58 protein-coding genes (1 of these 58 cut by a window edge) are annotated in these 55,275 nt (G+C 57.9%); 24 read left to right on the forward strand and 34 right to left on the reverse strand.

Features of this window, described 5'->3' with window-relative positions; translation table 11 throughout:
- The first annotated feature begins 252 nt into the window (after nucleotides 1-252).
- Nucleotides 253-558 carry an EthD family reductase gene (locus GG681_RS06785; protein WP_153546424.1) on the forward strand — a complete coding sequence of 102 codons (306 nt, stop codon included), beginning with the start codon at nucleotides 253-255 and terminating at the stop codon, nucleotides 556-558.
- Nucleotides 559-638: 80 nt separating this feature from the next.
- Here the strand turns inward: GG681_RS06785 and GG681_RS06790 are convergent, their stop codons facing one another.
- Genes GG681_RS06790 through GG681_RS06805 form a run of 4 tightly spaced genes read right to left on the reverse strand, consistent with a single transcriptional unit; the run spans nucleotide 639 to nucleotide 3,532 of the window.
- On the reverse strand, nucleotides 639-1,244 hold the full coding sequence (locus GG681_RS06790) for a pyridoxamine 5'-phosphate oxidase family protein (protein WP_153546426.1): 606 nt from the start codon (nucleotides 1,242-1,244) through the stop codon (nucleotides 639-641).
- Nucleotides 1,222-1,914, reverse strand: coding sequence for a lysophospholipid acyltransferase family protein (locus GG681_RS06795; RefSeq protein WP_153547008.1), 693 nt, complete (start codon nucleotides 1,912-1,914; stop codon nucleotides 1,222-1,224). The genes GG681_RS06790 and GG681_RS06795 overlap by 23 nt, the downstream gene beginning before the upstream one ends.
- 50 nt (nucleotides 1,915-1,964) lie before the next feature.
- On the reverse strand, nucleotides 1,965-2,858 hold the full coding sequence (locus GG681_RS06800; protein ID WP_153546428.1) for a cell division protein FtsX: 894 nt from the start codon (nucleotides 2,856-2,858) through the stop codon (nucleotides 1,965-1,967).
- Nucleotides 2,855-3,532 carry a cell division ATP-binding protein FtsE gene (locus GG681_RS06805; RefSeq protein ID WP_328593295.1) on the reverse strand — a complete coding sequence of 226 codons (678 nt, stop codon included), beginning with the start codon at nucleotides 3,530-3,532 and terminating at the stop codon, nucleotides 2,855-2,857. The genes GG681_RS06800 and GG681_RS06805 overlap by 4 nt, the downstream gene beginning before the upstream one ends.
- A gap of 200 nt (nucleotides 3,533-3,732) precedes the next feature.
- Between GG681_RS06805 and GG681_RS06810 the strand changes: the two genes are divergently transcribed.
- On the forward strand, nucleotides 3,733-4,746 hold the full coding sequence (locus GG681_RS06810) for a zinc-ribbon domain-containing protein (RefSeq protein ID WP_153546430.1): 1,014 nt from the start codon (nucleotides 3,733-3,735) through the stop codon (nucleotides 4,744-4,746).
- Between the two features lie 86 nt (nucleotides 4,747-4,832).
- Here GG681_RS06810 and GG681_RS06815 read toward each other — a convergent pair whose 3' ends face one another.
- From GG681_RS06815 to argH, 4 genes are all read right to left on the reverse strand, one after another.
- A complete protein-coding gene (locus GG681_RS06815) occupies nucleotides 4,833-7,472 on the reverse strand; it encodes a DUF4175 domain-containing protein (protein WP_153546432.1) in 2,640 nt (879 codons plus the stop codon).
- A gap of 37 nt (nucleotides 7,473-7,509) precedes the next feature.
- The gene (gene lysA, locus GG681_RS06820; protein ID WP_153546434.1) at nucleotides 7,510-8,775 is read right to left on the reverse strand and encodes a diaminopimelate decarboxylase; all 1,266 of its coding nucleotides are present in this window, start codon (nucleotides 8,773-8,775) and stop codon (nucleotides 7,510-7,512) included.
- A 317-nt stretch (nucleotides 8,776-9,092) separates the two neighbouring features.
- Nucleotides 9,093-9,269: a hypothetical protein gene (locus tag GG681_RS17685; protein WP_194287151.1), complete on the reverse strand. Its 177-nt coding sequence runs from the start codon at nucleotides 9,267-9,269 to the stop codon at nucleotides 9,093-9,095.
- A gap of 87 nt (nucleotides 9,270-9,356) precedes the next feature.
- Nucleotides 9,357-10,754, reverse strand: coding sequence for an argininosuccinate lyase (gene argH / locus GG681_RS06825; protein ID WP_194287152.1), 1,398 nt, complete (start codon nucleotides 10,752-10,754; stop codon nucleotides 9,357-9,359).
- Between the two features lie 20 nt (nucleotides 10,755-10,774).
- Here argH and GG681_RS06830 point away from each other — a divergent pair, with 20 nt between their 5' ends.
- The 4 genes from GG681_RS06830 (at nucleotide 10,775) to phbB (ending at nucleotide 14,722) form a co-directional block, all read left to right on the forward strand.
- Nucleotides 10,775-11,341: a TlpA disulfide reductase family protein gene (locus tag GG681_RS06830; protein WP_153546436.1), complete on the forward strand. Its 567-nt coding sequence runs from the start codon at nucleotides 10,775-10,777 to the stop codon at nucleotides 11,339-11,341.
- 236 nt (nucleotides 11,342-11,577) lie between these two features.
- Nucleotides 11,578-12,387 (forward strand): EAL domain-containing protein, encoded by an 810-nt coding sequence (locus GG681_RS06835; protein WP_153547014.1) that lies wholly within the window; start codon nucleotides 11,578-11,580, stop codon nucleotides 12,385-12,387.
- 248 nt (nucleotides 12,388-12,635) lie between these two features.
- Nucleotides 12,636-13,811 carry an acetyl-CoA C-acetyltransferase gene (locus GG681_RS06840; RefSeq protein WP_153546438.1) on the forward strand — a complete coding sequence of 392 codons (1,176 nt, stop codon included), beginning with the start codon at nucleotides 12,636-12,638 and terminating at the stop codon, nucleotides 13,809-13,811.
- Between the two features lie 188 nt (nucleotides 13,812-13,999).
- A complete protein-coding gene (gene phbB, locus GG681_RS06845; RefSeq protein ID WP_153546440.1) occupies nucleotides 14,000-14,722 on the forward strand; it encodes an acetoacetyl-CoA reductase in 723 nt (240 codons plus the stop codon).
- An 85-nt stretch (nucleotides 14,723-14,807) separates the two neighbouring features.
- Here phbB and GG681_RS06850 read toward each other — a convergent pair whose 3' ends face one another.
- The gene (locus GG681_RS06850; RefSeq protein WP_153546442.1) at nucleotides 14,808-14,954 is read right to left on the reverse strand and encodes a hypothetical protein; all 147 of its coding nucleotides are present in this window, start codon (nucleotides 14,952-14,954) and stop codon (nucleotides 14,808-14,810) included.
- A 112-nt stretch (nucleotides 14,955-15,066) separates the two neighbouring features.
- Between GG681_RS06850 and gcvA the strand changes: the two genes are divergently transcribed.
- Both gcvA and yddG read left to right on the forward strand, forming a co-directional pair.
- A complete protein-coding gene (gcvA, locus tag GG681_RS06855) occupies nucleotides 15,067-16,017 on the forward strand; it encodes a transcriptional regulator GcvA (protein ID WP_153546444.1) in 951 nt (316 codons plus the stop codon).
- Complete coding sequence (yddG, locus tag GG681_RS06860) at nucleotides 16,010-16,876, forward strand: aromatic amino acid exporter YddG (protein ID WP_153546446.1); 867 nt, start codon at nucleotides 16,010-16,012, stop codon at nucleotides 16,874-16,876. Before gcvA ends, yddG begins: the two co-directional genes overlap by 8 nt.
- A gap of 100 nt (nucleotides 16,877-16,976) precedes the next feature.
- Here yddG and GG681_RS06865 read toward each other — a convergent pair whose 3' ends face one another.
- The 3 genes from GG681_RS06865 to GG681_RS06875 all read right to left on the reverse strand — a co-directional run bounded on the left by GG681_RS06865 (nucleotide 16,977) and on the right by GG681_RS06875 (nucleotide 18,310).
- Nucleotides 16,977-17,144, reverse strand: coding sequence for a YdcH family protein (locus GG681_RS06865; protein WP_153546448.1), 168 nt, complete (start codon nucleotides 17,142-17,144; stop codon nucleotides 16,977-16,979).
- Nucleotides 17,145-17,327: 183 nt separating this feature from the next.
- A complete protein-coding gene (locus tag GG681_RS06870) occupies nucleotides 17,328-18,098 on the reverse strand; it encodes a tRNA1(Val) (adenine(37)-N6)-methyltransferase (RefSeq protein ID WP_153546450.1) in 771 nt (256 codons plus the stop codon).
- Nucleotides 18,095-18,310, reverse strand: coding sequence for a putative signal transducing protein (locus GG681_RS06875; RefSeq protein WP_153546452.1), 216 nt, complete (start codon nucleotides 18,308-18,310; stop codon nucleotides 18,095-18,097). The genes GG681_RS06870 and GG681_RS06875 overlap by 4 nt, the downstream gene beginning before the upstream one ends.
- 57 nt (nucleotides 18,311-18,367) lie before the next feature.
- Here GG681_RS06875 and GG681_RS06880 point away from each other — a divergent pair, with 57 nt between their 5' ends.
- Nucleotides 18,368-19,366 carry a polyprenyl synthetase family protein gene (locus tag GG681_RS06880; protein ID WP_153547016.1) on the forward strand — a complete coding sequence of 333 codons (999 nt, stop codon included), beginning with the start codon at nucleotides 18,368-18,370 and terminating at the stop codon, nucleotides 19,364-19,366.
- Nucleotides 19,367-19,593: 227 nt separating this feature from the next.
- Here the strand turns inward: GG681_RS06880 and GG681_RS06885 are convergent, their stop codons facing one another.
- From GG681_RS06885 to soxR, 3 genes are all read right to left on the reverse strand, one after another.
- Entirely contained in the window at nucleotides 19,594-21,342 is a 1,749-nt protein-coding gene (locus GG681_RS06885) for a tetratricopeptide repeat protein (RefSeq protein ID WP_328593296.1), read from the reverse strand.
- A 203-nt stretch (nucleotides 21,343-21,545) separates the two neighbouring features.
- Nucleotides 21,546-23,192, reverse strand: a complete 1,647-nt coding sequence (locus tag GG681_RS06890; RefSeq protein ID WP_153546456.1) for an electron transfer flavoprotein-ubiquinone oxidoreductase — start codon at nucleotides 23,190-23,192, stop codon at nucleotides 21,546-21,548.
- A gap of 161 nt (nucleotides 23,193-23,353) precedes the next feature.
- Nucleotides 23,354-23,836 (reverse strand): redox-sensitive transcriptional activator SoxR, encoded by a 483-nt coding sequence (gene soxR, locus GG681_RS06895; protein WP_153546458.1) that lies wholly within the window; start codon nucleotides 23,834-23,836, stop codon nucleotides 23,354-23,356.
- Between the two features lie 90 nt (nucleotides 23,837-23,926).
- Between soxR and GG681_RS06900 the strand changes: the two genes are divergently transcribed.
- The 3 genes from GG681_RS06900 to GG681_RS06910 all read left to right on the forward strand — a co-directional run bounded on the left by GG681_RS06900 (nucleotide 23,927) and on the right by GG681_RS06910 (nucleotide 26,102).
- Nucleotides 23,927-24,307, forward strand: coding sequence for a VOC family protein (locus tag GG681_RS06900; RefSeq protein ID WP_153546460.1), 381 nt, complete (start codon nucleotides 23,927-23,929; stop codon nucleotides 24,305-24,307).
- A 268-nt stretch (nucleotides 24,308-24,575) separates the two neighbouring features.
- Nucleotides 24,576-25,046, forward strand: coding sequence for a transcription elongation factor GreA (greA, locus tag GG681_RS06905; RefSeq protein WP_153546462.1), 471 nt, complete (start codon nucleotides 24,576-24,578; stop codon nucleotides 25,044-25,046).
- 39 nt (nucleotides 25,047-25,085) lie between these two features.
- Nucleotides 25,086-26,102, forward strand: a complete 1,017-nt coding sequence (locus GG681_RS06910) for a hypothetical protein (protein ID WP_153546463.1) — start codon at nucleotides 25,086-25,088, stop codon at nucleotides 26,100-26,102.
- Between the two features lie 223 nt (nucleotides 26,103-26,325).
- Here GG681_RS06910 and GG681_RS06915 read toward each other — a convergent pair whose 3' ends face one another.
- The 4 genes from GG681_RS06915 to GG681_RS06930 form a co-directional block, all read right to left on the reverse strand.
- Nucleotides 26,326-27,582, reverse strand: coding sequence for a molybdopterin-binding protein (locus GG681_RS06915; RefSeq protein ID WP_153546465.1), 1,257 nt, complete (start codon nucleotides 27,580-27,582; stop codon nucleotides 26,326-26,328).
- Nucleotides 27,583-27,593: 11 nt separating this feature from the next.
- The gene (gene mobB, locus GG681_RS06920; RefSeq protein ID WP_153546467.1) at nucleotides 27,594-28,100 is read right to left on the reverse strand and encodes a molybdopterin-guanine dinucleotide biosynthesis protein B; all 507 of its coding nucleotides are present in this window, start codon (nucleotides 28,098-28,100) and stop codon (nucleotides 27,594-27,596) included.
- Nucleotides 28,097-28,696, reverse strand: a complete 600-nt coding sequence (mobA, locus tag GG681_RS06925; protein WP_153546469.1) for a molybdenum cofactor guanylyltransferase MobA — start codon at nucleotides 28,694-28,696, stop codon at nucleotides 28,097-28,099. The genes mobB and mobA overlap by 4 nt, the downstream gene beginning before the upstream one ends.
- Nucleotides 28,697-28,777: 81 nt before the next feature.
- Nucleotides 28,778-29,659 (reverse strand): formate dehydrogenase accessory sulfurtransferase FdhD, encoded by an 882-nt coding sequence (locus tag GG681_RS06930; RefSeq protein WP_153546471.1) that lies wholly within the window; start codon nucleotides 29,657-29,659, stop codon nucleotides 28,778-28,780.
- A 55-nt stretch (nucleotides 29,660-29,714) separates the two neighbouring features.
- Here GG681_RS06930 and GG681_RS06935 point away from each other — a divergent pair, with 55 nt between their 5' ends.
- Nucleotides 29,715-30,452 carry an AzlC family ABC transporter permease gene (locus tag GG681_RS06935; protein ID WP_153546473.1) on the forward strand — a complete coding sequence of 246 codons (738 nt, stop codon included), beginning with the start codon at nucleotides 29,715-29,717 and terminating at the stop codon, nucleotides 30,450-30,452.
- Nucleotides 30,449-30,778: an AzlD domain-containing protein gene (locus GG681_RS06940; RefSeq protein ID WP_153546475.1), complete on the forward strand. Its 330-nt coding sequence runs from the start codon at nucleotides 30,449-30,451 to the stop codon at nucleotides 30,776-30,778. The genes GG681_RS06935 and GG681_RS06940 overlap by 4 nt, the downstream gene beginning before the upstream one ends.
- 2 nt (nucleotides 30,779-30,780) lie before the next feature.
- On the opposite strand, the gene GG681_RS06945 is transcribed toward GG681_RS06940, so the two are convergent.
- The 5 genes from GG681_RS06945 to GG681_RS06965 form a co-directional block, all read right to left on the reverse strand.
- Nucleotides 30,781-31,392, reverse strand: a complete 612-nt coding sequence (locus GG681_RS06945; protein WP_328593297.1) for a hypothetical protein — start codon at nucleotides 31,390-31,392, stop codon at nucleotides 30,781-30,783.
- An 18-nt stretch (nucleotides 31,393-31,410) separates the two neighbouring features.
- Nucleotides 31,411-31,545 carry an aa3-type cytochrome c oxidase subunit IV gene (locus GG681_RS06950; protein WP_153546477.1) on the reverse strand — a complete coding sequence of 45 codons (135 nt, stop codon included), beginning with the start codon at nucleotides 31,543-31,545 and terminating at the stop codon, nucleotides 31,411-31,413.
- Between the two features lie 123 nt (nucleotides 31,546-31,668).
- Nucleotides 31,669-32,127 carry a DUF6173 family protein gene (locus GG681_RS06955; protein ID WP_153546479.1) on the reverse strand — a complete coding sequence of 153 codons (459 nt, stop codon included), beginning with the start codon at nucleotides 32,125-32,127 and terminating at the stop codon, nucleotides 31,669-31,671.
- A gap of 29 nt (nucleotides 32,128-32,156) precedes the next feature.
- The gene (locus GG681_RS06960) at nucleotides 32,157-33,203 is read right to left on the reverse strand and encodes an MBL fold metallo-hydrolase (RefSeq protein WP_194287153.1); all 1,047 of its coding nucleotides are present in this window, start codon (nucleotides 33,201-33,203) and stop codon (nucleotides 32,157-32,159) included.
- Nucleotides 33,203-34,903 carry an acyl-CoA dehydrogenase gene (locus GG681_RS06965; protein WP_153546481.1) on the reverse strand — a complete coding sequence of 567 codons (1,701 nt, stop codon included), beginning with the start codon at nucleotides 34,901-34,903 and terminating at the stop codon, nucleotides 33,203-33,205. The genes GG681_RS06960 and GG681_RS06965 overlap by 1 nt, the downstream gene beginning before the upstream one ends.
- A gap of 152 nt (nucleotides 34,904-35,055) precedes the next feature.
- Between GG681_RS06965 and GG681_RS06970 the strand changes: the two genes are divergently transcribed.
- Nucleotides 35,056-36,006 (forward strand): L-threonylcarbamoyladenylate synthase, encoded by a 951-nt coding sequence (locus tag GG681_RS06970; protein ID WP_153546483.1) that lies wholly within the window; start codon nucleotides 35,056-35,058, stop codon nucleotides 36,004-36,006.
- A 3-nt stretch (nucleotides 36,007-36,009) separates the two neighbouring features.
- Here the strand turns inward: GG681_RS06970 and GG681_RS06975 are convergent, their stop codons facing one another.
- Entirely contained in the window at nucleotides 36,010-36,567 is a 558-nt protein-coding gene (locus GG681_RS06975; protein ID WP_153546485.1) for a YqgE/AlgH family protein, read from the reverse strand.
- 159 nt (nucleotides 36,568-36,726) lie between these two features.
- Here GG681_RS06975 and GG681_RS06980 point away from each other — a divergent pair, with 159 nt between their 5' ends.
- Together GG681_RS06980 and GG681_RS06985 are read left to right on the forward strand one after the other, a co-directional pair.
- Nucleotides 36,727-37,545 (forward strand): protein-disulfide reductase DsbD domain-containing protein, encoded by an 819-nt coding sequence (locus tag GG681_RS06980; protein ID WP_153546487.1) that lies wholly within the window; start codon nucleotides 36,727-36,729, stop codon nucleotides 37,543-37,545.
- Nucleotides 37,542-37,997: an NUDIX hydrolase gene (locus GG681_RS06985; protein ID WP_153546489.1), complete on the forward strand. Its 456-nt coding sequence runs from the start codon at nucleotides 37,542-37,544 to the stop codon at nucleotides 37,995-37,997. Before GG681_RS06980 ends, GG681_RS06985 begins: the two co-directional genes overlap by 4 nt.
- 3 nt (nucleotides 37,998-38,000) lie before the next feature.
- On the opposite strand, the gene GG681_RS06990 is transcribed toward GG681_RS06985, so the two are convergent.
- From GG681_RS06990 to GG681_RS07010, 5 genes are all read right to left on the reverse strand, one after another.
- Nucleotides 38,001-41,375 carry an efflux RND transporter permease subunit gene (locus tag GG681_RS06990; RefSeq protein ID WP_153546491.1) on the reverse strand — a complete coding sequence of 1,125 codons (3,375 nt, stop codon included), beginning with the start codon at nucleotides 41,373-41,375 and terminating at the stop codon, nucleotides 38,001-38,003.
- Between the two features lie 3 nt (nucleotides 41,376-41,378).
- Complete coding sequence (locus GG681_RS06995; protein ID WP_153546493.1) at nucleotides 41,379-42,833, reverse strand: efflux RND transporter periplasmic adaptor subunit; 1,455 nt, start codon at nucleotides 42,831-42,833, stop codon at nucleotides 41,379-41,381.
- Nucleotides 42,834-42,934: 101 nt separating this feature from the next.
- Nucleotides 42,935-43,477 (reverse strand): molybdenum cofactor biosynthesis protein B, encoded by a 543-nt coding sequence (moaB, locus tag GG681_RS07000; RefSeq protein WP_153546495.1) that lies wholly within the window; start codon nucleotides 43,475-43,477, stop codon nucleotides 42,935-42,937.
- A gap of 4 nt (nucleotides 43,478-43,481) precedes the next feature.
- Nucleotides 43,482-44,105 carry a LysE family translocator gene (locus GG681_RS07005; RefSeq protein ID WP_153546496.1) on the reverse strand — a complete coding sequence of 208 codons (624 nt, stop codon included), beginning with the start codon at nucleotides 44,103-44,105 and terminating at the stop codon, nucleotides 43,482-43,484.
- A 4-nt stretch (nucleotides 44,106-44,109) separates the two neighbouring features.
- On the reverse strand, nucleotides 44,110-44,871 hold the full coding sequence (locus GG681_RS07010; protein WP_153546499.1) for a uracil-DNA glycosylase: 762 nt from the start codon (nucleotides 44,869-44,871) through the stop codon (nucleotides 44,110-44,112).
- Between the two features lie 212 nt (nucleotides 44,872-45,083).
- Here GG681_RS07010 and GG681_RS07015 point away from each other — a divergent pair, with 212 nt between their 5' ends.
- The 5 genes from GG681_RS07015 to GG681_RS07035 all read left to right on the forward strand — a co-directional run bounded on the left by GG681_RS07015 (nucleotide 45,084) and on the right by GG681_RS07035 (nucleotide 49,283).
- Nucleotides 45,084-46,043, forward strand: a complete 960-nt coding sequence (locus GG681_RS07015; protein ID WP_153546501.1) for an aspartate carbamoyltransferase catalytic subunit — start codon at nucleotides 45,084-45,086, stop codon at nucleotides 46,041-46,043.
- Nucleotides 46,044-46,054: 11 nt separating this feature from the next.
- Nucleotides 46,055-46,597 carry a hypothetical protein gene (locus GG681_RS07020; protein WP_328593299.1) on the forward strand — a complete coding sequence of 181 codons (543 nt, stop codon included), beginning with the start codon at nucleotides 46,055-46,057 and terminating at the stop codon, nucleotides 46,595-46,597.
- 26 nt (nucleotides 46,598-46,623) lie between these two features.
- Nucleotides 46,624-47,901 (forward strand): dihydroorotase, encoded by a 1,278-nt coding sequence (pyrC, locus tag GG681_RS07025; protein WP_153546503.1) that lies wholly within the window; start codon nucleotides 46,624-46,626, stop codon nucleotides 47,899-47,901.
- Nucleotides 47,902-47,907: 6 nt separating this feature from the next.
- The gene (gene plsY / locus GG681_RS07030) at nucleotides 47,908-48,513 is read left to right on the forward strand and encodes a glycerol-3-phosphate 1-O-acyltransferase PlsY (protein WP_153546505.1); all 606 of its coding nucleotides are present in this window, start codon (nucleotides 47,908-47,910) and stop codon (nucleotides 48,511-48,513) included.
- A 290-nt stretch (nucleotides 48,514-48,803) separates the two neighbouring features.
- Nucleotides 48,804-49,283 carry a YHS domain-containing (seleno)protein gene (locus GG681_RS07035; protein ID WP_153546507.1) on the forward strand — a complete coding sequence of 160 codons (480 nt, stop codon included), beginning with the start codon at nucleotides 48,804-48,806 and terminating at the stop codon, nucleotides 49,281-49,283.
- A 163-nt stretch (nucleotides 49,284-49,446) separates the two neighbouring features.
- Here GG681_RS07035 and GG681_RS07040 read toward each other — a convergent pair whose 3' ends face one another.
- The 4 genes from GG681_RS07040 to GG681_RS07055 are packed head-to-tail and all read right to left on the reverse strand — an operon-like array spanning nucleotide 49,447 to nucleotide 52,989.
- Nucleotides 49,447-50,817, reverse strand: a complete 1,371-nt coding sequence (locus tag GG681_RS07040) for a glutamate--cysteine ligase (protein WP_153546508.1) — start codon at nucleotides 50,815-50,817, stop codon at nucleotides 49,447-49,449.
- Nucleotides 50,818-50,876: 59 nt separating this feature from the next.
- The gene (locus GG681_RS07045) at nucleotides 50,877-51,404 is read right to left on the reverse strand and encodes a hypothetical protein (protein ID WP_153546510.1); all 528 of its coding nucleotides are present in this window, start codon (nucleotides 51,402-51,404) and stop codon (nucleotides 50,877-50,879) included.
- Complete coding sequence (locus GG681_RS07050; RefSeq protein ID WP_235899776.1) at nucleotides 51,401-52,225, reverse strand: GNAT family N-acetyltransferase; 825 nt, start codon at nucleotides 52,223-52,225, stop codon at nucleotides 51,401-51,403. The genes GG681_RS07045 and GG681_RS07050 overlap by 4 nt, the downstream gene beginning before the upstream one ends.
- A gap of 38 nt (nucleotides 52,226-52,263) precedes the next feature.
- On the reverse strand, nucleotides 52,264-52,989 hold the full coding sequence (locus GG681_RS07055; RefSeq protein ID WP_153546514.1) for a 16S rRNA (uracil(1498)-N(3))-methyltransferase: 726 nt from the start codon (nucleotides 52,987-52,989) through the stop codon (nucleotides 52,264-52,266).
- A 12-nt stretch (nucleotides 52,990-53,001) separates the two neighbouring features.
- On the opposite strand from GG681_RS07055, the gene ubiA reads away from it, so the two are divergent.
- Together ubiA and GG681_RS07065 are read left to right on the forward strand one after the other, a co-directional pair.
- A complete protein-coding gene (gene ubiA / locus GG681_RS07060) occupies nucleotides 53,002-53,964 on the forward strand; it encodes a 4-hydroxybenzoate octaprenyltransferase (protein ID WP_153546516.1) in 963 nt (320 codons plus the stop codon).
- Nucleotides 53,965-54,024: 60 nt separating this feature from the next.
- Nucleotides 54,025-55,275, forward strand: partial view of an OmpA family protein gene (locus GG681_RS07065; protein WP_153546518.1) — the 5' portion only. The gene runs 624 nt beyond the window's last position; the window shows 1,251 of its 1,875 coding nt (coding positions 1-1,251); the start codon lies at nucleotides 54,025-54,027; its stop codon lies off the right edge, out of view.

Raw genomic sequence — 55,275 nt, forward strand, 5'->3', positions numbered from 1 at the left:
GGAGATGGTCACAATCAGAACAAAAGCAATACATATCATGGTGATTTGATGAACATATAACATTCTTCAGGCGTGGCGAAACGGCGATGACTGAGGCATTGTTCACGCGGAGATACCGCCCATTGAAATGGCAATCTGCGCGTATGTTATCTGAGCGGTATGTGGCGCTTTGGTCGCGTTTTGCGACTGGCATGGCTGCGCTAGGCTGAGCTGGGGCGTGTGGCCCCGTGTGCGCAATGCTGGGAGGATAGTATGGCGGTTTCACTGCAGGTAATTTACCCGGTCTCGGATCAGAGCCGGTTTGATTTTGACTATTACATGAGCACCCATATGAAGATTGTCGATGACACCATGGGGCCGCATGTTGAGCAGGTGGTGATCACCAAAGGGCTGGCTGGGGGCCCCGATCAGCCTGCAGCCTATCACGCGGTGGCCACGATTATCTTTGGCGATCAGGATGCGATGGATCAGGCGATGGCGGCAGCGGGGCCTGCGGTGGCGGATATACCCAATTTCACCAATGTGCAGCCAGATCTGCTGATTGGGGAAGTGCTGTAGCACGGCAAAGAGAAAGGCCGGTGGTTGTCTCCCACCGGCCTTTTAACGTGTCTTAAACGCATCCATCAGGATGCTTGCGCTTACCACATGGTTTTGGCGGCGCGGGGGGCCCATTCGCGATCATAGGTCTCGCCGCCTTCTTCGCCTGCGGTGGCTTCGGCCAGCAATTGACCCACGGTGGGCAGGTCTTCGCTTTGATCGCCGCTGGTCCAGGTTTTCGAACGGATCAGCGCGCGGGCGCATTGGGAATAGATCTCGTTGATGGTGATCACAATCACGGTTGCGGGCTGTTTGTCGTGTTTTTCAAAGCGCGCGCGCAGTTCTGCATCAGCGGTGAGTTTGGCGGTGCCGTTGACGCGGATCACATTGTTGGAGCCGGGCACCATGAACATCAGCGATACACGTTCGTCGCGCACGATATTGCGCAGGCTGTCGATGCGGTTGTTGCCGCGCCAGTCGGGCAGTGCCAGGGTCTTGGCATCAAGTTCCATCACCACCGGGCCTTCGTCACCACGGGGGCTGCCGTCGGTGCCTTCGGGACCAACAGTGGACAAAACGCAAAACCGCGAAGTCATGATCCATTTGCGATAAAGCGGTGTGAGCTCGCTCACGACTTTGCGTACAGAAGGCGCGCCCGGTTTTCCGTAAAGCGCCTCAAGCTGGTCAAGTGTCTGGATGGTGTCCATCTGGTGTAAACCCTGCTTCTTTCATCAATGCATTGGAGTGGGCTTCGACCCGCTCCTCCAAAATCTGCATAAATTCATCCCGTGGCAGCCCTGCGGGGATGGGATCAAGAAATTCGATCACTGCCGTGCCGGGTTTGCGCAGAATGCCTTTGCGCGGCCAGAATAGACCAACGTTTGTGGCAACAGGAATACAGGGCTGGTTCAATTCTTCGTATAAGACGGCAGCACCGATTTTATAGGGCTTTTGTGCCCCAGGGGCCACACGGGTGCCTTGGGGATAGATCACCAGCTGGCCCGGCTCGGAGAACTCGCGGGCGACGTCTTGTACCATTTTGGCAATGGCGCGGCCGCGGCGACCACGGTTGACCGGCACGCAGCCAAGGCGTTTGGCGTAAAGGCCAATCACCGGGGTCCACATCAATTCGCGTTTCATGATGAATTTGGGCCAGGGCATCCGGCCAAAAAGCATCAAGATATCGAGAAAGCTTTGGTGTTTAGAGGCGACCACCACCTCGTCGGTCGGGATCTGGCCGCGAAATTCAGTGCGAATGCCAACCATCCAACGCGCCGACCACAGCACCCAGGCGCAATAGGTTTTGCAAGCCAGTTTGGCACCGTTTTTGGACACAATCGCATAGGGCGCAAACAGGATGCCAAGGATCCCCATCATGGCATAGATTTGCACAGTAAAGACCAGCGAGCGCAGCCATTGGATGATGATCACGTGAGTACTCCGAGACGTTTTTTGGCAGCGCGGCGGGTGGCGACAAAGGCCACAAGCGCGCCAAGCGGCGGGATAACGAGCGGCAAAAGCCAGCTCAAGCCGGAAAAGCCAAGCCCGGTGAGAAAGCCACCTTCCTCGGACGCGGCAGGCAGTAAGAGCACGCCGATCATGCCGCAGACCACCCCCACAGCCGCGCCAATCAGCGCGCGCAGGGTAAAGCGGCGGATAAAGGCCTGGGCGATATAGCTATCAAGCGCGCCGACAAGACGCAGCACTTCGATCACCTGCGCATTGGCCGCCAGCGCCGCATTGGCAGCAAGGGTGATCATCGCGGCCGTGGCCCCACCGATAAGCAGGATCGACACGGTGGCCAGACGGCGCAGCGCCCGCGCCGCATCCACCAGAGGTTCGCGCCAGCGGGTATGATCATCCAGCACCGCACCGGGTACTTCGGCCTGCAGTCGCAGGCGCAGGCCGGTGGCGTCATAGGGTGGGTTTTCCGCCAGCACTTCGATCAGCTGCGGCACCGGCAGCGCATCCAGCGGCAGATCCGCACCAAACCACGGGCTGAGCATCGCCGCCTGCTCTTCTGGGGTGATCACCCGGATCGAGGCGACGCCAGAGGTTTGTTCAAGAATACGCACAGCCGCCTCGGTCTGGGCGGTGCGTTGATCGGCGGGAGCATTGATGCGCAGGGTTGCAGCACCTGCCAGCTCATCCGCCCAACGATCCGCCAAGCGGCCAGACGCCACCGAGAGCGCCAGTGCAAATACGGTCAGAAACGCCATAGCGCCCGCCACAAACAGGGTCAGCTGGGCGGTAAAGCCGCTGGGAGGCACCACGCGGTCGGCCTGCATATCACCAAGAATAAGGGTGCGCAGACGGTTCATAGATCAACCCCCGCAAGCGTCAGTTGGCGGTTGGAGATCCGCAGCACCCGCGCCTGCACCTGATTTTTGGCAGCGCGAATAAGCGGCAGATCATGGGTGGCAACCAAAATGGTTTTGCCCATGTTGTTGAGTTCGACCAACAGCCGCAGCAAGCGTTGCGACATTTCCCAATCCACATTGCCGGTGGGTTCATCAGCGATGATCACATCGGGCGACAGGATCACGGCCCGTGCCAGCGCCGCGCGCTGGCGTTCACCGCCCGAAAGCTCCTGCGGCAGCGCATCAGCCCGGTCTGACAGGCCAACCCAATTGAGCAGCTCACGCAGATTGGCTTCTTCGTGCATGATGTCCTTGCCCGCCACAGTCAGCGGCAGGGCGATGTTTTCCATCAGCGACAGATGATCCAGAAAGCGGCAATCTTGATGCACTACCCCAACCCGGCGGCGCAAAAAGGCCATCTGATCGCGATCAAGCCCGTGCACATCCATATTAAACGCACGCACACGCCCGGCCGTTGGCGCAAGCGCGCCATAGCACAGTTTCAGCAGCGTGGTTTTACCAGCACCAGATGGGCCGGTCAGAAAATAAAACGATCCCGGAGCCAGCTCAACTGAGACATTGCTCAGCAGCTCTCCACCGCCGTAATTATAGGCTACGTTCTCCAGCTCAATCACGGCTGCTCCCTCAAATAATGGCCATGTTGTGCCTCAGGCGGGGGCGGGTTTCAATGGGATCCTGCTCTGATGCGGCCTTGCTGTCACACCTCAGGGGGGCAGCGCTGCGATTGTCTCTTTCACGATTGGGTCGAACTGCTTATGATTTATAGAAAATCGGAGGTCTGCTCTGCGCAAAGCGCAGCGCCAAGGAGACGGTAATGCGCCTGACATGCCCCAATTGCGGAGCCCAGTATGAGGTTCCGGAAGATGTGATCCCTGCGGAGGGGCGGGATGTGCAGTGCTCCAACTGCGGAAAAACCTGGTTTCAGGAAAGTTCCGCAGCGCTGGCGCAGCGTCAGGCTGATTCCCCGGCGGCCTCTCAGGCTGCATCTCCGGCGCCCTCTCAGGTAAGCGCGCCGCAGGTGGATGAAGTTGAGGCTGCAACTGAACCGCGCGCGCAAGCCGCCACTCCAGTGGGCAGCACCTTTAGCCGCGCGCCTGCAACGCTCTCTGATGCGCCGGTTTCAGCTGAAGCACCGGCTGAGACATCTGCGATGGAGCCGCCTGAAGAAACAGATGAGGCGGAAGAGGATTTTTCCGATCCGGCCGCAGAGTTTTTCAGCACATCCGTTGATGCGCCGGATGATGACAGTGAAGAAGACACTCCAAAAGAGGCCCCAAAGCCTGCGCAACGTAAGCTGGATCCGGCGATTGCAAGCATTCTGCGTGCCGAAGCGCAGCGCGAAACCGCCCTGCGTGCCGCCGAAAGCGAAGGTCTTGAAACCCAGCCCGAGCTGGGGCTGCAAAGCCCCCCGCCCGAGGATCTGGAAACCCGCGCGCGGGAAACCCGCGAGCGCATGTCGCGCCTGGATGACGACAGCGTTGAGGTGATGCGGAGCCCACGCCGGGAGCTGCTGCCGGATATTGAAGAGATCAATTCAAGCCTTGGTCAGGGTGATACCAGCTCGGTTCTGGCTGATGACGATGCAACAGAGCTGGCGCAGCCGCGGCGGCGCGGATTTGTGCGCGGTTTTCTGTTTGCGGTGCTGATCGCGATTGCTTTGGTGCTGGTCTATCAAAACAGCGCAACCATTGCCCAGCAGGTGCCCGAGGCCGAGCCTTATTTACAGTCCTATGTGAACTGGGTGGATGAGACGCGGGTCTGGCTGCAGATGCAGGCGGAGCAATTGGCGGCTGATCCCAAAACCCCTGCGCCAGCCGTTTCGCAATAAGCGGTGTCACAATAACCCTTGTCATAATAGTTCCGGCGGACTGATCAAACGCAATACTGCAAAGGTTTGCGCGCACAGCCGCTGGATCAGAAGCGATCCAGCAGCCGCTCTAGGTAGTTGCGTTCTTCAGGGCTGCGGCCCTGATCGCCCGAGCGGCGGCGGATGTCTTCCAAAAGATCCCAAGCACGGCGATAGGCCTGAGCGTCGCCAACGCTGCCGCCCTCGCTGGCACCGTAATCACCCCGTCCCAAAGGATCCTGACCATTGCCACCGCCCGCCTGACCCGGCGGGCCGCCTGCCTGACCTTCGCTGCCCTGTTGCTGCTGTTCGGCCATGGCTTCGCCAAGGGCGCGCATACCTTCGCGCAGCGCTTCCATTGCCTCAGATTGGTTGTCGATGGCTTCGGCCAGATCACCCTGGCGCAATGCCTCTTCGGCGTCTTCCATGGCCCGGCCCGCACGGCCGATGGCATCGCGCATGGTCTCACCTTCGGGGGTGGCCCCATAAGGCAGGCCGTTTTCCTGTCGGTTCAGTTCATCGCGCAACGCCCGCTGGCGATCCGCAAGCGAGCCTTCGCCCGGCTGACCACCGGGTTGCGCCCTTGAGCTGCCACCGGATTGACCTTGTGATGAGCCACCGGGTTGTTGCTGACCGGGTTGTTGGCCGGACTGGCCGTTTTCACCGGATTGCCCCTGCCCTTGCCCTTGCTGGTGATCCTGCCCCTGACCCAGACCGCCGCTTTGGCCCTGATTTCCCTGGCTTTCGCCGCGTTGGGCATTGGGGTTGAACTGTTCTTGCAGATCACGAAACGCCCGATCCGACAGCCCCTGCTGTTCGCGCAGGGTTTCCGCCAGCCCCTGCATCGCGTCCTCGCCTTCATTGCCGCCTTGGCCCGGCTGGCCCTGGGTGACGCGCATGTTTTCCATCAACTGCTGAAACTCGCGCAGGGCCTGTTCGGCTTCGGCCATGCGGCCCTGTTCCATCAGTTCCTGAATGCGGTCCATCATCGATTGCAGATCCTGCTGGCTGAGCAGGAGCGTTTCACCGCTTTGCTCTCCGCGTTCATCACTGTTTTCGGCCTGACGGCTGAGCTGGCGCATGTAATCTTCGGTTGCGGCGCGCAGATCCTGCATCAGGCGAGCGATTTCTTCGGGGCTGGCGCCATCGCGCATCGCCTGGCTGAGCCGCTCCTGCGCGCGCCGCATCCGTTCAAGCGCGTCGCCAATGTCACCCTCTTCGAGTTTCAGCGCGAGATCCCAGAGGGCGGCGGCAATGTCATCTTGCCCCTGTGCTGTCAGCCCCAGATCGATTTGGGTTTCAAGGCGGCGCAGGATGGTGCGCAGCTGCAGATAGGCGCCTTTGTCGCGGATCACATCTTCGGGGCGGTGCGAAATCACCCGCAGGATCTGCGCCACACGCCGCCCATTGGCGCGCGCCCACAACAGATCGCGGCGCTGTTCCACAATCGCAGCCGCGACCGGATCAAAGAAGCGCCGCGCCACCAAGGGTGCGCCAAAGCCCGCGCTTTCACCGCGCTGCAATGCGCCATCTTCGACCGTGAAATGATAGACCACCGGCAGATTGGCCCAGGGGTGCTGTGAGAAATCAGCCAGCAGCGTTTGACCAAAGGCGCGCAGATCGCCGGAATAAGGCAGCGGCAGATCCAGCTCAATCGCGGTGCGCGTGTCAGGATCCGCAGCAAGACCGTGGCGGCGTTCTATGGCCAGCAGATCAAGTTCAATACGGACCTGCCCGCCCGTGACGCCGTGATCATCGCGGGCCTCAAACGGCAGTTCCATACTGTCGTCATCGCCCAGACTGGGCGCGCCAAGCACCGCAACCGAGGGCGGTTGATCCGGCAACACTGCAACCTGCCAGCTGTGGCCGCCCTGCCCTTCGATGGTGAGATCGCCCGAGCGTGTCACCGTAAAACTGTGCTCTGCAGCCTCGGGCGTGGGGGCCGTGCCATCAGAAAGCGTTTCGGACAGCGTGAGCGCGCCTGCTTCGCCGTAAAAGCGCAGGGTGATGCGGCTGTTTTCAGGCACGGAAAGCTCCGTACCCGGCTGATCCGCAAGATAAAGAACGGGAAGGCCGGTGTATTGTGGTGGCTCCAGCCAGCCTTCCCAGCTGGGGCCGGTGGCGGCCACGGCCGGTTTGGCCTGCCAGATATTAGAGATCTGCAACAGTGAGCCAAAACACAGCGCAACCACCAGCAAAAGCGCCGCCATATAGCGCAGCGCGTAGGGGTCAAAGCGGGTGAGTGCCAGATCGGGGCGTGGGGCGCGGGCCTTGGCGGCACGGGCGCGCATTGCCTCTTGATATTGGTGCCAAAGCGCAACAGACGCCGCATCAGACTGGCCGATGGCCTGCTGATCAAGGAGCGCCGCAATTGGGCGTCCTTTGAGGGTTTCATCCAGATGCGCCTGGGTTTCAGCCCATGTGGGCCAATGCAGGTGTTTTCCCGCCCAGATAAGCGCACAGGTGATTGCCGCAAGGCACCCAATCAGCAAGGCCCAGAACGGCACTGGCGCAAGCGCGTCTTGCAGCCCCAGCATCAAGGCCGCGATCAACACCGCAACCAAAGATGTGGCGGGCCAGAGCGCACGCAGCGCGTTTTGGGCAAACATCCCCAACCGGGTGAGCCAGAGCGCAGGTTTGAGCGGGCGCAGGCGCGGATCAAGCGTGCCTGATCTGCGCGTTTTTTCTAGCGTCTGAGTATTGCTCATATACACATGCCTCCGGCTGCTCCGAAGGCGATGCGCTTCAGAGCCACTCGGGTATGGTATCGCGATTTATTATTTCGTCAAAGGTGGGGCGTTTGCGAATAACTGCGAATTGATCACCATGCACCAGAACCTCAGGAATGAGGGGGCGCGAGTTGTATTCGCTCGCCATCACCGCGCCATAGGCACCGGCGCTGCGAAACGCGATGAGATCGCCCGCCACAAGCGGAGTCATTTCACGGTTTTTGGCAAAGGTATCGCCGGTTTCACAGACAGGGCCAACGATATCATAGCTGTGCGGCTCGGTGCCGGGGGCCGGTTCAACCACGGGGATGATGTCGTGATGGGCTTCATACATGGCCGGGCGAATGAGATCGTTCATCGCGCCATCAATGATGAGGAAATCACGGTCTTCACCGGATTTCACATAGATCACCTTTGAGAGCATAATGCCCGCGTTTCCGGCGATCAGACGGCCTGGTTCAATCTCAATCTCGCAATTGAGGTATCCCAGCGTGTCTTTGATCAGCTGGCCATATTCCACCGGCAGCGGCGGGGCTTCGTTTGAGCGGGTGTAGGGAATGCCCAAACCACCGCCCAGATCGAGGCGGCGGATATTGTGGCCTTCGGCGCGCAGAGCCTCGGTGAGTTCAGCGACCTTTTGGTAGGCGAGTTTAAACGGCTCAAGCTCAGTCAGCTGGGAGCCGATGTGGCAATCAATGCCCACAACATCAAGACCGGGCAAAGAGGCTGCAAGCGCATAGACCTCTTTGGCGCGCGAAATCGGGATGCCGAATTTATTCTCGGATTTGCCAGTGGCGATTTTGGCGTGGGTCTTGGCATCCACATCCGGGTTCACCCGAATGGTGATTGGGGCAATGGTGCCAAGTTCCACCGCAACGCGGCTGATCACTTCCATCTCGGGTTCGGATTCGACATTGAACTGACGAATGCCACCGCTGAGCGCGGTGCGGATTTCCGCATCGGTTTTGCCAACGCCGGAGAAAACAATTTTATCGCCCGGCACACCTGCGGCCTTGGCGCGCAGATATTCACCCTCGCTGACCACATCCATGCCAGCACCCGCCGCGGCAAGCGTTTTGAGGATCGCCTGATTGGAGGCGGCCTTCATGGCGTAGCAGACCAGATGTTCGGTGCCTTCAAGCGCCTCATCAAACAGGCGGAAGTGACGCAACAGCGTGGCCGTTGAGTAGATATAACACGGGGAGCCAACGGCAGCCGCAATCTCGGCTACCGGCACGTCTTCGGCGTAAAGCGCGCCGTCGCGGTAGAGAAAATGATCCATAAATGGCGTTTAGGCAAAAGGGAGCGCGGGATCAATGAATTTGGCAAGGTTGATACAATTGGCAGCGGTGGGTTTTGCTGGCCGCGGCGGGTTTTGTTGCTGCGGGGGCTCCCGCCCGTTGCAGTACCATCAAAGATGGCACTGCGCCCGTTGGGCGTGGCAGCGCCGTTGGCGCTGCAGCTAGAGGCGACCGGAGACGCCCACACTGACGCTGCCGGAAACGGTGACCTGCGGCGATTGAGGCGGGGTGTCATCCACAACTGGGGTCTGCGCCGCACAACCCGCAAGCGGCAGAAAAGCCAGGAGTATGGCGCGAATCAAAAGCCCACCGCGACCGAAACCGGCCCTTTGCTTGCTCCGACGGAGCCACCAAGGTGTACCCCGTGGTTTGAGATGCCAATATTGGCGCCATAGCTGGGGCGCACCGGTTCACCATCTGCACCACAGGAGGCCAGCGCAACCACCGCGCCCAGCATCAGGATCAGTTTAAGCATTGGTATCCTCCGTTGGATTGGCCCTGCCGGTTTTACAGCGGGGCCTTTGCAGTAGATATGGAGGGGGCCTAAGCCCCCAACAAGGGTTTATTGCGCAGCGAGCGTTTCTTTCCAACGGGCGACCTGTGCGCGCACCTGAGCAGGCGCGGTTCCGCCGTAGCTCATGCGGGAGTTTACCGAGTTTTCCACCCCAAGCACGGTGAAGATGTCTTCGGTGATGCCAGCGTGCACGCCCTGCATGTCTTCGAGGCTGAGATCCGGCAGGTCGCAGCCACGAGATTCGGCCATCGCCACCAATGTGCCGGTCACATGGTGGGCATCGCGGAACGGCACTTTGAGCACCCGTACCATCCAGTCCGCCAGATCGGTTGCGGTCGAAAAGCCCGAGCCCGCCGCCGCGGCCAGCTCAGCGCGGTTGCCGGTCATGTCTTTGACCATGCCTTCCATTGCGGCGAGCGCCAGCATCCAGTTGTCTGCCGCGTCAAACACCTGCTCTTTGTCTTCCTGCATGTCTTTGGAATAGGCCAAGGGCAGGCCTTTCATCACCATCATCAGCGCGGTATTGGCGCCAAAGATACGGCCCACTTTGGCGCGGATGAGTTCTGCCGCATCGGGGTTTTTCTTTTGCGGCATGATGGAAGAGCCGGTGGAGAAGCGATCAGAAAGCGTTACAAAACGGAACTGTGCCGAGGACCAGATCACCAGTTCCTCGGAGAAGCGGCTGAGGTGCATGGCGCAGATCGAGGCGGTCGACAGGAATTCAAGCGCGAAGTCACGATCAGATACCGCATCCAGCGAGTTCGCCGTGGGGCGATCAAAACCCAGAGCCTGTGCAGTCATGTCACGATCGATCGGGAAGGAGGTGCCTGCCAGCGCGGCCGAGCCCAGCGGGCTTTCGTTCATCCGGGCACGCGCATCACGTACGCGGCTAAGATCGCGGCCAAACATTTCCACATAGGCCATCATATGGTGGCCCCAGGTCACGGGTTGTGCGGTCTGCAGGTGGGTAAAGCCCGGCATCACCCAATCGGCACCGGCTTCGGCCTGATCCACAAGTGCAGCAATCAACGCCAGCAGACCTTTTTCGGCAGCGTCAAATTGATCACGCACCCAGAGTTTAAAATCGGTTGCGACCTGATCATTGCGCGACCGGCCAGTGTGCAGACGGCCTGCGGGTTCACCAATGATTTCCTTCAGGCGGGCCTCGACATTCATGTGAATGTCTTCCAGAGCCGCAGAAAACGCAAAGTTTCCGCTTTCAATCTCTGACAAAACGGTGAGCAGACCTTCCCGAATGGCCTCGGCGTCATTATCGCTTATAACACCCGTTGCGGCGAGCATCGCCGCGTGGGCCCGAGAGCCAGAGATGTCTTGAGCCGCCATCCGCTTGTCAAATCCGATCGAGGCATTAATTGCCTCCATGATCGCATCTGGACCAGCGGCAAAGCGGCCGCCCCACATCTGGTTCGAGGTTTGATCTGTCATGGTGGAATCCTGGAGATAATATGCGTCTGTTTCGTCACCTCACCCTTTATATGGCTCTGGCCATAGGTGCAAATACAGCTATGGCCGCCGATCAGGCGACGTTGGAAGCCCTGCGCGAAGATAGCCTGCGTCGGCTGGTTGTGCACAAGGCCCCAAAACCCGTCTCGGATGAGACATTTGATCTGGCTGATGATGCCGGAACAGCCACTTTGGCCGATTACAAAGGCAAAGTGGTGCTGTTGAACTTCTGGGCCACCTGGTGTGCCCCCTGCCGCAAAGAAATGCCGCAGATTTCTGAACTGCAGCAAGAATTTGGCGGCGAAGATTTTGAAGTGCTGACCATCGCAACCGGGCGCAATTCGCCGTCGGGCATTCGCAAGTTTTTTGATGAAAACAACATCATCAACCTGCCCCGCCACCAGGACAACACCCAGAAGTTGTCGCGCGAAATGGCCGTGATTGGCCTGCCGATCACCGTGCTTTTGGATCGTGATGGCAATGAGGTTGCACGCCTGCTTGGCGATGCCGAATGGAATTCAGACAGCGCCAAAAACATCGTGAAAACGATGATTGAAAGCGAAGAATAAACTAATCTTTTCTGTGCTATAGCTTGCGGCGGCCTGATCGGCGCAAGCGGTGTTCGGCCAAGATCGGCCCGGCTGAGATGGCTTAAGATCTGGCGCAATTTACCAACAATTTGAATTTTAAGAGCGCCTTCACCCTTTTGCGCGAAGATGTCTGGTGACGCATAGTGAATGCTATGGGCAGCAGAAGCAGACATCGGGGCCGTTTCGTGAAAAGCAAACGTCTAAAACTCGCAGATATGGGTGAAGGGGGTGACACCCCATTGGGCAGTGCCGTGGTCAATCGGGACCGGTCCACATTGGATATGGTGGCGGATGCGATCAAATATGATCAGACCATGCTGGCCTATCAGCCGGTCATGCAGGCCCTGCCCCCCCATGGTGCCGCCTTTTATGAAGGTTATATCCGGGTACTGGATGCCACCGGTCGGGTGATTCCCGCGCGGGAGTTCATGGATGTGGTGGAAGACACCGAACTGGGCCGCGAGCTCGACTGTTTGGCACTGCAGCATGGTCTGCGCGCGCTGAGCAAACATCCCGATATTCGACTTTCGATCAACATGTCGGCACGTTCCATCGGCTATGAGCGGTGGAATCAGGCATTGAAACGCTTCCTCAGCAAGGACCGCAGCATTGGTGAACGGCTGCTTCTGGAGATCACCGAAGCCTCGACCCAGGGCGCGCCAGAGCTGGTTTTGGACTTTATGACCCGGATGCAGGAACATGGCATTGCCTTTGCCATGGATAACTTTGGCGCGGGCAGTATATCCATTGCACATTTCCGTCAGTTCTTTTTCGACGCGGTCAAGATCGACGGGCAATTTATCCGCAATATCAACGAGAACTATGACAATCAGGCCGTGGTACGCGCGCTTGTTGGGGTGGCGAAACAGTTCGATATGCTGACTGTTGCGGAGTCGGTTGAAAACCAGAACGATGCGGAATTCCTTGTCTCAATTGGGGTCGATTGCCTGCAGGGCTATCTCTATGGTGCACCAACAGTGCGCGCCCCCTGGGTCGAAGAAATGAAAAGCCGCCACCGCGCCTAAATCGCGCCCTTTACGGTTACAAAATTTCCCAATTAACCTCGCGAGTGAAATAAAACTTCCTCGCCTTAAAGGTTAAATCCTGCAAGACATGGTTGACTTTGCCCCTGCGGCTGCGACACCTTGCAAATTGCTGCAGGTGCAGCACGTCGTTACTGTACCTGCCAAGGGAGGGGGACAGCCGGTCGATCTACAGTTTCAAATCCTGCGACCCGCTTCCGCAATATCTGGATGTCAAAGGACCAAAAGTCATGACCAATGTTGTAATTGCATCCGCTGCGCGTACCGCAGTGGGAAGCTTTGGCGGATCATTCGCCAACACGCCCGCCCATGATCTGGGCAAAGCTGTTCTGGAAGCCGTGGTAGAACGCGCAGGCGTCGACAAAGCCGAGGTTTCGGAAACCATCCTGGGCCAGGTTCTGACCGCCGCACAGGGCCAGAACCCTGCCCGCCAGGCGCATATCAACGCTGGCCTGCCGCAAGAAAGCGCCGCCTGGGGCATCAACCAGGTTTGTGGCTCTGGTCTGCGTGCCGTTGCGCTGGGTGCGCAGCACATCCTGCTGGGCGATGCCTCCATCGTTGCCGCAGGTGGTCAGGAAAACATGACCCTCTCGCCCCATGCCGCACATCTGCGTGCAGGTCAGAAAATGGGCGATATGAAATACATCGACACCATGATCCGCGACGGCCTGTGGGATGCGTTCAACGGCTACCACATGGGTCAGACCGCAGAAAACGTGGCCGACAAATGGCAGATCAGCCGCGAGATGCAGGATGAATTTGCACTGGCGTCGCAAAACAAAGCGGAAGCAGCCCAGAAAGCAGGTAAATTCGCTGATGAAATCGTGCCGTTTATTGTGAAGCACCGCAAAGGTGACATCACCGTGGATGCAGACGAATACATCCGCCACGGTGCCACCATCGAAGGCATGCAGAAACTGCGCCCGGCTTTCGCCAAAGACGGTTCTGTGACCGCGGCCAACGCATCCGGTCTGAACGATGGTGCGGCAGCAACCCTGCTGATGAGCGCGGATGAAGCCGAGAAGCGCGGCATTGAACCACTGGCGCGAATCGCCTCTTACGCGACTGCTGGTCTGGATCCGTCGATCATGGGCGTGGGTCCGATCTATGCATCGCGCAAGGCGCTGGAGAAAGCGGGCTGGTCGGTTGATGATCTGGATCTGGTTGAAGCCAACGAAGCTTTTGCCGCTCAAGCCTGTGCTGTGAACAAGGATATGGGCTGGGATCCGTCGATTGTTAACGTAAACGGTGGCGCAATTGCCATTGGTCACCCAATTGGCGCCTCCGGCTGCCGCGTGCTGAACACGCTGCTGTTTGAAATGAAACGCCGCGGTGCAAAAAAAGGTCTCGCGACTCTGTGTATTGGTGGTGGTATGGGCGTCGCTTTGTGCGTTGAACGACCATAAACGATTAAAATATCGTCATTTATTAGGGCACCCCTCGGGGTGCCCTTTTGTTTTGACATCAGGACGTTACGATAAAGGTGCCACTATTAAATTCAGCAAAAGCAAAATCGCCCTCGCAATTTGCTTGCGCTGCATCGCAGAATTTTGCAAGATAATTACCAAGAGAATACCTACTGGAGGAAGACTACATGGCACGTATTGCACTCGTCACCGGCGGCTCCCGCGGCATCGGCGCAGCGATTTCTAAAACCCTGAAGGCCGAAGGCTATACTGTTGCAGCCACATACGCAGGTAACGACGAAGCAGCGGCAAGCTTCACCGAAGAGACCGGTATCAAGACCTACAAGTGGAACGTGGGCGATTACGAGGAATCCAAGGCAGGTATCGCCCAGGTTGAATCCGATCTCGGTGGGATTGACGTTGTTGTGGCAAACGCAGGCATTACCCGCGACGCGCCATTTCACAAGATGACACCAGAGCAGTGGCAGCAGGTGATCGACACCAACTTGACCGGCGTGTTCAACACTGTGCACCCGATCTGGCCTGGCATGCGCGAACGTGGCTTTGGCCGGGTGATCGTGATCTCCTCGATCAATGGTCAGAAAGGTCAATTCGGCCAGGTGAACTATGCAGCCACCAAGGCGGGTGATCTGGGCATCATCAAATCGCTGGCACAGGAAGGTGCAGCCAAAGGCATCACCGCCAACGCAATCTGCCCCGGCTATATCGCGACCGAAATGGTGATGGCAGTGCCTGAGAAAGTGCGTGAGATGATCATCGGTCAGATCCCAACAGGCCGTCTGGGCGAGCCGGAAGAAATCGCGCGCTGCGTGGCCTTCCTGGCGTCTGACGATGCGGGTTTTGTCAACGGCTCCACCATCTCTGCAAACGGTGGTCAATTCGTCGTCTGATCTGTGCTCGGATGATTTGATGTAAAATCAATAAGGGCCGCTCCTGCTGGGGCGGCCCTTGTTGAATCCCGTAAGGACCTGGCGCCTAGGCCCAGCGGGAACTGAGGGCGCGACTGCGCCGTGTTGGCAAATTCCACAATGCGTTCCAGAAGGATGCAAAGGCTTTGGCGCGTTCCATATGGGCGCGTTCCATTGCTTGAGCGATCTGAATATTGGTGGTTGCTTCGATCATCTGATCTCTCCTTCAGGTTAGTGTGACTTGATTGATCCTAAGATGACTGCTTTATTCGTTCAGGACAAACGAGAGTTTTTCGAGCATCAATTAAGAAATACTTGTGTGAAACATGCCAGATCGCCTGCCCCCTCTTACCGCTTTACGCGCCTTTGACGCTGCCGCGCGCCATATGTCATTTGCCAAGGCAGCAGATGAGCTGAACGTGACCCCTGCGGCGCTGTCGTTTCAGATCAAAACCCTGGAAGAGCATCTGGGGGAAAAACTGTTTCACCGTCTCAACCGCGCCGTCGAGTTGACCGCGGCTGGGCGCACCCTGTCTCCGGGGGCAGCGGAAGGGTTTGCAACGCTGACCGACGCATGGAATGCAACCCGCCGGCTGCAAGACAATACAACGCTTACCGTGACCGCAGGCCCCGGGCTGACGGCAAAATGGCTGGCACCGCGGCTTTATGAGTTTGCCCGCAGCCATCCCGATATTGATCTCAGGTTTTCGGCCTCGCTGCGTATGGTGGATCTGAAACGCGAAGACGTGGATGTGGCAATCCGGTTTGGGGAACATGATCCCGAAGATCTATATAGCCGCGCGGCCCCCAATGATTGGCTGACCCCGGTGATGACGCCAGAACTTGCCGCGCAGTACCCCACCCCGGAATCGATCACCAAAGCGCCGCTGATCATTGATGAATCGCTCAACTTTCTGTCACAGCCCCCTTGCTGGCATCATTGGTTCAAAGCTGTGGGAATCGATTTCTCTCCCCAAAATGGCACGCGCTTTTCCGGCGCAGACCACGTTGTAGATGCCGCAGTTACCGGCATGGGGGTGGCGTTGGCGCGCCGACCGATCATTATTAAGGACCTGCAGGACGGCCGTCTTGTTGCCCCCTTCCCCGTTGGAGTTGAGGTTCCGGCCTGTTTCCGGTTTCTCTGCCTCAAAAGCACACAGGATCAGCCGCGCATTGTTGCCTTTCGCAACTGGATGTTTGATGAGATCGAAAAGACATCCCCCCTCTTTGATGGGTTCCGCATTATTGCGCTGAAGGATCTGATCGAGAATGAGTAAACCACAGGCAACCGTCATTGGTTTTGGCGCAATATTGCTTTGGGCGCTGTTGGCGCTATTGACCGTCGGATCCGAACCCACGCCGCCTTTGCTGCTGAATGCCATCTGTTTCAGCATTGGTGGCAGCCTTGGGCTGCTGTGGTGCGCGGCAAACGGCACTTTGGCAGAGCTGCGCGCGGTGCCCTTGAAGGTCTATGCTTTTGGGTCAGTTGCGCTTTTTGCCTATCACGCGTTGTATTTTTCCGCCCTGCGACTGGCCCCGGCGGCCGAGGCCGGGCTCATCGCCTATCTCTGGCCGCTGCTGATTGTGTTGTTTTCCGGCCTTTTGCCCGGTGAACAGCTGCGGGCGGGCCATATCATCGGCGCGGCGCTTGGATTTTGTGGTGCGGGTTTGATTGTTTCCGGCGGGGGTGCGGGTTTTCAGATGACCTATCTGCCGGGTTACGGGCTCGCGCTGCTATGTGCGCTGACATGGTCGAGCTATTCTGTCATCTCGCGCCGCTTTGCCGATATTCCAACCAGCAGCGTGACGGTGTTCTGCCTGGTGTCGGCGCTTGCGTCCTGGCTGCTGCATGGCATGGTCGAAGAGACCATCTGGCCACAAACCACACTCGCCTGGCTATCGGCGCTGGGGCTGGGGCTGGGGCCTGTGGGGCTTGCGTTTTTTGTCTGGGATATCGGGGTGAAACGCGGCGACATCCAGATGCTGGGCACCGTGTCTTACGCCACGCCGCTGCTGTCGACGGTTGTGTTGATTGTTGCTGGCTTTGCCCAGTTCAGCTGGGGCCTTGCGGCGGCTGCGGCGCTGATCACTTTGGCGGCGCTATGTGCAGCATTTGCCAGCCGTCAGGCCAAATAATCAGATCAGCCAAGGTTGCTTCACATAAAAAGGGTCATCTCAGTGATGACCCTTCCACCGGTTGTCCGGTGATATATTGAGCGTCTCCGCCGTCTCTGGGTTAGTCTCCCGACAAGCGAGAGATCTCTTCCTTGATTTTTAGTTTTTGTTTTTTGAGAGATGCGATCGCGAGCCCATCCATGCTGGGGGAACGTTGCGCTATCTCCACTTCATTGCTCAGGTGCTCGTGCTTCTTCTTGAGTTCGGTCAGATGCGAGCTGAGGCTCATGGTTACCCTCCTATTGAGCTTGGTCGAGCCCCGGGTTCCCCGGGACCTCAAGAGTGGACCATAGAAGATGCATTCTGTCACGCTGCGGCTGCAAAATAAGCGGATCAAATTTTACAAATAAGCTGGAACGTGCCGATATGGGTCAAATCCAATCAATAGAAAGCGTCGGATTTGAAAAAATGGTCACTTTGGCCACATCAGCGCTGCACCTTTGCGCAGGATCTCTTCGACCTCGGGACGGTAATCCGGGCCATCACCGGCATGATGCGCGCCTGCGTGCAGCAGCATTGGGGCATGAAGCCGCAGATCAGCGCGCCCCGCTTTGCGACCCCGCACCAATATCAGCTCAGCCGCGCGCCCTTCGCGGGCGGAAATCGGCAGAACTTCAAGGCTACCAAGGTGATCTGCAAAGCAACTGATCACATCGGCCAGGCGATTGGCCTTCTGGATCATGTAGAAATACCCTTTGGGGGCAAGGCGGCGGCTTGCAACCTCAACCCAGGTCCGCAGCGGTGTTGCCTCCCCCAATGCGCAGCGGCGGCCAGCATCCTGCGCCTGACTGTGCGCCCCTGCCCGATAATATGGCGGGTTGGCGATAATGTGATCAAAGCGCTGCTGTTTCAGCGCGGCAGGCAGATCAGCCAGATCCGCGCAGCTGATAGAGAGCTCGATCCCGTTCAGATCCCCGTTGCGCCGGGCCAGATCCGCATATTCCTCTTGCAGTTCAACCCCAGAAAGCGCGAGGCCCGAGACACGCGCACCAAGGCACAACAGAGCCTGCCCACCGCCACAGCCCAGCTCAAGCACGCTTTGGCCGGTTTCAGCCTCAACAGAGGCCGCCAGCAACACCGGATCGACCCCAGCGCGATAGCCGGATTTTGGTTGCAGCAGCTGTACTTTGCCGCCGAGAAAGGCGTTCTGGCTCAATACGTCGTCTGAAAACACAGCGGTCAACGCCCAAAAGGGATGTCATTATCGCGCATCACCCGTTCGGCGGCTGCGTGATCATCCGGGTGCACCATAAGGCGGCGCGGGAAAATTCCAATCCCACCTTCCAGCACGCTCATATTTACGTCCATTTGAAAGCAGTCTATATCCTCACCCTCAAGAAGGGCCGAAGCAAAGGCGATGATCGTGGGATCGGTGCTGCGCAAAAGTTCTTTCATGGGGATGGATCTAAGGCCAAGGCGACAGGAATGTCGAGCCTTGCAGACAGGAAAGTGATGGATCAGGTCATGTCGCAAAAGCCGCACGAATTGCTGGCCGCCGAATTGGCAGCGGAAATGGATGCCGTGAATGTATTGATCCGGGAGCGGATGGCCTCCAAACATGCGCCCCGCATTCCGGAAGTGACCGCGCATCTGGTCGAAGCAGGTGGCAAACGGCTGCGCCCGATGCTGACGCTGGCGGCGGCACGTCTGTTTGACCTTGAAGGTGACAATCACATCAAACTGGCCGCCACGGTGGAATTCATCCACACTGCGACGCTGCTGCACGATGATGTGGTGGATGAAAGCGGCCAACGCCGCGGCCGCCCGACTGCAAATCTTTTGTGGGATAACAAAAGCTCGGTTCTGGTTGGCGACTACCTGTTTTCCCGCAGTTTCCAGTTGATGGTTGAAACCGGCTCGTTGCGGGTTCTGGATATTCTGGCCAATGCCTCGGCAACAATTGCCGAAGGTGAAGTGCTGCAGATGACAGCCGCCAGTGATCTGGCCACCAATGAAGACATCTACCTGCAGGTGGTGCGCGGCAAGACAGCGGCGCTGTTTTCTGCGGCCACTGAGGTGGGCGGTGTGATTGCTGGCGCTGATGAAACCCAGGTCAAGGCGCTGTTTGATTATGGCGATGCGCTGGGGATTGCCTTCCAGATCGCGGATGATCTGCTGGATTATCAAGGTGACAGCGCCAAGACCGGCAAAAACGTGGGCGATGATTTCCGTGAACGCAAACTGACCTTGCCGGTGATCAAGGCGGTGGCTGCAGCAACAGATGAAGAGCGCGCCTTCTGGACCCGCACGATTGAGAAGGGCAAACAGGAAGACGGTGACCTGGAGCATGCGCTGGCGCTGATGGACAAGTATCAGACGCTCGAAGCCACCCGTAAGGACGCTCTGGCCTGGGCAGAGACCGCAAAATCCGCGATGGCAAAATTGCCTGAAAACCCACTACGCCAGATCCTGATCGATCTTGCGGATTATGTGGTTGCGCGTCTGCACTGAATAAGCGGTGGCGCTCCCGTGCCTGAAAGTGTTTTGCCAGGCAAAACCCATTACAGCCTTGGGCTAAGCGCCGCGCATTGCGCGGCGCGGCCTCATATCAGATACCCCTCAGTGATCATTCGCACCGGTTGCAACCAGATCCGCGCCGCGCACGCGCGGCGCTTGGCCCAACGGGATGCGCCCTTTAGGGCAAGGACGGGCGGGAGCGCTGCCCCGCCGCCATCTCATCACCCGTCTTGCGCCACGCGCAGTGGTTCAGCGCCTTCTTCTGCAAGCACAGCATCAAGACCCACTTCCAACTTGCGCCGGATCCGTTCGGGATCTGCCTCGCCGTCGGTATCTTCGGGATCAATGAACGACAACGCTCTGCTCCATTGAAACTCAGCTTCGCGGAAGCGCCCCACAGCCCAATAGACATCCCCCAGATGGTCTGTCACCACAGGATCCACCGGCATCAGCTCAACGGCAGTCTCCATATGACCCACAGCTTCTTCATAGCGGCCAAGACGATAAAGCACCCAGCCCAGTGAATCGACGATATAGCCCGCCTCTGGCTGCGCTTCGACCGCGCGCTCGATCATGGCAAGCGCCTCATCCAGTTTGGTCTGTTTCTCCACCAGCGAATAGCCCAGATAGTTGAGCACCTGCGGCTGGTTGGGGTTCAGTGCAAGGGCCGCGCGAAAATCCGCCTCGGCCTGCTCCCAGTCATCCTGACGCTCATTGCTGATGCCACGCGCATAAAGCAGCAGCCAGCGTCCGGTGGTTTCTGGGGCAGTCAGCTCAAGCGCGCGATCATAGGCGTTTTCAGCCTTTGCGTAGTCTTCCTGCTGGCGGAACAAATCGCCCAGCTCAGAGAACACGGTAGGATCATTGGGGTGCGCCTTGCTCAGCTGATTGAGCACTTCAATCGCCGCATCTGGTTTGCCAGAGCGGCGCAGCACATCGGCACGTCCGATTTCAGCCGCGTGATATTCCGGGTGATCCGCAGGAACTGAGCCATAGGCCTCAATTGCGAGATCATATTGATCCAGCTCATCCAAAAGATCCGCGCTCAGCAGGATTGCATCCACGTGATCGGGGCGCAACGCCGCAGTGAGACGCGCGTAGATCAGCGCAAGATCAGCGCTGGTTTCACCGGATAGAACCACGCTCAGGGTGAAAAACGCCTCAGCCAGACCAGCCTGCGGGGTTGGGGCAATGTCAAAGGCCAGCGTTTCATCCTGCAACAGCGCATCGGACACTCGTTTAAGGGCAGGATCAAAACGATTGCCAAATGCGTTTTCCATAAACGCGATCGCATCCCCATTGCGATCAAGCTGGGACAGGATCTGCACATAGGCCAAAGCAGAGCGACGCGAGGCGCGCGCGAGGCGGCGATCCTCTTCCTCCATCAGCGCAGCCGCGCCCTGATAATCCCCCACCGAGGCCAGTGTCAGCGCCCGGTGATAATTGGCAAAGAATTTGAGATTGCTATCCTCGGCAAGCTCATTCAGCGCATCAACCGACTGGCTGACAGCGCCTTCACCCAGATGGGCCCAGGCCCGAATGAGACCTTCGGTCAGATTGCCGGTGGTTTGGGTTTCAAGATCACGGCCCAGAATGGCGGCGTAGTCTTCTTTGAGGGCAAGCTCACCCACGATGGCGACATTGGCCATCTGGCTCACTGCGCCAAGATCCGAAATCCGCTGCGCGATCGGCGCTGCACGTTCAAGCTGCCCCATCGCCAGACGGGCAAAAACCACATTTTCCAGCAAAACCGGGTTCTTCGGGTCCCGCGCCAGCGCCCGGCTGAAATAATCCGCCGTGGCTTCGAAATTGCCCTCATAGGTGGCCGCACGTCCCGCCAGATAGGCCCCAGCAAGACCACGTACCGAGGTAAAATCCTTGCTTTGGGCAATCGCCTGGGGAGAGGTGCCTGCCAGAAGTGCGGCACAGGTCGCAGCAAAGCTCACGGAACGAAGAAAACGAATGGGCACGCGGCTCTCCCTTAGGTCATAAATATATATATTCATTAAGCTAGGCGCTTGCTGAACAAGACGCAATGGCACTGCCACCCACAGGCTCTTCAACTTGCTGCCATCCGCCGATGATGGCCGGTTTTACAAAAGACAAGGTTAACAAATGAAAAGCCGCGCCAGAGGGGCGCGGCTTTTTTAGCAGTCCTGACAAAATGCAGGTTTTACATATTTGGATAGTTCGGCCCGTCGCCCCCTTGTGGGGTGGTCCAGGTGATGTTTTCTGCCGGATCCTTGATGTCACAGGTTTTGCAATGAACGCAGTTCTGGAAGTTCACCACGAACTCGGGCTTGCCGTCTTTTTCCAAAACTTCATACACGCCCGCCGGACAATAGCGCTGTGCCGGTTCTGCATACATCGGAAGGTTGTCGTAGATCGGCTTGGTAGCATCTTTCAGACGCAGATGTGCGGGCTGGCTTTCTTCGTGGTTGGTGAAAGAAAACGACACATTGGTCAGACGATCAAACGACAGCACACCATCCGGTTTGGGATAGTCGATTGGCTTATGTGACGCGGCAGGCTCAGTAGATTGCGCGTCATTTTTGCCGTGCTTCAACGTGCCAAAAAGTGAGAACCCAAAGGTATTGGTCCACATGTCCAAACCACCCAGGGTGAGCGAGGCCGCCAGACCCCATTTTGACCACATGGGTTTGACGTTTCTGACCTTTTTCAGATCTTTTGCGATCGGCCCCGAACGCACGTCTTCCTCATAGGTCTGCAGCTCATCACCGGAGCGGCCTGCCTTGATTGCATCATATGCGGCTTCGGCTGCGGCCTTGCCTGAGAGCATCGCGTTGTGGTTGCCTTTGATGCGCGGCACGTTGACCATCCCCGCAGAGCAGCCCAGCAGCGCCACGCCAGACGCCACCAGACGCGGCATAGACTGCCAGCCGCCTTCGGTAATGGCGCGGGCACCGTACGCCACGCGTTTGCCGCCTTCGAGCAGCTCAGCCACCATCGGGTGATGTTTGAACCGCTGGAATTCCATATAGGGGAAGAGATGCGGGTTTTTGTAGTTCAAGTGCACCACAAACCCTACGTATACCTGATTGTTTTCAAGGTGGTAGATAAAGGACCCGCCGCCCGCGTTTGACCCCAAAGGCCAGCCCATAGTGTGGGTCACAGTGCCTTCTTTGTGTTTGGCCGGATCGATCTCCCAGATCTCTTTCATGCCAACGCCGTATTTTTGCGGCTCTTTGCCAGCTGCAAGATCATAGCGTTCGATCACCTCTTTGGAGAGCGAGCCACGCACCCCTTCGGAGAGGAAGACATATTTGCCGTGCAGCTCCATGCCGGGTTCGGAATTGGGGCCAAGCGATCCATCTGCTTCGAGGCCAAAGACCCCGGCAACCACGCCTTTGACTTCGCCCTTGTCGCCGTAAACCAGCTCAGAACAGGCCATGCCCGGGAAGATTTCCACCCCTAGCTCTTCGGCCTGCTCAGCCATCCAGCGGCAGACATTGCCCATGGAAACGATGTAGTTGCCGTGGTTGTTCATCAACGGCGGCATGGGGAAATTGGGGATGCGCACCTTGCCCGCTTCGCCAAGCATGAAGAAATTATCTTCTTCAACAAGGGTATTCAGCGGCGCGCCTTTTTCTTTCCAATCGGGGATCAGCGCATCAAGGCCACACGGATCCAGAACCGCGCCGGACAGAATATGCGCCCCAACCTCAGACCCTTTTTCCAGAACCACAACGTCTAAGTCTGCGTCCAGCTGTTTGAGACGGATTGCTGCCGAAAGACCTGCGGGACCAGCGCCCACGATCACGACATCATATTCCATCATTTCCCGTTCAATTTCGGCCATCTTACGGCGCTCCCTGGCTACATTTTCGCTACCGACCCGGCTGGGCGCAATAATCTTTCGCGGTTGATTAGCGTTTGATGACGCCAATCGTCAATTCAAACCCTACGTCCGCAGCTAAGCGTCGCAGGTCAGATGAATCAATCTCTTATTATTTTCGACATTTAATCGCTGCTTTGCGGCATTGGTACATCTCCCATCAAAAAACGTGGCCCCGGACCCCGCTCTGCAGCGCAATCATCACGGTTAAAAAGTGCGCATTTGGGAAGAGATAGGCAACCACAACCGATACAGCCGTCCAAATTGTCGCGCAACAGCTGCAATGTCTTGATTCGGCGATCGAGATGTTCGCGAAACGACAGCGATATCTGCGCCCAATCTTCTGGCGTGGGGGTGCGGCTTCCTGGCAGCTCAGCCAGAAAGCCGCGAATCTCAGGCAGCGACAGGCCAAATTTTTGCGCCACCATAATGAAGCTGAGCCGCCGAATGTCTGCGCGCATAAAACGACGCTGACCACCGGCATTGCGCCAGGGCGCGACCAGCCCCTGCGCCTCATAGTAGCGGATCGCGGAGACGGCGAGGCCGGTGCGTTCGGCCAGATAGCCGATGGAAACGCCTGCTGCGGATGGGGTGGCGGATTGGACCAATACAGGGCTCCTCAAATTGCTTGACCTAAAGTTAGGTTGAGAAATTAGCGTGGGGCGACTCAGAGGTCAAATCAACACAGGAGAACCAAGATGAGTGCAGTTCTGGAACATGCAAATATCACCGTCGCCAACCCAAACGCCACTGCGGCCTGGATGGAGCAGATCTTTGGCTGGCATATCCGTTGGCAGGGTGATGCCAAAGACGGCGGATATTCGATCCATGTGGGCAGCAAAGACAGCTACCTCGCGCTTTATAGCCCCGGCTCTGCACTCAACGATGCCAGTCACAGCTACACATCGCGCGGCGGCCTTAACCATCTGGCGGTTGTTGTCGACAATTATGAAGCCACCGAACGCCAGGTGCGTGCAGCAGGATTCAAAGTTGGTGAACACTATGATTACGAGCCGGGTCGCCGGTTTTATTTCTATGACGACAATGGGATCGAATATGAGGTGGTGAACTACGACTGATGCTGTGGCTGCATCAGTGGTCGGGGCAAAATTTCGGCAAATCAGCGTAAAACCGCGCGGTTCTTTCGGCTTTTTGTTGCTGAGCAGATGGTAAATTCCCCTCACCGCGCAGGCGGAAACCACCGCCCCCCCTTGCATTCCCCCTCAGGATTGGGTCAGGTATCGGTCAACTCGATCTAACGCCCCGCGTGCAGACCTCTGCGGCGGGGCTGACCTGTTCGACACAATAATAACCGCTGTTTGCAGCCCAAAGACGCCGGACCTTCCTATGGAAAAAATCCCTATGACGCCTACTGGCTTTGCCGCGCTTGAGGCAGAGCTGAAAAATCTGAAATCCGTTGAGCGCCCCGCCATCATTCAAGCCATCGCCGAAGCGCGTGAGCTGGGTGACCTGTCGGAAAACGCCGAATACCACTCCGCGCGTGAAAAACAGTCCTTTATCGAAGGCCGCATCAAGGAGCTGGAAGGCGTTCTGTCGCTTGCTGATGTGATTGACCCTGCCAAGCTGAGCGGCTCGATCAAATTTGGCGCCAAAGTCACCGTGGTGGATGAAGACACCGACGAAGAAAAGACCTGGCAGATCGTTGGGGAACATGAAGCCAATATCGAAGCAGGTCTTTTGAACATCAGATCTCCCATTGCGCGCGCCTTGATCGGCAAGGAAGAAGGCGACAGTGTAGATGTACGCACCCCGGGTGGGGTACGTTCTTATGAGATCTTGAAAATCATTTACGGCTAAAGCCCTTACCGCGAAAGCCCTTTGCAACCGAGTGATAGTATGACCGGCACCCCCTCTTCGGAGTCCAAACCTCTTTCGGCAGCTTCAGCGTTCCGCGCGGGACCTGCAGAGGGCATGGGATCAGCAGAGTTGGGGGCCGCGATCGGGGCTGGGCTCTGGGTTTTGGTGTTTCTGCTGGCCAGTGCGCTGATGCCTGATGCGACGGGTGTGACCGGCTGGCAGGATCTAATGGGCTCGCTTTTTGCGCTGCTGGCACCGGTCTTGCTTTTGCTGGTTGTGGTGTTGCAATTGCGTGCAATGCGGCTGGCGCATAGCGAAAGCGAGCGTCTGCAGACCCGTGTGGATCAGCTCCAGACCGTTTTAATGTCGCAAGGTCAGAAACAGGCCGCGCCTGCGGAACCCTCGGTCGCTCAGAAACTGGAAGAAATTGTCGAGGCTGCGCGCAAATCCGAAACCGCGCTGGCCACATTCCAGACCAGTCGCCGTGAGCCGCAACGCGAGGCCATCACCCCTGCCCCGCCAGCAGTTGAGGCTGAGGATCAAGGTGCCTTGGCGCTTGGCACCCCAGCAGATGATATGGCCCCACCGCTGGCCGTGCATCAATTTATCCGCGCGTTGAATTTCCCTGAAACTGCAGACGATCAGGATGGCTTTGTTGCGCTGCGTCTGGCGCTGCAGGATCGCAAGGCGGGTCAGGTGGTACAGGCGGCGCAGGATGTGCTGACGCTGCTCAGTCAGGACGGGATCTATATGGATGATCTGCGCCCCGACATGTCACGACCCGAACTTTGGCGGCAGTTTGCCCACGGCGCACGTGGCAAAGAAATTGCAGCACTTGGTGGCGTGCGTGACCGTGCGGCTCTGGCTTTGGCGTCGGCCCGCATGAAACAGGATCCGATCTTCCGCGATGCGGCGCATCACTTCCTGCGTCGCTTTGATCAGATGTTTGCCGAGTTTGAAGAGGCTGCATCGGATTCCGAAATCTCCGCGCTGAGTGAAACGCGCACAGCCCGTGCCTTTATGCTGCTGGGTCGGGTTGCAGGCACATTTGACTAGGGGCAGCTAGTCAAGGAGGCGAAAGCTCCCGCCCGTCGTTCAGCTCTTAAAAGAGCCTCCTCCCGTTGGGCGTGGCAGCACGCCAAAGGCGCGCTGCGGTTGCATCAAGCCCCCGCGCCGCGTGCGGCGCTTGGCCCAACTGCAGAACATGCTTTCGCCAGAAAGCTTGCGATGTAGGCGGGAGCACCTCCCCCTCACGGCACGGGGCGCGAACAGGCGTTACTTAGAGGCCGAAGCTTTCATAGGGGTAGAAGGTCACCATATCACCTGGGGCGATTTCCTGCGCCCCATCGCCGAGCTCAACCAGCCCCTCACCCCAGCTGAGCCCGCTGATGCGACCTGAGCCTTCGGATTGAAACACCTCTACCTGACCCGCGCGAATGCGGGCGCGCAAATACTCCCGGCGGCCGGGTTTCTTTTTCTTGCTGAAGCCCGCAGGCAGCTGGAACCCCTGCGGCGCACGCCAGTTCCCGCCAGCAAGCACAGACATTGCGGGACATGCAAACACAAGACTGCACACAAAGGCCGCCACCGGATTGCCCGGCAGGCCAAAAACCGGCACCCCCTGCCACATCGCCAACGCCAAGGGACGGCCAGGTTTGACAGCGATGCGCCATTCCTGCATCGCCCCGCTTTCACGCAACAACGCGGACATGTGATCCTCGTCCCCTGCAGATGCACCACCACTGGTCAAGATCACATCCACATCCTGCGCCGCAGAATCCATGCGCGCACGCAGCACTGCGCGATCATCTTCAACCCGACCAAGATCCACCGGCGTGTACCCCAACTGCGCCGCAAGGGACAAAAGCATCGGGCGATTGGCATCAAAGATCTGTCCGGGGCGCGCAGTCTCTCCCGAATCCACCAGCTCATCTCCGGTCGAAAGCACGCCAACCCTCAGCGATCGTCGCACCATCAGTTCCGACAGGCCCGTTGCCGCCGCCAAAGCAAGATCGGCTGGTCGCAGTTTCTGCCCTGCTGTCAGGATCACCTCATCCGCCTCAACATCTTCTCCGGCGCGACGTGCGTTGGCCCCGGTTTTTAGCGGCCCCCGGCAGGCAATCGCCTGACCATCCGTTGTGACATCTTCTTCGAGGATAACCGTGTCGACCCCTTTGGGCAGGCTAGCGCCGGTCAAAATGCGAATGGCCTGCCCTGCAGAAACTTCGCCTTCAAACGCAAGACCCGCGGCGGCGCGTCCCTGCATCAGCGGGATGACATGCTCACCATCTGCCAGCCCCCCCGCAAAGCCGTAGCCATCCACTGCCGAGTTCGGCAACGGCGGATTTGCGCGTTGCGCCACCACATCTTCGGCCAGAACGCGCCCCAGCGCATGCGCCAAAACCACCGTCTCTATCCCCGTTACCGGATGAAGCCGCTCTTTCAAAAGCGCCAGCGCCGTATCAACCGGCGTCCAGTTCACCCCGGCAGGCAGCGCGAAACAGTCGTTCTTCAACGGTGGGGGTTTTAGCGTCATGGCAATATCCTTCAGCGGGCGGGGGCGTCTAAATTCAGCTCAGCTGCGATAAAATCCGCAATTGCGCCGGTGTCATCCAGATCAAACTGCGCCCGATCCAGATCAATCGGCGTGTCGGTGGCAATGGCACGGATCGTTGGATCATTTGGTGCGATCAGCGGCTGGCCCGCTGCCGCGCGATGGGCTTCGATTTTGGGGTGGGGCTCACCTTTGTAGCCCTCCACCAGAATGAGATCGACCGGCCGCATCCGAGCAAGCAGTTCAGTTAGCGAGGGCTCCGGCGCGCCGCGCAATTCCTGCATGATGGCAATACGGTTGCCGGATGCCAGCACCACCTCCTGCGCACCAGAAACGCGGTGGCGGTAACTGTCCGTCCCCTTGCGATCAACATCCGTGTTGTGATGGGCGTGTTTCAGGGTTGAAACCGTCAGCCCGCGGGCACAAAACTCCGCCACCAGCCGCTCCATCAACCCGGTTTTACCGTTATTCTTCCACCCGGTGACGCCGTAGAGCTTCATTTCAGCATGCCTTCCGCGCGGATCAGATCATCCCGCGTGTTGATGTTGAAAAACGCATCATCCTCAAAACCTGCAGAAGCCGCGCCATGGGCATCGGTCCAGAGCACCACTTTGCGCAAGCCCCCTTTCAGAGCCTTGCGCAGATCGTAGCGCAAAGAAACCGGCCAGAGGCCAAAGGTGGGATGACGCCACATGCGCCCGTCTTCATGGGTCGCGGCCAGTGCAATTGGTGTATTGGCCTTATCTGCCGCACGCATCAAACGCTCGGCTAGATCGGTTGGGAAAAATGGCGTGTCCGCCGCAGCTGAAACAATATGGGTTGCGCCTTGCTCTGCGGCCCAATCAAGCCCCGCAAGCACGCCCGCCAGAGGTCCGGGGAAATCGGGCAGGCTGTCAGGCAGCACCGGCAGGCCAAAAGCGTCAAAGCGGTCCGGGTCGCCATTTGCATTCAGCGCCAGCCTGCTGACCTGCGGTTCAAGCCGCGCGATCACCCGATCAAGCAGGCTGATCCCGCCCAAATGCAGCAGGCCCTTGTCACCGCCACCCATCCGCGTGGCCTGTCCGCCGGCCAAAATCACCCCAAGAGGTTTCATCATCTTTCAATCCCTTTGCCACAGGTGCCGGGCTTGGCGACGCCAAGCCGCGTGCCGATGGCCCTCGATGGGCCGGAGGCGCGCTCATTCGGCGCTTTTACGGCGATGTTTTTTCTCTTCAACGGGCGCATCTGCCGGGTTCATATCGCGCACCAGCCGCGCGTCCCCGCTAAGACAGACAAACCGCTGCCCGCGCATACGGCCAATCAGCGTCAGGCCAATTTCACGGGCAATTTCAACGCCCCAGGCGGTAAACCCCGACCGCGACGCCAGCACTGGAATGCCCATCATAGCGGTTTTGATCACCATCTCTGATGTCAGCCGCCCGGTGGTATAGAGGATCTTGTCATCTGCTGGCACGTTTTCCGACAGCATCCAGCCCGCGATTTTATCCACCGCGTTATGGCGCCCCACATCTTCCATATAAACAAGCGGCTGATCTTGCTGACACAGCACCGTGCCATGGATCGCCCCCGCCTCAAGATAAAGCGACGGTGTGCGGTTGATCTGATGCGCCAACGCATAAAGCCAGCTGGTGCGCAGCTCTGCCTGTGGCAGCGTCACCCCCTCTAAGCCTTCCATCATATCGCCAAAGACGGTGCCAACCGCGCAGCCCGAGGTGCGGGTTTTCTTTTTCAGTTTTTCTTCATGCGAGGTTTCGACCGCGGTGCGCACAACCACAGTTTCCAGATCTTCGTCAAAATCGACCCGTGTCACCTGATCATCCGGCAGCAACATGCCCTGGTTTTTCAAAAACCCCAGCGCCAGATATTCCGGGTAGTCACCAATGGTCATCGCAGTGACAATTTCCTGCGAATTTAGGAAGATGGTCAAAGGGCGCTCTTCGACAACAGCGATGTTGCTAATCTCGCCATTTTGATCAACACCTTCAACCCGACGGGTCAAACGGGGATTTTCAGGAGATGGGGCAATCAGATAGCCACGTTCTGGTGCCTGTATTGTCAATTGAAACGCCCCCTGATGCTACTTAAGTTCCACGGTATTCACCTAAAGGTATCCCATGGCAATCACCACCACCAGTGCTGCATTTTGGAAAGGCTTCCGCGATGGCGCACCTTTCATGTTGGTTTCCGGCCCCTTTGGGTTGTTGTTTGGGGTGCTGGCCAGCGAGGCCGGGCTGGATGTGCTGACCGCGTTTAGTTTTTCCATGGCGGTGTTTGCAGGCTCTGCCCAGTTCACCGCGCTGCAGTTGATGCAGGAACAGGCTCCAACCACAATCGTGTTGATTTCCGCCCTGGCGGTGAACCTGCGGGTGGCGATGTATTCCGCCTCTCTCACGCCGTATCTGGGAGAGGCCCCACTGTGGAAACGTGCCTTTGCGGCCTATTTCACCGTGGATCAATCCTATGCGCTGTCGATCGTGCAGTTTGAAACCGGAGAGCCGCTGAGCCTCAATCAACGACTGGCTTATTTCTTTGGCACCAACGGCTTGGTTGCACCCATGTGGATGCTGGCAACGGTTGTAGGTGCATTCCTCGGCAATCAGGTGCCCGCCAGCTGGGGGCTCGACTTTGTATTGCCTTTAGCGTTTCTGGCGATGATTGGGCCAATGCTGCGCACGCCTGCCCATGTGGTGGCTTGTTTCACCGCAATTGCCGTTTCCCTGCCTGCGTCTATGCTGCCCTATAATCTTGGGCTGATTGTTGCGGGACTTGCTGGAATGATCGCGGGCGCGCAGGCTGAACTACATCTGCCGCCTGCAGATACCCCTCTAAACACAGAGGAGCGCAAAGCATGAGCATCGAGCCCACCATCCTCTGGACTGTGATCATTGGGCTGGCGCTTGGCAGTTTTGCGCTGCGCTTTGTTTTTATTGGCCTTATGGGCGGGCGCAGCATGCCCGACTGGCTGATGCGGCATCTGCGCTATACGGCGGTTGCAATCATCCCCGCACTAGTGGCCCCGCTTGTCGTTTGGCCCGCGCCTACCGGGGGCGAGCCAAGCGCGATCCACCTTGCGGTTGGATGCGCCACATTGGCGGTGGGGTATTTCACCAAAAACGTCTTTGCCGCGATGGGCACCGGTGCGGTGCTTTTGGTGGGCTATCTCAGCCTGTTCAGCTGAGACTAGCCGTTCAGCGCCTGATTGCTGGCGGCGATGCCTTTTTTCAGGTCTTCATCGTCGCCTTCATAATAAAGCTCGCTTTGAACGGGGCCCAAATTTTCAAACTGCGCCGCAAGCTTTGTTGGGTAGAAGGTCACATTCACCGTTTCAAATCCGGGGATCTGCTGCAGAATGCGCGATGTGGAATTGGCGCAATAAACACCCGGCACACGACCGTTGTTTTTCACCAGCTGCAAAGCAAGTTCAGCCTGTTCTGCCGTAACCGCGAGCCGTTGGGTTTTTACGTGAAACGTGGTGCGTGCATGGGCGCTGCGATAGGCCTGAAACACCGCCGGGCGGATGCCATAAAGCACATCGTTATATTCCGGCACAATATCGGCATGAAATGAGCCCGCAGGATCAAAAATGACCCGCTCAGAACCGCTCACCATCAGGGCGGTATGGCCGCCTTTGCCGGTTCGGTTGTTGATCACGGTGATCAAAGTCAGCGCAGGCGCACCAGGATCTTGATAAGCCACCCGTTGCAGGGTGGCAAAATCAGCATTTGGCTGCTGCGGCGCAGCACAGCCAGCGAGCGCCAGCATCAGCGCGCCCATCGTCAGCAGCTTTTTCACCTGAAAGGCTCCGGTTGTTTAGACAGCAAATATCGCCAGAAACACCGTAAATACCAACAATGCAATCGAGAACCGGGTCACAAAAGTGAGAAACTTTGCGTATGTCTCTTCCTGAACCGAGCTATCCATCGATCCGTGTTCATGCTCTGCCATAGTACTGTCCTCTTCCCTGGGTGTTGCTCAGTATTTATTACTGAACTTTCTGCCGCAATCTGTCATCACGACAAAAAGTCTCATATTTGGTGCAGCTTTGCAAAGGCTGTGTCGGTCTGTCAATCAGGCTTGCGTCTCTTCAAGATCTTTAGCCAGACGGAAACCAATGCGATTTGCAGGTGCTTCTTTTTTTGCTTTGGTGGTGGCGCGCAACATCACGTTCAGCTGGGAGACATGCTGCACCAGCTGAGTGCGCGCGCCGCTGCCGTCGGTGCCGTAGAAGGTGATGATATCAGGGTCAAAATAGCCGATGCCTTCGATCCGCAGCACACCTGCATCACCGCCAACAAAGCCCATCGCGACCTCATGTTCCGCGTCCAGCTGTTTTTCAAAGTTCTGGATATACAGCACCAGACGTTCATAGGCCCAGCGCGAGGGGCTTTTGGTTTCTACCGGTTTTTGCAGGCTTTCTGGAACATTGGTCAAACCATTGCAGGCTTCTGGGTCAGAATGGACCTCATGAACACAGGGCAACACCGCCGATTCTGCCGCTTCTGCGCTGGTTGCTATCTTATTATCCATGGTCTTCCCCTTTGTGACCGCGTCACCACTTAGTCTTTACGTTGGTAAAGCCAGGCACCATCGTCGCGCGCCCAGCGCTCTACCGTGCCTTGATGGTAGAGGTGATTTACATGGGCAATGGATTCTACCAGTGCAAGCCCATATTCACCGGGCCCGATTGTGCGCTTAAACAGATAGGAAAAGCAATCCGCAGCGGTATGGGGTTCTTTCAGCGCCTCAAGCAGGCGATCAAGCGCGCTGTGATGATTATCAATCAGCTGGCGCATCCGAAGCGGCAGGCCCCGAAACGGAAGCTTGTGGCCCCCAAGCACCAGATGATCGGGCCGCGCCAAAGTGGAAAGGCGTTCACAGGCTTCGATCCAGTCGCTCAGCGGGTCGGCCATCGGCTCAGTTGCGTAGACGCCGATATTGGGGCTGATCGAAGACAGGATCTGATCACCGCTCAGCACCAGATTGTCATCCCGGCTCCAGAATGTTGCGTGTTCGGGGGCGTGGCCATTGCCGATATGCACATCCCAGGTGCGCCCGCCCATCTGGATCTGATCATCCTGTTTGATCCGGGAGAACCCCAGCGGCATCGGGTATACGGTATCAGCGAAATTAAACGGCCGGTCCGAGGCGCGTGCGTCATAGATTGCCGGATCCATCCCGGCGCTGCGATAAAACGCAAGGGTTTCGCGGGGCCAGACTTCCTGTTCGTCAAGCGTCAGCATGCGCGAAAACAGCCAGGCGGTGCGCGTTGCCACCAGCTCGGCTCCGTGTTCAGACTGAAACCAACCTGCCAGCCCCACATGATCCGGGTGGTGATGGGTCAGCACCACCCGGCCCACGGGTTTTCCACCCAAAACCGTGGCCATCAGTTTTTCCCACAAGGCGCGGGAGCGGCGGGAATTGATGCCTGTGTCGACAATGGTCCAACTGTCGCCTTCATCGAGCGCGTAGATATTGACGTGGTCGAGCTTCATCGGCAGCGGCAAGCGCAGCCAAAGCACACCTTCGGCGATTTCAATCGCTTCGCCTTCTGCAGGCGGGGTTTCAAAGGGAAACTTGAGCATGCTGTCAGAGGGCGCAGACATCAGTTTGCCAATTCATCAATGCTGAGCGCAAAGACGTTTTCGCTGCCAGCTGTCGCCGCGGCCAGATGGGCGGCATATTGCGGCAACATCCGCGTCATGTAGAAACGGGCAAGCTTTTCACGTGGACCACCCGGATCAGCCTGCGCAGCCTTAAGGTGGTAATACCCCCCAAGCACGCGGGCAAAGGCGCGCAGGAAATCAAGGCTTCCGGCAAAGCGTTCCCCCATATCCTGTGACACCATCCAATCGGTTGCATCGCGCAGCGCTTCGCATGCACTCCAGAGCGCGTCTGTCATATTGGGATTGCGCGCGCGGGAGTGTTCGGCGAATTTTTCGATCTCATCCATCAGACGGCCTGCCATTTCGCCGCCATCCATCATTTTGCGGCCCACCAGATCCATCGACTGGATCCCATTGGTGCCCTCATAGATCGCGGTGACACGCACGTCACGGTAATATTGTGCCGCGCCGCTTTCCTCGATGAAGCCCATGCCGCCGTGCACCTGCACACCGGTTTCGGCCACCCGCATGCCAACCTCGGTCCCAAAGACCTTGGTGATCGGGGTGTAGAATGCGGCGCGGGTTTTCCAATCCGCATCACCGGTGGCCTGCGCCATATCCAGCGCATGGGCATTGGCCAGCATGATCGCACGCGAGGCAAAGAGGTCCGCTTTCATCTCCATCAGCATGCGGCGCACATCGGCGTGATCCACAATGGTGCCCGAAGGGGTACGGCCCTGTTTGCGCTCAAGCGCGTAGTTCAGCGCGTGTTGATAGGCCCCTTCGGCAGCGCCAATCCCCTGCCCGCCCACACCAAGGCGTGCGTTGTTCATCATGGTGAACATCGCCGCCATGCCACCGTGTTCCTTGCCCACAAGCCAGCCAGTTGCGCCCTCATATTGCATCACACAGGTGGGGGAGCCATGCAGGCCCATCTTATGTTCCAGGCTCACCACTTTCAGATCATTGGCGCGGCCAAGGTTGCCATCTTCATCCGGGATGTATTTCGGCACCACAAAGAGCGAAATCCCCTTGGTTCCGGGCACCCCATCCGGCAGGCGTGCCAGCACCAGATGCACCACATTGCCGCCAAAATCATTATCCCCCCATGAGATAAAGATCTTTTGCCCGGAGATCGCATATGTGCCATCACCGTTGTCTTCGGCTTTGGAGGTCAGCGCGCCCACATCTGATCCGGCCTGCGGCTCGGTCAGGTTCATGGTGCCGGTCCATTCACCGGAAATCAGTTTTGGCAGATACAGCGCTTTGAGCGCGTCTGAAGCATGGGCTTCCAGCGCTTCGATCTGGCCCTGGCTCATCAATGGTGCGAGCTGCAGCGACAGGCAGGCCCCCGCCATCATCTCATTTACAGCCGTTGCCACTGTCAGCGGCAAGCCCATGCCGCCATGTTCCGGCGCAGCGTTCATGCCGACCCAGCCGCCCTCTGCAATGGCTTTGAACCCATCAGCAAATCCGGGCGACGTGCGCACCACGCCGTTTTCAAGCCGCGCGCCTTCCAGATCGCTGCCCCGTTGCAACGGCGCCATCACATCATCACACAGCCGTCCGGCCTCGCCCAGGATCGCGCTTACCAGATCTGGGGTCGCTTCACCGAAGCGCTCTGTCTCGCTGATCTGGTCAAACCCGATGATGGATTTCAGGATGAATTCATACTCAGCCGTGGCGGCACGAAAAGTCATGGCGTCCCTTCCTCTGGTCGTTACAAATAGGCGTGTAATGGATATGGGTTGTGGGTACTTGGCTTGGCGGTCACAAGGCGGTAAGACACCACCTTGGCTCTCTTTCCTAGCCAAGCCCATTTTTTGTTCAACCCAAACGCCGCGTCACAGTTATGAGCCAGACCTGCACTCTGAGACTGAATTCCAGCCCTGCTGATCTTGATCAGGCAGCCGCGTTGTTGCGGGCTGGCGCGCTGGTCGCCTTTCCCACCGAGACGGTCTATGGCCTTGGCGGAGATGCGCGCCAAGGTGAGGCCGTTGCGGCAATTTATACCGCCAAAGGACGCCCCAGTTTCAACCCGCTGATTGCCCATGTCGCAGATATTGAGACCGCGCAGAAATTGGTGGAATGGTCTGATATTGCAGAGAAACTGGCGCGTGCGTTTTGGCCAGGGCCGCTCACCATGGTTTTGCCACTGCGCGCGGGGCATGGCGTATCCGGGCTGGTGACGGCGGGTCTTTCCACATTGGCCGTGCGGGTTCCGGCACATCCCACAGCACAGCAGTTGTTGCACCGCGTTGGTGGCCCGGTGGCCGCACCTTCGGCGAACCCATCAGGGCGCATCAGCCCCACCACAGCGGAACACGTGATGGCCGGGCTAAAGGGGCGCATTGCCGCGGTGGTGGATGATGGTGCCTGCGGTGTTGGGGTGGAATCCACCATTGTCGGCATCGACGCAGATCAGGTGGTTCTGCTGCGTCCCGGTGGGCTGGCGGTGGAAGAGATTGAAACGCTGCTCGGGCAGCCGATACTGACCCGCGATGCCAAAGCAAAACTTACTGCGCCGGGGCAGATGCTATCGCATTATGCGCCCAATGCTTCGGTCAGGCTCAATGCTGAAACCGCCAAGGATGGCGAATTGTTTCTGGGTTTTGGCGCCTATGACGGGGATCTGAACCTTTCCCCAAATGGCGACCTTGCTGAGGCAGCGGCCAATCTATTTGACTATCTGCACCAGTTGGATGCACGGCATCTGCCAATCGCAGTTGCGCCAATTCCTGAACTGGGTCTGGGGCTTGCGATCAACGACCGGCTGCGCCGCGCCGCCGCGCCACGGGACTAAAAATCAGGCGTGGCCCGCGCTGGCCGAAAGCACAATCGGATCAATCCCCATGGTTTTCAGTGCCGCCATCCATTTTTCACCGTTCACCTGCTCAAACACCAATTCTGCGCTGGTTTCGGCGGTCAGCCAGCCATTGGCGGCGATCTCTTCCTCAAGCTGGCCAGGCCCCCAGCCCGCATAGCCCAACAAAACGATGAATTTTTCAGGTCCGGTGCCAGCGGCCACATCTTCGAGCACGTCCAAGGTTGCGGTCATCGCAAAACCATCAACCACCTGGAGCGAATTGACCCGCGATTCATATTCATCTGTGTGCAAAACAAAGCCGCGCTGGGTTTCAACCGGGCCCCCAAATTGCACCGCCACATTGGCGTTGGGCGCATCATTGATGTTGATTTCCAGCTGTTCCAGAATATCGCGCAGCGACACGCCGGTGGCTGATTTGTTGATGATCAGCCCCATCGCCCCTTCATCGCTGTGGGAACACAGAAAGATCAGCGTATGTTCAAACCGGGGATCCCCAATGCCGGGCATTGCAATCAGGAGTTTTCCGGTCAAATTCATAGGCGTTTCCCTTTCCCATCTCGGGGGCTTCTCCCCCACCATGCCCCTAGCCCCACAAACACGCAAGGGCTGACACGTCTATCAACTTCGCGCGATAGCTGTGTCAAAATGGCAAAATCGAGCTTGGAATTTGAGCCTGTTGCACGCATGTAAATATGCATGACCCAAGTTGTTGCAAAACTCAGCCTTGCCGCCGCCTGTACAGCGGCCCTTTTCAGCGCCCCAGCTGTGGCACAAAATCTGCCAGATAATCTGGTGGAAATCGAAGTGCTGGACGGTGGCAAAACCCGGCATGGCAATGTGATTGGCGCGCTGCGGGTCACGCTGTCTGATGGTTGGAAGACCTATTGGCGCTCTCCGGGCGATGCGGGCATCCCCCCGACATTTTCGTGGAAAGGGTCGCAGAATGTGGCTGATGTGCAAATCAGCTGGCCCGCACCTGAGGTGTTTTTAACCTCGGGCCTGCGCACGCTGGGCTACGAACAACAGATGGTGCTCCCGGTAGAAATCACACCTGCCCGCCCCGGCAAACCGATACGGCTGAAGGGGCGTGTGGGTATTGGCGTGTGCAAAGAGGTCTGTGTCCCCTCAGAGCTGCGCTTTGATCACGCGATGAACGCGAACGCAAAGCGTAACCCAACAATTGCGGCCGCACTGGCCAGCCGCCCCTACACCGCCCGCGAGGCAGGGGTGAAATCCGCAACCTGCAGATTGTCGCCCACCCAATATGGCATGAAGATCGAAGCGCGGATCACCATGCCATCGGCAGGTGGCACCGAAATAGCTGTCATTGAATCCGGCTCACCTTATTTGCAGGCAAGCGACACAACCGCGCGCCGCACTGGCAACACATTGGTGGCCGAAAGTGAGTTCTTCAGCCTGAACGACGGGCTCATTTCTATTGACCGCTCTGCCGTGCGCATTACCGTGCTGGGTCAAAGCCATGCAGTTGACATTCAAGGATGTAGCACCGGATGATCCAGCCCACCCGCCCTGTTTTGGGTGCAATAGCCGTGGTCTGCGAAGAGCGTGACGGCGCGCCACATGTGATTTTGGTGCAGCGTGCCAAAGATCCCAACCGCGGCTATTGGGGCTTTCCCGGTGGACATGTGGAGCTTGGCGAAACGCTGAGCGACGCGGCAGTGCGCGAACTGTGCGAAGAAACCGGCGTTGTTGCCGCCCCGATCGAGACCCTGCGTCTGCTGGATGTGATCGACCGCAATAGCGATCAGACCATAGGCTCACACTATGTGTTGGGCGTTATCATCTGTCGTTTTATCTCGGGGGAAGTGGTGGCGCAGGATGATGCAGCGGATGCGCGCTGGTTTTCGGTCGAAGAGCTGCAGAAAAGCACGCTACCGCTGCTTGCGCAGGTGGCCGAAGTGGCCGAGGAAGCCGCGCTCAAACTGGTTCAGCCGCGCGTGGACTAAATGTTAGGCTGATCGGCGCAGCCCCGAAAACAGCAGCCCAAGCACGGTGATCGCCAAGGCCAGCGCAACAAAGGCCGCAAAGGCAACGGTCTCCACAGCTGCGCCATTAAACCCGCCTGTGAGACTCAGCAGTGGGCTCCATAGCGTTCCGGTGACCATCACCCAGCCCATCGTCAACGCAAAAGCCGCCCCATGCAACGCAGCCATCAGGGTCATGGTTGGGCGCATACGCCGCGATTTCACCCCACGGCGCAATGCACGCAGCGCCTTGAGGCCATCTTCCTGAATGGCAATCAAGGCAGGCACAACAATTAGAACCAACAGCATTCCAAAGCCCAGACCGTAGACCAGCGTGATCACCGTGGGTTTGAGAAACTGCGCCTGTTGCGAGCCCTCATATAACAGCGGTGTCAGCCCCAGAACCGTTGTCAAAGTGGTTAGCATCACCGGGCGCAACCGATCCGCCGCACCATCAACGATGGCTGCTCTTAGGGCTTTTTTCTCGGAATACTCATCAATGGTTGTGACCAAAACAATGGAGTCATTGATAATAATCCCCGTCATCCCCAACAGGCCAACGATAGAGAACATCGAAAACGGCACTTCCCAGATGTAATGCCCCCAAATGGTGCCAACCAACCCAAAGGGAATAATCGCCATCACCACAAAGGGCCGCGTCCAGCTGCCAAACACCCAGGCCAGTGTGAGAAAAATCCCACCCAGCACCATAATCAAGGCATTGCGCGCATCACTCAGGAATTCGTTTTCCTGTTCGCTCAACCCAGATAGGCGCCAATCCACCTGATGGGTTGTCGCGATCTCAGGCAGGATTTCCTGCTGGAGCTGTTGCAAGATTTCGACTGCGCGGGCCGGATCATCATCTGACAGGTCTCCGGTCACGCTAAGAAGGCGCAGCCCGTTTTCCCGTTCAATCGTTGCAAAGCCCGAGCGTCGGGTCACGGAAACCACATCGGACAGCGGCACATATTGGCCGTTTGGCGCCCGCAGCTGCGTCGTTTCCAAGAAATCCGCGGTCAGCTCATCTTCGGGCAATTCCACCCGGATTTCCGCGTTTCGCGGCCCGTCGGGATAGGTGGCCGCTTCCAGCCCACCAAGGCGCGCGCGCAACACGCGCCCCAGATCATCAATTGCAAAGCCCAGCGCCTGCCCCTGTGGGGTCAGATCCAGCACCAGCTCATCCTTGTCATAGGCAAGACTGTCTTCCACCGCGGAAATCTCACCAAATACTGCAAGCGCCGTCTGCAAATCCTGCGAGGCAGCCTTCAGCACATCCAGGTTATTGCCGTAAAACTGCACATCCAGTGAATCATCGCCGGGGCCTGCGCGCCAGCCACGAAACGACAGGATTTCTGTCAACGGATGGCGCTGCACCCGATCCTGCAGCTCTCCTACAAATGCAAATGAGGAATAAGGACGCAGATCCGCGTCAATCAGTTCAATCGCGATACCACCCAAAAGATCGGTGTCTTTGCTGTCTACTCCCGACAAACCACGCCCGGAATTGCCGCCGATTTCGGCCAGAACAAAATCGATTGGGTTTTCACCGTAGCGTTCTTCATATTCGCGGCCCAGCTCTTCGGTGGTTTGCTGCAAGGCGCGCATCATGGCGAGTGAATCGGCGCGCGTGGCCCCATCGACCATAGCAAAGTTACCTGTCACCGATCCGCGTTCGGGGGCGTTGAAAAAGCGCCAGGGCACATCGCGGTTGATGAAATGCACCACCTGTGACGCAAGCAACAACAAAGAGGCCGCCACAACCACATAGCGCGCCTTGATTGCTACAGCGATCAGTGGGCGAAACAGAACTTCGCGCGACCAGCGGAAGCCCGCATTTACCACGCGGTTGGGGTATTCATACCAATTGCCCTGCTGCGCATGTGATAACGCATGGGCCATGTGGTTGGGCAGGATCAGAAAGCACTCAACCAGTGACGCCGCCAGAACCGCAATCACCGTCAAAGGGATATCGCGGATCAGTTCGCCAAACCGGCCATCAATATTGGTGAGCCCAAAAAACGCGATGATCGTTGTTATTGAAGCCGCAAGCACCGGCAAAGCCATTCGTCGCGCGGCGTTTTCAGCTGCCTGCACCGGGCTTTCTCCCATGGTGCGGGCACGGAAATCGGCGTGTTCGCCCACCACAATGGCATCATCCACCACAATGCCCAGGGTGATAATCAGGCCAAACAAGCTGACCATATTGATGGTTATGCCACCCGCATACATGATCGCCACCGCCGCCAGCATCGCCACCGGAATTCCCGCAGCCACCCAGATCGCAATACGCGCATTGAGAAACAGAAACAGCAGCACAACAACCAGGCCAAGCCCCACAAGCCCGTTGTCGAGCAAGATATCAAGACGTTGGGAAATGGCGTCCGCGCGGGTACGGATCAGCTGTACTGAAACACCTTGCGGCAAGGTGGCCCGAAAGGCCTGCACCGTATCTTGAACCGCGCTTTGCACCCCGATGGCATCGCCAAGCTGTGAGCGATCCACCCGGATCGACATTGCAGCGGCATCCCCCACAAAATAGGATCGCGCGCGCGCCACCCCATCAACATGGATCTGGGCCAGATCTTTGACCCGCAGCAGCGAGCCATCCGCATTCACCCGCAGCACGATCTCTGAAATTTCGGCGGGCGAGCGTCGTTCGGATCCGGTACGCACCCGCGCATTGGCACTGTCCACATCCCCTGCGGGGTTGGCGTCAACCTCGGCGGCAATCGCTTCGGCGATCTCGCGCATGGAAACGTCATGGGCCAAAAGCTGGCTTGTTGGGACTTCCACGATGGTCTGTGGCGCCACAACACCGCGAATGGTGGTACGTGTTACCCCCGCTTCAAACAGGCGTACGACCAGCTCATCGGAGAAACGGCCAAGCTGATCCGCGCCAATATCGCCGGAAATGACAACATCGGTGACCCGGTCGCGCCAGGCGCTTTGGCGTACCACTGGTTCTTCTGTTTCTTCGGGCAATGTGGTGACAGCATCCACTGCCGTCTGCATATCATCCGTCGCCCGCGCCATATCCCAGCCCGGTTCGAACTCAAACCAGAGCGTTGCACGGCCTTCGCGCGCAGTGGAAAAGGATTTATCCACCCCATCTACGGCGATCAAAGCCGGGCTTAGCGCCTGAATAACCGCGGTATCAACCGCTTCGGGGCTGGCGTTTTCCCAATCAACGGTGACCCGCACGGTTTCAACTATAACATCGGGCAGGAATTGTGCGCGCATGTTGGGAACGGCAAACAATCCCAATCCAAGCAACACCACCAACAGAAGGTTGGACGCGGTCTTGTGACGGGTGAAATAGGAAAACAGCCCGTTTGCGTGCTGCGCAAGTCCACCTGACATGGGTTAGCCCCCCATCCGCGCTTCGATCCGGCTGACAAGAGCCATAGGCACATCCGGTTGCGCCAGCTTCCGCAATATATCACGTTTCACAGCCTCAGGCATCGCCGGATTGCTTTCGACAAATGTCACCAGCTCTGCTCGTTTTTCAGCGCTGAGTTTGATGAATTTGGTGGTTGCGGCTGGCAGTTTGGTATCACTTTTGCGCAGGGGCGTGATCTTGATGCCTTCGCCCAGCAGGGGCGTGCGGTTCAAGACGATTTCACGCCCTGCAAGACCTGCCCCCCGGATCAGCACATTGTCGCCCTGCCTGCGGATCAGCTCAACCGGTAGACGTTCCAGCCGGTCCTGTGCGTCAATCACCAAGACCGCGCCATCCGCGCCATAGGCGGAGGCCGCAACCTGAACCACGCCACTTAGGGCGGGTTCACTGATGCGCGCGGTGACGAAATCACCGGGTTTGAGGCCGTGACCAGCGCTGATCTGGGCATAAAGCAGGCGACCGGTTTGCCCCTGACCACCGCTGTCACGCTGCAGCTGCGCCTTGGCTTTAAGCGCCATGCCATTTGCATCAAGCTCGATCTTCACTGGCAGGGGCAACAGTTTGCCCTGTTCATCAATCAAGCGGGTATATTGGCTGGTTGAAACGGTAAACGCCGCGTCAAGCTGGTCAGGATCAACCAGATCCGCAAGTTTTTCATTTGCCGAAACCAGACGGCCTTTAACCAGTGTCACCGCCTCAAGCACGCCAGAAAACTCAGCTATGACGGTCGTGTCATCAAGTTCACGCTGGGCTGTGCGCAGCGCCACATCTGCCCGTAAGACCTGGGTTGAGGTCTGATCCAAGCGCGCTTCGGCCTCGATCAGGGCCTGACGCCGGGTAATCACCACCTGACGGGCCTGGGCTGCGGCCAGTTCAGCATCTTCCACCGCTGCCGCAGAGCCAACACCACGCTTGCGCAGATCAGCCTGACGTTCAAACGCGCGCGCGCGCAATTCGGCCTGCGCTTCGGCTGATGCAAGTTCGTCTTTGGCAAGTTCAAGCACCCGCACCGCATCGCGTGCATCCGCCGCAGCGTCCATCTGATCCGCTTTGGCATTTTGCAGCGCCGCTTCTGCATCTGCCGGGTCAACCTGCACCAGCAGCTCACCCGCAGAAACTGTACCACCTTCGACAAAATTATCAGACAGGGATATCACCCGCCCTGAGGTTGGCACCCGAAGTTCCAAACGCCTGCGGCTTTCTATACGGCCAAAGGCAACCAGCTCGGGACGCAGGGTTTCCAGCTGTGCCGTTTCCACATTCACCGCAAAAACGCGTTCTCTACCGGGAAACTGCCCCCCCTGCTCGTTCATACGTGTTTCAACGGCAGCGGAGATCAACTGAACAGCATAGGCAACCATCCCCACAGACATCACTGCGAAGAAGAGACCAAGCAGGCTTTGACGCAGAAAGCGCATCCCTAGATCCTTTGTGGCGTTCACGCATTATGCGCGTGAAGCTGCTAATGACGAGCTTACCAACTCTTCACATCTAATACGAGCTTACACGTGGAAATGGATCACTTCCGTCGCAGATGCTCGTCTAATCTGGGCATGATTTCTACAAAATTACAGGGGAGATGGCGGTAATCAAGTTGTTTTGACAGGATTTCATCCCAGCCATCCTTGCAGGCACCGGGGCTGCCCGGCAGCGCAAACAGGTAGGTATTGCCCGCAACACCACCGGTTGCACGCGATTGCACCGCGGATGTGCCAATTTTCTGCATCGAAACCATGGTGAAGACGGTGCCAAAGGCATCGATCTCTTTTTCATAGACGTCGCGGTGCGCTTCGACGGTGACGTCACGCCCGGTGAGCCCGGTTCCCCCGGTCGAAATCACCACATCCACCGTATCATCCGCAACCCAGGTGCGCAGCTGTGCGGCAATCTCGGCGCGCTCATCGCGCAAAATTTTGCGATCCGCCAACACATGGCCCGCCGCCGTCAGCCGATCAACCAACACCTGACCAGAGCGATCATCGTCAAAGCTGCGGCTGTCAGAAACGGTCAAAACCGCGATGCGGACGGGAATAAATTCTTTGGTTTCATCAATACGCGACATCGCGCTAAATCCTTTCCATCACGGCCAAACGCAGAGCCAGCGCTCCAAATAGCCCGCCTGTCAAACGTTCCAGCCAGACCGACAAGCCCGTGCCTGAACTCAATGCGCGCCCCAGCCGCCCCGCCATCATGCCAACGCCGCCGTTGACCAGCAAACTCCCCATGGAAATGATCGCGCCAAGCAGCAGAAACTGGATCAGAATAGAGCCCGCTTCGGGTGTGATAAATTGCGGTAAAAACGCCAATACAAACAAGATCACTTTGGGGTTTGACAGGTTCACCATCAAGCCACTGCGAAAGGCGGCGCGCGCCTTCACTTCGGGCAACTCACCTTTTGGTCCCGGCTTGCTGCGCAGCGCCCCCCAAGCGAGCCACAAAAGATAAGCCACGCCAATCCAACGAATGACTTCAAAAACCATCGGCACTTGCGCCACCAATGCGCCAAGACCAAGCCCCGCAAGTGTCACGTGAATCAGCGAGCCCAACGACACGCCGACACTTGCCAGAAAAGCAGCGCGTGGGCCAAAGCGCGTGCCCTGACCGATACAAAACAGCATATCCGGGCCAGGGGTGAAATTCAGCGCCAAAGCTGCTGGAATAAAGGTCAGCAAGGTTACCGTATCAATCATGGTCTCAGTTGCCTTTCAGACGCGCTTTCAGTGCCAGCAGATCCGCCCAGGCCTGACGTTTCTGATTTGGCTGACGCAACAAAAACGCCGGATGAAACATCGGCAGCGCCGGTTTACCAAAGGCCTGATCCCATTTGCCTCGCATCCGAGTGATGCCACGCCGCCCCAGCACCGCCTGACAGCTGATATTGCCCATCAGCACCAGAACATCCGGCTGGGCCAACGCAATATGTTTTTCCAGAAACGGCAGCATCATGGCAAGTTCAACCGCTTCGGGATCGCGGTTCTGTGGCGGCCGCCACGGCAGCACATTGGTAATATAGACACTGCTGTCTCGGCTCAGATCAATCGCCGCCAGCATCTTATCCAATAGCTGGCCAGAACGACCGACAAAAGGTTTTCCCGCGATGTCTTCGTCGCGCCCTGGGGCTTCGCCGATGATCATCACCCGCGCGCCTGCTTGCCCGTCCGAGAACACCAGATTGCGCGCCCCGCGTTTGAGCGAGCAATGCTCAAACCCCTGCAACGCCGCCTGCAGCGCTGGCAAAGACGTTACCCCAGCGGCGGCAGCCTTGGCTTCGGCCACCGGATCAACCTCTTTGGGTTTTACCACCTTGGGCGCGGCGTCGGGTTTGGCTGGTTTTGGCGCGCTTTTTTCCAACGCGTAGCGGTCAACAGGCAGCTCACAGAGCGCATCTGTTGCGCCAAGCTCCACCTGCCACTCCAACAGCGCCTTGGCGCTCCAATAATCCAGTGCCGATTCCATGCCCCAAGCTATCGTGCCCCGCAGTTAAACAAAACCACCACGCCTTCATCTTTTCACAAATACTCCCGCCGGAGGCTCCCACAGTTGCGCCCTGTACAAATGGCTGTGATCAGCCACCTTGCCCCGCACAAATCCCCATCCTATAAGTCCAACAAATCCGCCGGAGCCAGACCGCCGCATTCCCGGTGACTGCCCCCCCAGGGAGACTGCCCATGTCCGACGCGCCTCAATATTTCCGCCAGAACCATCTGCTGGGAATCGAACCACTGCACCCGCTTGAAATCACCGAAATTCTGGATCTTGCCGACACCTATGTGGAACTGAACCGGCAGACCCAGAAACATGCGAATGCGCTGGCCGGGCTGACGCAAATCAATATGTTTTTTGAAAACTCCACCCGCACCCAGGCGAGTTTTGAACTGGCAGGCAAACGTCTTGGTGCGGATGTGATGAATATGGCGATGCAGGCCTCATCGATTAAAAAGGGCGAAACCCTGATCGACACGGCAATGACGCTGAACGCAATGCACCCGGATCTGCTGGTGGTGCGCCACCCCCATTCAGGCGCGGTGGATCTGTTGTCGCAAAAGGTAAACTGCGCGGTTTTGAACGCCGGTGATGGCAAACATGAACATCCCACACAGGCACTGCTGGACGCACTGACCATTCGCCGCGCCAAAGGCCGTTTGCACCGGCTCAATATTGCGATTTGTGGCGATATTACCCACAGCCGGGTGGCACGCTCTAACCTGATCCTGCTGGGCAAGATGGAAAACCGCATTCGCCTGATTGGCCCGCCCACTTTGGTGCCGGGTGATTTTGCAGAATTTGGCGCTGAGATCTATGACGACATGCACGAAGGTCTGAAAGACGTGGATGTTGTGATGATGCTGCGCCTGCAAAAAGAGCGTATGGATGGCGGATTTATCCCGTCTGAGCGGGAATACTATCATCGCTACGGCCTTGATGCTGATAAGCTGGCACAGGCAAAACCCGATGCCATTGTGATGCACCCGGGGCCAATGAACCGCGGCGTGGAAATCGATGGCACCATCGCAGATGACATCAACCGCTCGGTCATTCAGGAACAGGTGGAAATGGGCGTGGCCGTGCGTATGGCCGCAATGGATCTTCTGGCGCGCAACCTGCGCATCCGCCGTCAGGCAGCCTAAGGATGTCGGGCGTGGGTGAAACCTCTTCCACAATCGAAATATCCGCTGGGGAACAGGGGATTATTCGCCTATTTCAGCTGGACATGCGCCCGGAGCAGCTCGCCTTTGTGCGCGATGAAGAGGGCGCGCTTGCGCAGCTATTGGGCATTGAAACGCTGGATATGGCGCAGGCCGATCTGTTTGACGTTGCCGATCTCGAAGAGCTGGGCGTGATGGGATACCTCACCGAGGGGTGCGGTATCGCGCTTTCCGAGCTGAGGGATGATGCTGACATGCTAAAAGCGCTCAGCGGCCCAGTTTTGGTGCTGCGTTCGCGTGCCTTTGGCGGTGAAAGCGTACGCCTTACCCCAAGCGCACAAATTACCCTGCTACGTCACTATGAAGAACCCACCGCACTATGGAGTGCCCGCCCCGTGACCGCCGCAAGCGCTAAGCCGCAAAAGCCCAAAGTCCCCCCGCGCCAGGCCCGTGCTGAGGCGCGCCGCCTGGGCTTTATCTTCTTTGTCGTGGTGATGAGCCTGTTCGTGCTCCTCCTTGCCGCGCTGATCTTTTGACCTTTGAACCGAAAGAGCCCCGTATCATGACGCTTCTTTTCACCAACGCCCGTCTGATCGATCCCGAAGCTGGCAGCGATACAATAGGTCACCTGCTGGTCAAAGATGGCCAGATTGCGGGCGTCTATGCAGATGGCAGCGCCGTGCCTCAGGCGGATCAAGTTGTTGACTGCAAGGGCAAATGCCTGGCTCCCGGTATCATCGACATCGGCGTCAAGGTCTGCGAACCTGGTGAGCGTCACAAAGAGAGCTATAAATCGGCGGGGCTTGCAGCGGCGGCCGGTGGTGTCACCACAATTGTCACCCGCCCAGATACAGCCCCGGCAATCGACACGCCCGAAACATTGGAATTTGTCACCCGCCGCGCACAAGCCGATGCGCCGATCAACGTCTTGCCAATGGCCGCGCTGACCAAGGGGCGCGACGGTCGCGAGATGGTTGAAATCGGCTTTCTGCAAGATGCAGGGGCGGTGGCGTTTTCTGATTGCGACCGGGTGATCCAGCACACCAAAGTGTTCAGCCGCGCGCTGACCTACGCCAAATCCTGCGACGCCTTGGTCATTGCCCACCCGCAGGAACCGGTGCTGAGCGCGGATGCCGCAGCAACATCCGGTAAATTTGCCAGCCTGCGTGGCCTGCCTGCGGTGTCGCCTATGGCGGAACGCATGGGGCTTGATCGCGATATTGCATTGCTTGAGATGACAGGAGCAAAATACCACGCGGATCAGATCACCACTGCGCGTGCCCTGCCCGCATTGGAACGCGCCAAGAAAAACGGCTTGGACATTACCGCAGGCACTTCAATCCACCACCTGACATTGAATGAACTTGATGTAGCGGATTACCGCACCTTCTTTAAGGTCAAGCCGCCCCTGCGCAGCGAAGACGATCGTCTGGCCGTGGTGGAAGCTGTGCGCACAGGGCTGATTGACATCATTTCGTCGATGCACACCCCGCAGGACGAAGAAAGCAAACGTCTGCCGTTTGAAGAAGCCGCAAGTGGTGCGGTGGGTCTGGAAACCTTGCTGCCCGCAGCGCTGCGTCTTTATCATGCGGATCTGCTGGATATGCCTGCCCTGTTCCGCGCGATGTCTTTGAACCCCGCCAAACGTCTGGGGCTTGCATCCGGCCGCCTGTCTGCCGGGGCACCAGCGGATCTGGTGCTGTTTGATGCAGATCAGCCTTTTGTGCTCGACCGGTTCAAGCTACGGTCGAAATCACAAAATACCCCATTTGACACCCAGCGACTTCAGGGGCGTGTGCTCGCCACCTATGTTGCAGGAAAAACCGTATTTGAAAGCTGATCATCGATGCCACTTTTAGAAACCGCTTTCCCCGTGCTGTTGATCTGGGGGGTGGTTGGCTATCTCCTGGGGTCTATCCCGTTTGGCCTGCTGCTGACCCGCCTGATGGGGCTGGGCAATCTGCGTGAAATTGGCTCAGGCAATATTGGCACCACCAATGTGTTGCGCACCGGCAGCAAGGCCGCCGCGGCAGCGACGCTTTTGCTGGATGGCGGCAAGGGCGCGGCGGCGGTGCTACTGGCGCGTTTTCTGGCAGGCGAAGATGCAGCGCAGTTGGCCGGGCTTACCGCCTTTCTTGGCCATTGCTTTCCGATCTGGCTGCGGTTCCAGGGTGGCAAAGGTGTGGCGACATTCCTGGGGCTTATGCTCGCCTTGGCCTGGCCCGTGGGCATTGCCTGCTGCCTCACCTGGTTGATCGCGGCCTACCTCAGCCGGATTTCTTCCATGGGGGCACTGGTGGCGGCAGCGATTTCACCGCTTTGGGCAGCCCTTCTTGGTCACAGCGACGTGATCATCCTCACGGTTTTGCTCACGCTTCTTGTGATCGCACGCCACAAAGCCAATATTTCGCGACTGATTTCCGGCACCGAGCCACGCATCGGCGAAAAATAATTCGGGCTATCACTTTTGAAAAGCGGAATGTGACGGCACCCGAGCCGAAAACAAAATCACATACTTTCAACAAGATAGCACAATATTCACAGAGTGAACCGATCAGTTAAGGTTTTTGACCGCACGTATATCTGCGCATTTCTGCACAATCAAATTCAGTTGATTTGAACATGATTGCAGCACCTCCCACATTTCTGGTGTGGCAGGCAACCCGGCTGCTGCACCACTCAATCAACACTCCTCTTTGGGGCAATTACCGCCCCTTCAGAGGCGCAGGAAAGGATCATATCATGATCAACGTTAAATCTGTTCTGGGCGGCATTGCGCTGTCCGTTGCTGTAGCAACTTCTTCTCTGGCTGCTGGCGTTGAGTACAACGCGTCTTCGACTGGACTGGCCCTGCAAGGTTATGATCCGGTAGCATATTTCACCGTCGGTGAGCCCACCAAAGGCAACTGGAAAATCACTGCGATCCACGACGATGTAACCTATCGTTTTGCATCCGAAGAAAACAAAGCTGAATTCCTTAAAAACCCTGAAGCTTATGCACCGGCATATGGCGGCTACTGCGCATTTGGCGCGGCGATGGGCTTCAAATTTGACGGCGATCCCACCCTGTGGAAAATCGTTGATGACGTTCTTTACGTAAACCTGTCCGAAGACATCCAACAGCGCTGGGAAGGCGACATCCCTGGCTTTATCGAGCGTGCGGACGTCAACTGGGACGACATTTCTGAAAAGACACCAGCAGAACTGCAAGCTGAGCAGTAAACAGTTGGGGCCGCGGGCCTGTCTCGCGGTCCACAGCCTTAGGCGCCAGACCACTCACAGGAAACGACAGCAGATCCATTCTGCTGTCGTTTTTTTTACGCCACGACCCAATAAAAAAGAGCGCCCTCAGGCGCTCTCTTTCGTGTTTCCCAGTCATCAGGCTTTAGTAGCTGAACTCAGCGTAGATCTTGCTCAGATCGCCCTGCCAGTCGCCATGATACTGCGCCAGCAGCTCATCGGCTGGAACGGTCCCTGTTTCAATACTGTCTTTCAACGTGTTGAGGAAATGCGTCTCATCCGGAACCAACCCGCCTGAACTTGCAAAGCCGCGCGCCTGTAGGCCCGCAGTGGCGATTTCCAGCGCTTGCGCCGCGATCGATTGCATTTTCACCCCGTTGACCTCGGCCTGAAGCCCATCAACAGAGGCACCAATGCGCAACCCTTCGCGGGTGTCTGCATCCCAGCCCTTTACCAGATCCCAGGCGGCATCCAGCGCGGATTGGTCATACATCAACCCAACCCAGAACGCGGGCAGCGCACACAGGCGGCTCCAGGGGCCACCATCAGCGCCACGCATTTCCATGTATTTCTTGATGCGCGCCTCAGGGAAGGCTGTGGTCAGATGATCCGCCCAATCTGACAATGTTGGCGTTTCACCTGGCAACGCGGGCAGCTTGCCCTCAAGGAAGTCGCGGAACGACTGGCCAAGTGCGTTGATATATTTGCCATCGCGGTAGACAAAATACATTGGCACATCGAGCGCATATTCCGCGTAGCGTTCAAAGCCCATGCCCTCTTCGAACACAAAAGGCAGCATGCCAGTGCGCGCATCATCCAGATTGCGCCAGATCAGGCTGCGCCAGGATTTGTGATTGTTGGGCTTGCCTTCAAAGAAGGGTGAATTGGCGAACAATGCGGTTGCCACAGGCTGCAGCGCCAGCGCGACACGCAGTTTCTGCACCATGTCAGCCTCAGAGCCGAAATCCAGATTGACCTGCACGGTACAGGTGCGCCGCATCATCGCGCGCCCCATAGTGCCGACTTTTTCCATATAGTCGTTCATCAACCGGTAGCGCCCTTTGGGCATCAGCGGCATTTCTTCATGGCTCCAGATCGGAGCCGCGCCAAGGCCAATGAAACCAACGCCGATCTTATCAGCGATGTCTTTCACTTCGCGCAGATGCGTGTGCACCTCGTCGCAGGTCTCGTGGATGGTTTCCAAAGGCGCGCCAGACAGTTCAACTGCGCCGCCCGGTTCAAGGCTGACATTGGCACCGTCTTTTTCAAGGCCAATCAGCTTGTCACCCTCTGTGACGGGCGACCAGCCATAAACATCGCGCAGCCCTTCCAGAACCGCAACGATGGAACGCGTTCCCTCATAGGGGAGCGGTTTCAGCGTGTCTTTGCAGTAGCCGAATTTTTCGTGTTCGGTACCGATGCGCCAATCTGCGCGCGGTTTACACCCCGACGCCAGATATTCTGCCAATTGTTCATGGCGCTCAATGGGTCCGCCGCCGGATTGAGGGATGGACATGGGGAACTCCGTCCGTTGTCTGTCTCGTTGCGCAGAAGTGGGCGGAATCGCCCAAAGTGTCAATGGAGCCTTTGAAAGGCGTCCCTGCTGGGAGCCCGCTCCCAGATCACGACCTGGTGAGGTCCGCTGCGATGCATTTCTTCTAACATACGCTCTGTCTTCAATCCGGGAAGGCTGGAAAAGACATCAAAGAGCGCGTCCGCGCCAGAGGCGTTCACCGGGATGGCAAGCGGCGCTTGGCCCGGTTGTTCCAGCAACCAATGTGCAGGTTTGGACGTGTGATCAAGGCGCAGGCGTTCAAGCTCTGATGCGGCGACTGCACCACCGGTAAGTGGGCCGAAATAGGCGATTTGGCCTTCATCCACCCGCACAACACCAGGCCCGGCACCGCCAAGACGAAACCGCAAACGCTGCCCGCCGACCACTGCAATAACAATCGCGGCTGCAATCAAAACCCAGCCCGCAACCTGCCAAAACCCAAAAGACCACAACACCCAGCGCAGACCAAACAGGCCCAGCGCAGCAGCCGCTATCAGTTCACGCCAATGCCACAATGCCGCGCGGGCTTCGGGACGAATAAAGCTCATGTGCATCCCTCCACAGGAGATGTGCTAATTTTTTGCACCTCGGAAAACAGCACCAAGGCGTATGTCCCTGCAAGCCGGAACCCGACCGCCTCATAGGCGCGCGCAGCCGCAGCATTCGCCGCAAAAAGCACCGCCTGTTTCGCGCCCGCGTCGCGGGCTTCAAGCAGATGCATGGCCAGCGCCTGACGGGCGTGACCCTGACCGCGTTTATCTTTTGGCGTAAAAACACCACCGATCTGCACCACATCTTCGAATTGGGTGTTGAAGCCGGTCATTGCAACCGGCTCTCCGCCTGATATCAGCACCCGGTGACTGTTGTGGGCGATGTATTTACCGATTTCCTGCGCGGCTTTCTCCGTCGCAAGCTCTGGCGGGAAACCAAGTGCCTCGCAGTTATAGTCTGCGCGCCACCCTTCCAGCAGGCCGCGATCCGCATGCTCCAGCGAGTGCAATTCATCATCGGGACGCGGTGCAACCTTTATGTCTGTCAAATCAAGGTGAAACCCCAGATCATCCGCATTGAGATGGGTGGGGGCATTTGTCAAATCGGCTGCATCAAGGAACGCCCGCACTTGTGGCGCATCCCCCAGAACACCGTGGATATCACGCCCTCGGATCAGATCTGCCGCAGTGTCCCAATGTTCAAAATCGGGGGCCTGCATCAGGACTGTCCCTGAATTGCTTATCGCAAAGACGCCCCGGCCCTGCTCTAAGACCCAAATCTGCATCCCATAGGGCGCGTCAGAAGTCAGACCAAAATCCCGCAGGTTGCCAAGCAGAAACATCGAGCTTTGGATGTGATCATACAGAAATGGAAACATCCATTCCAAATCCTGTTCCTCAGCCCGACGCCACATTGCTACCAGTCTCCCAATGTCTTTTGCCACAACGTCATCGCGGCCACCGCCGCCGTATCCGCACGCAAAACACGCGGTCCAAGGCTTACAACATGCGATTGTTCCAATGCATGCAAGCGTTTCCGTTCATCCTCGGAAAATCCGCCTTCAGGGCCGATCAAAATGGCCCAGGGCGCGTCTGGATTGCTGTCCGCTGCCAGCTCCAGCGCATTGCCCACTTCGGCCTCATCACAAAACATCAACTGGCGCTCTTTGGGCCAGTGATCGAGCAGGCGTGCAAGCTTTTGCAGCTCTGCCACCTCAGGCACATAGGTGCCGCCACATTGTTCTGCCGCTTCCACCGCATGGGCCTGCAGGCGGTCCTGGCGGATCCGATCTGAATTGGTGAATTGCGTTTGCACCGGCAGGATCTTGGCTGCACCCATTTCCGCGGCTTTTTCCACGATGAAATCAGTGCGCGCCTTTTTGATCGGTGCGAACATCAACCACAGGTCTGGCGGCATCTGCAGCGGTTTGCTCTGGTTCAGGCAGGCCAGCGTGCCGCCGCGTTTATTGGCCTCCTGCACTTCGACCTGCCATTCACCATCACGGCCATTAAACACCGTCACATGATCGCCCACGGATAGCCGCATCACCCCAAAAAGGTAATGCGCCTGGTCTCGATCCAGAGGAAGCGATTGCCCTGCACCCAAAGGGTGCTCTACATACAGTCTGACTTTTGCACTCATGGAAGCTTACATATGCAAGGCAAAGCGCCAACACCAGATGGTCAGGTCGCAGATGCGGTCAAAGGAAACTGGGTCGACACATATGCACCAGAATGGAGCCGCCCCTATCTGCGCCTGAGCCGTGCGGATCGCCCGATTGGCACCTGGCTCTTGCTGATCCCCTGCTGGTGGGGTCTGGTGCTGGCGATGCTCTGGGATGGGCAAGCAGGTTGGCACGATCTCTGGATCGCCGTGGGCTGCGCGTTTGGATCATGGCTGATGCGCGGTGCGGGCTGCACCTGGAATGACATCACCGATCGTGAATTTGACGCCCAGGTGGAGCGCACCCGCTCCCGCCCGATCCCCTCAGGCCAAGTCAGCGTCAAAGGCGCGCTGGCCTGGATGGGGCTGCAGGTCCTGTTGGGGGCGTTGATCTTGCTGAGCTTCAATCAGGCGGCCATTGCGATGGGTATTCTGGCGTTGCTGCCCGTGGCGATTTACCCTTTTGCCAAACGGTTCACATGGTGGCCGCAGATGTTTTTGGGGATCGCCCTCAACTGGGGCGCATTGCTTGCCTGGGTTGCGCATACCGGCAGCCTGCATTGGGCGGCCGTGCTTTTGTATTTGGCCGGTATCGCCTGGACGCTGTTTTACGACACGATCTACGCCCATCAGGACACCGAGGATGATGCGCTTATTGGGGTGAAATCCACCGCCCGTCTGTTTAACACAGAAACCCCTAAATGGCTGCGCCGCTTTATCGTTGCAACGGTTGCCCTGATGGCCTTTGCCGTGCTGAGCGCGGTTCAAAACGATGGATCGCCGCTCAAACTAGCGCTAACTCTTGCCGCCCCCTGGGCGATGGGCTGGCATATGACCTGGCAATTGCGCAGCTTTGACGCGGAAAACACCGATGGGCTCCTAAGGATTTTTCGCCTCAACCGAGATACCGGCTTGATTCCGCTCATATTCTTGATTGCGGCGCTCTTCGTATGATTGAAAGTCTACTCATCGGTCGTTAAGAGTTTTGTGAACGAGTAAGGGGTCAAGATTCATATGCGCCTACCAACCGTGCTGATTCCCGGTGCAACCTTCGCAACCGCCGCCGCACTTTGTGTTGTGGTCGCGGGTTTCACGGCAACAGCGATGGAACGGGCCAGTGAATCAGCCGTGCGCCGCAGTCTCGATATTGGCGGCTTTGAATGGGCCGAAGTGGCGGCCAACGGGTTGAATGTTTTCCTCGAAGGCACCGCCCCCGATGAAGCAAGCCGCTTTGCGGCGCTGTCACAGGCTGGTGGCGTTGTGGATGCGTCGCGCATTATTGACCGCATGCAGGTCACACCTTCACGCGGCATCGCACCGCCGCAATTCTCGATTGAGATACTACGCAACGACTCTGGCATTTCGCTGATTGGCCTCGCCCCCAAAGCGACCGAGCGCACCGATGTTATTGATCATCTGCGTGATATCGTGCGCGATGATGAAATCGCCGATTTTCTGGAAACCACCACCTATGCCACGCCACGCGGCTGGACCCAGGCGCTGGATTACGGGCTGAAAGCGCTCGACCTGCTGCCCAGCTCCAAAATCTCGATCAAACCCGGCGCGGTTGCAATCACCGCCAATACAGACAGTCCAGAAGACAAAGAACGCCTTGAGCGTCAACTGTCGCGCATGGCACCCGGCGGGTTGCGTCTGACCCTGGATCTAAAGGCACCCCGCCCGGTGATCACACCTTTCACGCTGCGTTTTACACTGGATGAACAGGGCGGCAGATTTGATGCCTGTTCCGCCGAAAGCGCATCCAGCGCGCAACGGATTGTGGCCGCAGCCCAAAACGCGGGCCTTAAAGGCGACGCAGAATGCGTGATCGGCATGGGCGTTCCTTCCCCCAATTGGGCCCAAGCGGTGGAAGAAAGCCTCAAAAGCCTCGCTGAGCTTGGACAGGGCAGCGTGACCTTGGCCAATGCTGACATCACGCTGGTTGCAGTGGAAGGCACGGATCAGGGCAAATTTGACCGTATTGCCGGCGCGCTAGAGCATGCTTTGCCCAAAGTATTTGCCCTTCACACGGTATTGCCCGTCGCCGAGACCGAAAGCGAAGGCGAGAATGAGTTCACCGCCACGCTCAGCCCGGAGGGGCAGGTTCTGCTGCGTGGTCGCCTGTCTGATCAGACCCAGCGTGAGTTGACCAATAGTTTCGCCAAAGCCCGTTTTGGCAGCGAAAACGTCCACAGTACCGCGCGCCTTGCCGAAGATCTGCCAATGGATTGGAACATGCGCGTGCTCACAGGGCTGGAAGCGCTG

This window comes from Tritonibacter aquimaris (assembly GCF_009617595.1).
GTDB lineage: Bacteria > Pseudomonadota > Alphaproteobacteria > Rhodobacterales > Rhodobacteraceae > Epibacterium > Epibacterium aquimaris.

Coding starts and splice junctions, on each gene's coding strand:
- GG681_RS06995 (WP_153546493.1), bottom strand. CDS start 42,833: ATGCGCTTTCTGCGTCAAAGCCTGCTTGGTCTCTTCTTCGCAGTGATG.
- GG681_RS06940 (WP_153546475.1), top strand. CDS start 30,449: ATGAGCATCGAGCCCACCATCCTCTGGACTGTGATCATTGGGCTGGCG.
- phbB (WP_153546440.1), top strand. CDS start 14,000: ATGGCACGTATTGCACTCGTCACCGGCGGCTCCCGCGGCATCGGCGCA.
- yddG (WP_153546446.1), top strand. CDS start 16,010: ATGAGTAAACCACAGGCAACCGTCATTGGTTTTGGCGCAATATTGCTT.
- GG681_RS06935 (WP_153546473.1), top strand. CDS start 29,715: ATGGCAATCACCACCACCAGTGCTGCATTTTGGAAAGGCTTCCGCGAT.
- ubiA (WP_153546516.1), top strand. CDS start 53,002: ATGCAAGGCAAAGCGCCAACACCAGATGGTCAGGTCGCAGATGCGGTC.
- GG681_RS06890 (WP_153546456.1), bottom strand. CDS start 23,192: ATGGCCGAAATTGAACGGGAAATGATGGAATATGATGTCGTGATCGTG.
- GG681_RS06830 (WP_153546436.1), top strand. CDS start 10,775: ATGCGTCTGTTTCGTCACCTCACCCTTTATATGGCTCTGGCCATAGGT.
- greA (WP_153546462.1), top strand. CDS start 24,576: ATGGAAAAAATCCCTATGACGCCTACTGGCTTTGCCGCGCTTGAGGCA.
- GG681_RS06915 (WP_153546465.1), bottom strand. CDS start 27,582: ATGACGCTAAAACCCCCACCGTTGAAGAACGACTGTTTCGCGCTGCCT.
- GG681_RS06810 (WP_153546430.1), top strand. CDS start 3,733: ATGCGCCTGACATGCCCCAATTGCGGAGCCCAGTATGAGGTTCCGGAA.
- GG681_RS06790 (WP_153546426.1), bottom strand. CDS start 1,244: ATGGACACCATCCAGACACTTGACCAGCTTGAGGCGCTTTACGGAAAA.
- GG681_RS06980 (WP_153546487.1), top strand. CDS start 36,727: ATGACCCAAGTTGTTGCAAAACTCAGCCTTGCCGCCGCCTGTACAGCG.
- GG681_RS06985 (WP_153546489.1), top strand. CDS start 37,542: ATGATCCAGCCCACCCGCCCTGTTTTGGGTGCAATAGCCGTGGTCTGC.
- GG681_RS06785 (WP_153546424.1), top strand. CDS start 253: ATGGCGGTTTCACTGCAGGTAATTTACCCGGTCTCGGATCAGAGCCGG.
- GG681_RS06900 (WP_153546460.1), top strand. CDS start 23,927: ATGAGTGCAGTTCTGGAACATGCAAATATCACCGTCGCCAACCCAAAC.
- GG681_RS06955 (WP_153546479.1), bottom strand. CDS start 32,127: ATGGATAATAAGATAGCAACCAGCGCAGAAGCGGCAGAATCGGCGGTG.
- GG681_RS07055 (WP_153546514.1), bottom strand. CDS start 52,989: ATGAGTGCAAAAGTCAGACTGTATGTAGAGCACCCTTTGGGTGCAGGG.
- GG681_RS06880 (WP_153547016.1), top strand. CDS start 18,368: ATGGATCAGGTCATGTCGCAAAAGCCGCACGAATTGCTGGCCGCCGAA.
- GG681_RS06795 (WP_153547008.1), bottom strand. CDS start 1,914: ATGATGGGGATCCTTGGCATCCTGTTTGCGCCCTATGCGATTGTGTCC.
- gcvA (WP_153546444.1), top strand. CDS start 15,067: ATGCCAGATCGCCTGCCCCCTCTTACCGCTTTACGCGCCTTTGACGCT.
- GG681_RS07035 (WP_153546507.1), top strand. CDS start 48,804: ATGATCAACGTTAAATCTGTTCTGGGCGGCATTGCGCTGTCCGTTGCT.
- GG681_RS07040 (WP_153546508.1), bottom strand. CDS start 50,817: ATGTCCATCCCTCAATCCGGCGGCGGACCCATTGAGCGCCATGAACAA.
- mobA (WP_153546469.1), bottom strand. CDS start 28,696: ATGATGAAACCTCTTGGGGTGATTTTGGCCGGCGGACAGGCCACGCGG.
- GG681_RS06800 (WP_153546428.1), bottom strand. CDS start 2,858: ATGAACCGTCTGCGCACCCTTATTCTTGGTGATATGCAGGCCGACCGC.
- GG681_RS06850 (WP_153546442.1), bottom strand. CDS start 14,954: ATGATCGAAGCAACCACCAATATTCAGATCGCTCAAGCAATGGAACGC.
- GG681_RS06965 (WP_153546481.1), bottom strand. CDS start 34,903: ATGACTTTTCGTGCCGCCACGGCTGAGTATGAATTCATCCTGAAATCC.
- moaB (WP_153546495.1), bottom strand. CDS start 43,477: ATGTCGCGTATTGATGAAACCAAAGAATTTATTCCCGTCCGCATCGCG.
- GG681_RS07050 (WP_235899776.1), bottom strand. CDS start 52,225: ATGTTTCCATTTCTGTATGATCACATCCAAAGCTCGATGTTTCTGCTT.
- GG681_RS06970 (WP_153546483.1), top strand. CDS start 35,056: ATGAGCCAGACCTGCACTCTGAGACTGAATTCCAGCCCTGCTGATCTT.
- GG681_RS07010 (WP_153546499.1), bottom strand. CDS start 44,871: ATGGAATCGGCACTGGATTATTGGAGCGCCAAGGCGCTGTTGGAGTGG.
- GG681_RS06875 (WP_153546452.1), bottom strand. CDS start 18,310: ATGAAAGAACTTTTGCGCAGCACCGATCCCACGATCATCGCCTTTGCT.
- GG681_RS07045 (WP_153546510.1), bottom strand. CDS start 51,404: ATGAGCTTTATTCGTCCCGAAGCCCGCGCGGCATTGTGGCATTGGCGT.
- GG681_RS06865 (WP_153546448.1), bottom strand. CDS start 17,144: ATGAGCCTCAGCTCGCATCTGACCGAACTCAAGAAGAAGCACGAGCAC.
- pyrC (WP_153546503.1), top strand. CDS start 46,624: ATGACGCTTCTTTTCACCAACGCCCGTCTGATCGATCCCGAAGCTGGC.
- argH (WP_194287152.1), bottom strand. CDS start 10,754: ATGACAGATCAAACCTCGAACCAGATGTGGGGCGGCCGCTTTGCCGCT.
- GG681_RS06990 (WP_153546491.1), bottom strand. CDS start 41,375: ATGTCAGGTGGACTTGCGCAGCACGCAAACGGGCTGTTTTCCTATTTC.
- GG681_RS06950 (WP_153546477.1), bottom strand. CDS start 31,545: ATGGCAGAGCATGAACACGGATCGATGGATAGCTCGGTTCAGGAAGAG.
- GG681_RS07015 (WP_153546501.1), top strand. CDS start 45,084: ATGTCCGACGCGCCTCAATATTTCCGCCAGAACCATCTGCTGGGAATC.
- mobB (WP_153546467.1), bottom strand. CDS start 28,100: ATGAAGCTCTACGGCGTCACCGGGTGGAAGAATAACGGTAAAACCGGG.
- plsY (WP_153546505.1), top strand. CDS start 47,908: ATGCCACTTTTAGAAACCGCTTTCCCCGTGCTGTTGATCTGGGGGGTG.
- lysA (WP_153546434.1), bottom strand. CDS start 8,775: ATGGATCATTTTCTCTACCGCGACGGCGCGCTTTACGCCGAAGACGTG.
- GG681_RS07005 (WP_153546496.1), bottom strand. CDS start 44,105: ATGATTGATACGGTAACCTTGCTGACCTTTATTCCAGCAGCTTTGGCG.
- GG681_RS06815 (WP_153546432.1), bottom strand. CDS start 7,472: ATGAGCAATACTCAGACGCTAGAAAAAACGCGCAGATCAGGCACGCTT.
- GG681_RS06835 (WP_153547014.1), top strand. CDS start 11,578: ATGGGTGAAGGGGGTGACACCCCATTGGGCAGTGCCGTGGTCAATCGG.
- GG681_RS17685 (WP_194287151.1), bottom strand. CDS start 9,269: ATGCTTAAACTGATCCTGATGCTGGGCGCGGTGGTTGCGCTGGCCTCC.
- GG681_RS06910 (WP_153546463.1), top strand. CDS start 25,086: ATGACCGGCACCCCCTCTTCGGAGTCCAAACCTCTTTCGGCAGCTTCA.
- GG681_RS06960 (WP_194287153.1), bottom strand. CDS start 33,203: ATGTCTGCGCCCTCTGACAGCATGCTCAAGTTTCCCTTTGAAACCCCG.
- GG681_RS06840 (WP_153546438.1), top strand. CDS start 12,636: ATGACCAATGTTGTAATTGCATCCGCTGCGCGTACCGCAGTGGGAAGC.
- GG681_RS06975 (WP_153546485.1), bottom strand. CDS start 36,567: ATGAATTTGACCGGAAAACTCCTGATTGCAATGCCCGGCATTGGGGAT.